Origin of the sequence: Enterobacter dykesii (assembly GCF_008364625.2) — a bacterium.
GTDB classification, from domain to species: domain Bacteria; phylum Pseudomonadota; class Gammaproteobacteria; order Enterobacterales; family Enterobacteriaceae; genus Enterobacter; species Enterobacter dykesii.
The window spans coordinates 1832715-1888841 of sequence record NZ_CP126604.1; the positions used below are offsets into that span (position 1 = coordinate 1832715).

At 56.5% G+C, this 56127-nt stretch carries 55 protein-coding genes, 2 tRNA genes and 1 other RNA gene (2 of these 58 running past the window's edge); 27 read left to right on the forward strand and 31 right to left on the reverse strand.

Annotated elements, in window-relative coordinates; translation table 11 throughout:
• The 4 genes from F0320_RS08765 to ppsR all read right to left on the reverse strand — a co-directional run.
• Positions 1-1351: the 5' portion of a TonB-dependent hemoglobin/transferrin/lactoferrin family receptor gene (locus F0320_RS08765; RefSeq protein WP_126328325.1), read on the reverse strand. The gene continues 632 nt to the left of window position 1, outside the view; 1351 of the gene's 1983 nt are visible here — the first part of the coding sequence; it begins with the start codon at positions 1349-1351; its stop codon lies off the left edge, out of view.
• A 76-nt stretch (positions 1352-1427) separates the two neighbouring features.
• Complete coding sequence (gene hemP / locus F0320_RS08770; protein WP_047651981.1) at positions 1428-1610, reverse strand: hemin uptake protein HemP; 183 nt, start codon at positions 1608-1610, stop codon at positions 1428-1430.
• A 171-nt stretch (positions 1611-1781) separates the two neighbouring features.
• The gene (gene aroH, locus F0320_RS08775) at positions 1782-2828 is read right to left on the reverse strand and encodes a 3-deoxy-7-phosphoheptulonate synthase AroH (protein WP_023311314.1); all 1047 of its coding nucleotides are present in this window, start codon (positions 2826-2828) and stop codon (positions 1782-1784) included.
• 152 nt (positions 2829-2980) lie between these two features.
• Entirely contained in the window at positions 2981-3814 is an 834-nt protein-coding gene (gene ppsR / locus F0320_RS08780; RefSeq protein WP_023311315.1) for a posphoenolpyruvate synthetase regulatory kinase/phosphorylase PpsR, read from the reverse strand.
• 335 nt (positions 3815-4149) lie between these two features.
• Between ppsR and ppsA the strand changes: the two genes are divergently transcribed.
• From ppsA to F0320_RS08795, 3 genes are all read left to right on the forward strand, one after another.
• Positions 4150-6528 carry a phosphoenolpyruvate synthase gene (gene ppsA, locus F0320_RS08785; RefSeq protein ID WP_149323857.1) on the forward strand — a complete coding sequence of 793 codons (2379 nt, stop codon included), beginning with the start codon at positions 4150-4152 and terminating at the stop codon, positions 6526-6528.
• A 233-nt stretch (positions 6529-6761) separates the two neighbouring features.
• Positions 6762-8162 (forward strand): MFS transporter, encoded by a 1401-nt coding sequence (locus tag F0320_RS08790; protein WP_126328327.1) that lies wholly within the window; start codon positions 6762-6764, stop codon positions 8160-8162.
• A 3-nt stretch (positions 8163-8165) separates the two neighbouring features.
• Positions 8166-10541: a glycoside hydrolase family 3 N-terminal domain-containing protein gene (locus F0320_RS08795; RefSeq protein ID WP_126328328.1), complete on the forward strand. Its 2376-nt coding sequence runs from the start codon at positions 8166-8168 to the stop codon at positions 10539-10541.
• Between the two features lie 5 nt (positions 10542-10546).
• On the opposite strand, the gene rprA is transcribed toward F0320_RS08795, so the two are convergent.
• Together rprA and ydiK are read right to left on the reverse strand one after the other, a co-directional pair.
• An RNA gene (rprA, locus tag F0320_RS08800) (antisense sRNA RprA) lies at positions 10547-10654 on the reverse strand.
• A gap of 209 nt (positions 10655-10863) precedes the next feature.
• The gene (gene ydiK / locus F0320_RS08805; protein ID WP_033145295.1) at positions 10864-11979 is read right to left on the reverse strand and encodes an AI-2E family transporter YdiK; all 1116 of its coding nucleotides are present in this window, start codon (positions 11977-11979) and stop codon (positions 10864-10866) included.
• Positions 11980-12177: 198 nt separating this feature from the next.
• On the opposite strand from ydiK, the gene ydiJ reads away from it, so the two are divergent.
• The 3 genes from ydiJ to F0320_RS08820 all read left to right on the forward strand — a co-directional run bounded on the left by ydiJ (position 12178) and on the right by F0320_RS08820 (position 15921).
• On the forward strand, positions 12178-15234 hold the full coding sequence (ydiJ, locus tag F0320_RS08810) for a D-2-hydroxyglutarate dehydrogenase YdiJ (RefSeq protein ID WP_149323856.1): 3057 nt from the start codon (positions 12178-12180) through the stop codon (positions 15232-15234).
• Positions 15231-15641, forward strand: coding sequence for a 1,4-dihydroxy-2-naphthoyl-CoA hydrolase (gene menI, locus F0320_RS08815; protein ID WP_126328330.1), 411 nt, complete (start codon positions 15231-15233; stop codon positions 15639-15641). The genes ydiJ and menI overlap by 4 nt, the downstream gene beginning before the upstream one ends.
• An 85-nt stretch (positions 15642-15726) precedes the next feature.
• Positions 15727-15921 carry a YdiH family protein gene (locus tag F0320_RS08820; RefSeq protein ID WP_003857766.1) on the forward strand — a complete coding sequence of 65 codons (195 nt, stop codon included), beginning with the start codon at positions 15727-15729 and terminating at the stop codon, positions 15919-15921.
• Positions 15922-16009: 88 nt separating this feature from the next.
• Here F0320_RS08820 and fdhF read toward each other — a convergent pair whose 3' ends face one another.
• From fdhF to ycgZ, 4 genes are all read right to left on the reverse strand, one after another.
• On the reverse strand, positions 16010-18160 hold the full coding sequence (fdhF, locus tag F0320_RS08825; RefSeq protein WP_149323855.1) for a formate dehydrogenase subunit alpha: 2151 nt from the start codon (positions 18158-18160) through the stop codon (positions 16010-16012).
• Between the two features lie 191 nt (positions 18161-18351).
• On the reverse strand, positions 18352-18630 hold the full coding sequence (locus F0320_RS08830) for a biofilm development regulator YmgB/AriR family protein (protein ID WP_023617825.1): 279 nt from the start codon (positions 18628-18630) through the stop codon (positions 18352-18354).
• 29 nt (positions 18631-18659) lie between these two features.
• Positions 18660-18980, reverse strand: coding sequence for a hypothetical protein (locus F0320_RS08835; RefSeq protein ID WP_047651394.1), 321 nt, complete (start codon positions 18978-18980; stop codon positions 18660-18662).
• A 4-nt stretch (positions 18981-18984) separates the two neighbouring features.
• The gene (gene ycgZ / locus F0320_RS08840; protein WP_023311324.1) at positions 18985-19224 is read right to left on the reverse strand and encodes a regulatory protein YcgZ; all 240 of its coding nucleotides are present in this window, start codon (positions 19222-19224) and stop codon (positions 18985-18987) included.
• Positions 19225-19562: 338 nt separating this feature from the next.
• Here ycgZ and F0320_RS08845 point away from each other — a divergent pair, with 338 nt between their 5' ends.
• From F0320_RS08845 to ldtE, 9 genes are all read left to right on the forward strand, one after another.
• A complete protein-coding gene (locus F0320_RS08845; protein ID WP_126328332.1) occupies positions 19563-20783 on the forward strand; it encodes a diguanylate phosphodiesterase in 1221 nt (406 codons plus the stop codon).
• A 188-nt stretch (positions 20784-20971) separates the two neighbouring features.
• On the forward strand, positions 20972-21700 hold the full coding sequence (locus F0320_RS08850; RefSeq protein ID WP_047651396.1) for a MerR family transcriptional regulator: 729 nt from the start codon (positions 20972-20974) through the stop codon (positions 21698-21700).
• 312 nt (positions 21701-22012) lie between these two features.
• Positions 22013-22381 (forward strand): Fe-S cluster assembly scaffold SufA, encoded by a 369-nt coding sequence (gene sufA / locus F0320_RS08855; RefSeq protein ID WP_008500631.1) that lies wholly within the window; start codon positions 22013-22015, stop codon positions 22379-22381.
• Positions 22382-22389: 8 nt separating this feature from the next.
• On the forward strand, positions 22390-23880 hold the full coding sequence (gene sufB, locus F0320_RS08860; RefSeq protein WP_047651397.1) for a Fe-S cluster assembly protein SufB: 1491 nt from the start codon (positions 22390-22392) through the stop codon (positions 23878-23880).
• A 9-nt stretch (positions 23881-23889) separates the two neighbouring features.
• Positions 23890-24636, forward strand: coding sequence for a Fe-S cluster assembly ATPase SufC (gene sufC / locus F0320_RS08865; protein WP_126328334.1), 747 nt, complete (start codon positions 23890-23892; stop codon positions 24634-24636).
• Positions 24611-25882, forward strand: a complete 1272-nt coding sequence (gene sufD, locus F0320_RS08870; RefSeq protein WP_126328335.1) for a Fe-S cluster assembly protein SufD — start codon at positions 24611-24613, stop codon at positions 25880-25882. The genes sufC and sufD overlap by 26 nt, the downstream gene beginning before the upstream one ends.
• The gene (gene sufS, locus F0320_RS08875) at positions 25879-27099 is read left to right on the forward strand and encodes a cysteine desulfurase SufS (RefSeq protein WP_047651400.1); all 1221 of its coding nucleotides are present in this window, start codon (positions 25879-25881) and stop codon (positions 27097-27099) included. Before sufD ends, sufS begins: the two co-directional genes overlap by 4 nt.
• 14 nt (positions 27100-27113) lie before the next feature.
• Positions 27114-27530, forward strand: coding sequence for a cysteine desulfuration protein SufE (gene sufE, locus F0320_RS08880; RefSeq protein ID WP_023311331.1), 417 nt, complete (start codon positions 27114-27116; stop codon positions 27528-27530).
• Positions 27531-27627: 97 nt separating this feature from the next.
• Positions 27628-28641 (forward strand): L,D-transpeptidase LdtE, encoded by a 1014-nt coding sequence (gene ldtE / locus F0320_RS08885; RefSeq protein WP_126328336.1) that lies wholly within the window; start codon positions 27628-27630, stop codon positions 28639-28641.
• 60 nt (positions 28642-28701) lie between these two features.
• Here ldtE and lpp read toward each other — a convergent pair whose 3' ends face one another.
• From lpp to F0320_RS08905, 5 genes are all read right to left on the reverse strand, one after another.
• On the reverse strand, positions 28702-28938 hold the full coding sequence (gene lpp, locus F0320_RS08890; RefSeq protein WP_001082307.1) for a murein lipoprotein Lpp: 237 nt from the start codon (positions 28936-28938) through the stop codon (positions 28702-28704).
• 309 nt (positions 28939-29247) lie between these two features.
• On the reverse strand, positions 29248-30669 hold the full coding sequence (gene pykF, locus F0320_RS08895) for a pyruvate kinase PykF (RefSeq protein WP_029739779.1): 1422 nt from the start codon (positions 30667-30669) through the stop codon (positions 29248-29250).
• A 7-nt stretch (positions 30670-30676) separates the two neighbouring features.
• On the reverse strand, positions 30677-30871 hold the full coding sequence (locus tag F0320_RS21785) for a hypothetical protein (RefSeq protein ID WP_418721936.1): 195 nt from the start codon (positions 30869-30871) through the stop codon (positions 30677-30679).
• Positions 30872-31046: 175 nt separating this feature from the next.
• Positions 31047-32192, reverse strand: a complete 1146-nt coding sequence (locus tag F0320_RS08900) for a trans-sulfuration enzyme family protein (protein WP_126328790.1) — start codon at positions 32190-32192, stop codon at positions 31047-31049.
• A gap of 11 nt (positions 32193-32203) precedes the next feature.
• A complete protein-coding gene (locus F0320_RS08905; protein ID WP_126328337.1) occupies positions 32204-33574 on the reverse strand; it encodes a pyridoxal-phosphate dependent enzyme in 1371 nt (456 codons plus the stop codon).
• 400 nt (positions 33575-33974) lie between these two features.
• Here F0320_RS08905 and F0320_RS08910 point away from each other — a divergent pair, with 400 nt between their 5' ends.
• The 4 genes from F0320_RS08910 to fumD all read left to right on the forward strand — a co-directional run bounded on the left by F0320_RS08910 (position 33975) and on the right by fumD (position 36939).
• A complete protein-coding gene (locus F0320_RS08910; RefSeq protein ID WP_126328338.1) occupies positions 33975-34997 on the forward strand; it encodes a methionine ABC transporter ATP-binding protein in 1023 nt (340 codons plus the stop codon).
• Positions 34990-35658, forward strand: a complete 669-nt coding sequence (locus F0320_RS08915; RefSeq protein WP_008500617.1) for a methionine ABC transporter permease — start codon at positions 34990-34992, stop codon at positions 35656-35658. Before F0320_RS08910 ends, F0320_RS08915 begins: the two co-directional genes overlap by 8 nt.
• 148 nt (positions 35659-35806) lie before the next feature.
• On the forward strand, positions 35807-36619 hold the full coding sequence (locus F0320_RS08920; protein ID WP_047651405.1) for a MetQ/NlpA family ABC transporter substrate-binding protein: 813 nt from the start codon (positions 35807-35809) through the stop codon (positions 36617-36619).
• A gap of 110 nt (positions 36620-36729) precedes the next feature.
• Complete coding sequence (gene fumD / locus F0320_RS08925; protein WP_008500615.1) at positions 36730-36939, forward strand: fumarate hydratase FumD; 210 nt, start codon at positions 36730-36732, stop codon at positions 36937-36939.
• Here fumD and F0320_RS08930 read toward each other — a convergent pair.
• The 4 genes from F0320_RS08930 to F0320_RS08945 are packed head-to-tail and all read right to left on the reverse strand — an operon-like array spanning position 36920 to position 40014.
• On the reverse strand, positions 36920-37606 hold the full coding sequence (locus tag F0320_RS08930) for an amino acid ABC transporter permease (RefSeq protein WP_126328339.1): 687 nt from the start codon (positions 37604-37606) through the stop codon (positions 36920-36922). The genes fumD and F0320_RS08930 overlap by 20 nt on opposite strands.
• Entirely contained in the window at positions 37590-38366 is a 777-nt protein-coding gene (locus tag F0320_RS08935) for an amino acid ABC transporter permease (RefSeq protein WP_126328340.1), read from the reverse strand. The genes F0320_RS08930 and F0320_RS08935 overlap by 17 nt, the downstream gene beginning before the upstream one ends.
• The gene (locus tag F0320_RS08940) at positions 38366-39181 is read right to left on the reverse strand and encodes an amino acid ABC transporter ATP-binding protein (protein ID WP_126328341.1); all 816 of its coding nucleotides are present in this window, start codon (positions 39179-39181) and stop codon (positions 38366-38368) included. Before F0320_RS08940 ends, F0320_RS08935 begins: the two co-directional genes overlap by 1 nt.
• A 2-nt stretch (positions 39182-39183) precedes the next feature.
• Complete coding sequence (locus F0320_RS08945) at positions 39184-40014, reverse strand: ABC transporter substrate-binding protein (protein ID WP_188032845.1); 831 nt, start codon at positions 40012-40014, stop codon at positions 39184-39186.
• Between the two features lie 245 nt (positions 40015-40259).
• Here F0320_RS08945 and F0320_RS08950 point away from each other — a divergent pair, with 245 nt between their 5' ends.
• On the forward strand, positions 40260-40427 hold the full coding sequence (locus F0320_RS08950; protein ID WP_185807230.1) for a hypothetical protein: 168 nt from the start codon (positions 40260-40262) through the stop codon (positions 40425-40427).
• Between the two features lie 92 nt (positions 40428-40519).
• On the opposite strand, the gene F0320_RS08955 is transcribed toward F0320_RS08950, so the two are convergent.
• The gene (locus F0320_RS08955) at positions 40520-40660 is read right to left on the reverse strand and encodes a hypothetical protein (RefSeq protein WP_003857665.1); all 141 of its coding nucleotides are present in this window, start codon (positions 40658-40660) and stop codon (positions 40520-40522) included.
• Positions 40661-40785: 125 nt separating this feature from the next.
• Here F0320_RS08955 and F0320_RS08960 point away from each other — a divergent pair, with 125 nt between their 5' ends.
• Positions 40786-41568, forward strand: a complete 783-nt coding sequence (locus F0320_RS08960) for an MBL fold metallo-hydrolase (protein WP_126328342.1) — start codon at positions 40786-40788, stop codon at positions 41566-41568.
• A 72-nt stretch (positions 41569-41640) separates the two neighbouring features.
• On the forward strand, positions 41641-42276 hold the full coding sequence (locus F0320_RS08965; RefSeq protein ID WP_023311344.1) for a carbonic anhydrase: 636 nt from the start codon (positions 41641-41643) through the stop codon (positions 42274-42276).
• A 28-nt stretch (positions 42277-42304) separates the two neighbouring features.
• On the opposite strand, the gene F0320_RS08970 is transcribed toward F0320_RS08965, so the two are convergent.
• From F0320_RS08970 to mdtK, 4 genes are all read right to left on the reverse strand, one after another.
• Complete coding sequence (locus F0320_RS08970) at positions 42305-43900, reverse strand: FAD-NAD(P)-binding protein (protein WP_126328343.1); 1596 nt, start codon at positions 43898-43900, stop codon at positions 42305-42307.
• A gap of 118 nt (positions 43901-44018) precedes the next feature.
• Positions 44019-44095 (reverse strand) — tRNA-Val (locus tag F0320_RS08975).
• Between the two features lie 4 nt (positions 44096-44099).
• Positions 44100-44176, reverse strand: a tRNA-Val gene (locus tag F0320_RS08980).
• A gap of 153 nt (positions 44177-44329) precedes the next feature.
• Positions 44330-45703, reverse strand: coding sequence for an MdtK family multidrug efflux MATE transporter (gene mdtK / locus F0320_RS08985; RefSeq protein WP_126328344.1), 1374 nt, complete (start codon positions 45701-45703; stop codon positions 44330-44332).
• Between the two features lie 225 nt (positions 45704-45928).
• Between mdtK and F0320_RS08990 the strand changes: the two genes are divergently transcribed.
• Entirely contained in the window at positions 45929-46573 is a 645-nt protein-coding gene (locus F0320_RS08990) for a riboflavin synthase (RefSeq protein ID WP_023311347.1), read from the forward strand.
• A gap of 31 nt (positions 46574-46604) precedes the next feature.
• Here the strand turns inward: F0320_RS08990 and cfa are convergent, their stop codons facing one another.
• Positions 46605-47753, reverse strand: coding sequence for a cyclopropane fatty acyl phospholipid synthase (gene cfa / locus F0320_RS08995; RefSeq protein WP_047651412.1), 1149 nt, complete (start codon positions 47751-47753; stop codon positions 46605-46607).
• A 298-nt stretch (positions 47754-48051) separates the two neighbouring features.
• Positions 48052-49251 carry a purine nucleoside transporter PunC gene (gene punC, locus F0320_RS09000; protein WP_126328345.1) on the reverse strand — a complete coding sequence of 400 codons (1200 nt, stop codon included), beginning with the start codon at positions 49249-49251 and terminating at the stop codon, positions 48052-48054.
• Positions 49252-49365: 114 nt separating this feature from the next.
• Between punC and punR the strand changes: the two genes are divergently transcribed.
• Entirely contained in the window at positions 49366-50277 is a 912-nt protein-coding gene (punR, locus tag F0320_RS09005) for a DNA-binding transcriptional activator PunR (RefSeq protein ID WP_048222755.1), read from the forward strand.
• 17 nt (positions 50278-50294) lie between these two features.
• Here the strand turns inward: punR and purR are convergent, their stop codons facing one another.
• Positions 50295-51320: an HTH-type transcriptional repressor PurR gene (gene purR, locus F0320_RS09010; RefSeq protein WP_023335431.1), complete on the reverse strand. Its 1026-nt coding sequence runs from the start codon at positions 51318-51320 to the stop codon at positions 50295-50297.
• Positions 51321-51617: 297 nt separating this feature from the next.
• Here purR and F0320_RS09015 point away from each other — a divergent pair, with 297 nt between their 5' ends.
• Positions 51618-51707: a YnhF family membrane protein gene (locus F0320_RS09015; protein WP_008500596.1), complete on the forward strand. Its 90-nt coding sequence runs from the start codon at positions 51618-51620 to the stop codon at positions 51705-51707.
• Positions 51708-51870: 163 nt separating this feature from the next.
• A complete protein-coding gene (locus F0320_RS09020; protein WP_126328346.1) occupies positions 51871-53037 on the forward strand; it encodes an MFS transporter in 1167 nt (388 codons plus the stop codon).
• Positions 53038-53075: 38 nt separating this feature from the next.
• On the opposite strand, the gene sodB is transcribed toward F0320_RS09020, so the two are convergent.
• Positions 53076-53657 (reverse strand): superoxide dismutase [Fe], encoded by a 582-nt coding sequence (sodB, locus tag F0320_RS09025; RefSeq protein ID WP_029739795.1) that lies wholly within the window; start codon positions 53655-53657, stop codon positions 53076-53078.
• Positions 53658-53779: 122 nt separating this feature from the next.
• Positions 53780-54553 carry a C40 family peptidase gene (locus tag F0320_RS09030; protein ID WP_126328347.1) on the reverse strand — a complete coding sequence of 258 codons (774 nt, stop codon included), beginning with the start codon at positions 54551-54553 and terminating at the stop codon, positions 53780-53782.
• 338 nt (positions 54554-54891) lie between these two features.
• On the opposite strand from F0320_RS09030, the gene grxD reads away from it, so the two are divergent.
• Positions 54892-55239: a monothiol glutaredoxin 4 gene (gene grxD, locus F0320_RS09035; protein ID WP_003832760.1), complete on the forward strand. Its 348-nt coding sequence runs from the start codon at positions 54892-54894 to the stop codon at positions 55237-55239.
• Between the two features lie 44 nt (positions 55240-55283).
• On the opposite strand, the gene rnt is transcribed toward grxD, so the two are convergent.
• On the reverse strand, positions 55284-55934 hold the full coding sequence (gene rnt / locus F0320_RS09040; protein WP_023311355.1) for a ribonuclease T: 651 nt from the start codon (positions 55932-55934) through the stop codon (positions 55284-55286).
• 95 nt (positions 55935-56029) lie between these two features.
• Positions 56030-56127, reverse strand: partial view of a lactoylglutathione lyase gene (gene gloA / locus F0320_RS09045; RefSeq protein WP_013096923.1) — the 3' end only. Its footprint extends 310 nt past the window's final position; only the last 98 of its 408 coding nucleotides appear in the window; its start codon lies beyond the right edge, outside the window; its stop codon occupies positions 56030-56032.

Genomic DNA, 56127 nt, shown 5'->3' on the forward strand with positions numbered 1-56127 from the left:
TGGAGAAGTGTTTGGCGTCGTTATACATCTCGCCCATAGTCGGCGCGCGGAACGCCTGCGCGTACGAGCCAAACAGCATCAGCCAGTCGGTTGGGCTGACGGTCAATCCGGCGCGGGAGGACCATTTATCGGCATCGACATCGTCGTAGCCATTGCTGCTGCCGCGGTAGTTGTCATAGCGGGTACCGCCAAGAAGAGTGACGGGGAGGTCGCGCAGGGTAATTTCGTCCTGCAGCCAGCCAGAGCTGAAATCAATTTTCGCCTCCGGGAACCCGGTGGTGGCCCCGCCCGGATGCTGCTCCTGACGGTAGTATTCTCCGCCGTAGGTCAGAAGGTGTGCTGCAAAGGTGTCGCTGAACAGACGGGTGCGGTTTTCCACCTTGCCGCCTTTGGTGGTTTGCTTGCGAAACTCGCCGCTGCCGTCGATGTTCTGGGCATTGATGCGCGCTTCGGACCAGTAAACCTTCGCATCGGCATTCAGCCAGTCGTTATCTTCCGGGGCGATGCTGTAGCCCAGCTGCGCGTCGCGCTGAATGGTGGAGCGATCGGTCATCGGGTTACTGCTGTCCGCCCCGATGGTTTGCGGATTTTTTGGCTCCTGGGCATCGTTGTTGTAGTAGCGCAGCGAGCCGCTCAGGGTCTGGGCCGGGTCGATTTTCCAGCTGCCTTTCGCCAGCATGTTATTGATGGACTCGTCATTAGGCGCGCTTGCGCCGTCGCTCTGGCGGATGTCACCGCGATCCCGGCTGGACCATGAGACCAGACCGTCCAGCGTATCGGTGCGGCCATAGGCGCTGGCGCCCATCCCGAGGCTACGATCGCCCGTCGCGCCAGTACCAAACACGCGGTAACCACTGTTTTTACCCGGCTCCAGCAGATCTTTTGCATCAACGGTGTCATACGAAATCACGCCGCCCAGCGCGCCGCTGCCGTACAGCAGGGCCGACGGGCCGCGGACCACTTCGATACGTTTGATGAGCGCGGGATCGAGGAAGGTGCTGTTCAGGTGGCCGGTATCGGTGCCCTGGCGCACGCCGTCAACCAGCACCAGCACGCCGCGACGGTCATATCCGCGCAGGTTCACGTCCTGCCCGTTGGTGCGCCCGGTGCCGTCCAGCGTCAGGCCGGGGACGTTACGCAGCAGGTCGGCAGCAGAGCTGGCGGTTTGCTTCTCCGGCGCGCTGGCGTCAATCACGTTCACCATCATGGGGGCTTCAAAGGCGCTGCGGGCGTTGCCCGTGGCGGTGACGGTAATGTCATCTGTGGCGGCAAACGCGACTCCCGGCAGGGCGCTGACAATCGCCAGCGCCAGAAGTGACGGGCGTAAAGATGCGGAAGGCAGGTGTGGCATAGCAACTCTCCATAAGAAGTGAAAAGCGCTGGCTGCCTGGGTGTCACCTGGGTGGCTGGCGTATTGTTTGTGTTGTTTATTTTGTGAGGATCAGTTTTCCGGCATGGGTCTGGCGCAGCAGATAGCGCTGGCCGTCATGCTCGATAATGACCCGGCCCTCATCGCCGAGGAGGGTTTTGCTGTCAATCCGACGCTCGGAAAGGGCTGGTGCTGTGTCTGTTTTTGCTGGCGTTGCCGCGCTGTTATCCGTACGTGACATAATGTTTATAAATAACAATCAATGTAACAATGATAATCATTATCAATAAACTGCAAATTCACGGCAAGCGTTTTTATGAAAAAAGGGTGAGAGGATCAAATTTGGGGTGAGGTGCGGTCTGATGCCCTCACCCCGACCCTCTCCCACAGGGAGAGGGAGAAGGGTGGGATTTCAGAAGCGCGTATCTACCGCCGACGCCAGCTTCTCCAGCAGCAGTTCGCTGTCTTCCCAGCTCAGGCACGGGTCGGTGATCGACTGACCGTAAACCATCTGCTGCCCGGCAACGATTTTCTGCGTGCCTTCTTTGATAAAGCTCTCAGCCATAATCCCTGCAACGGCGGTCGAGCCGCTGCGGATCTGCTGGCATATCTCATCGCAGACGTCCAGCTGGCGACGATGCTGCTTCTGGCAGTTGCCGTGGCTGAAGTCCACCACCAAGTGTTCCGGCAGGTCGAACTCGGCCAGCGTTTCGCAGGCTGCTGCGATATCTTGCGCATGATAGTTCGGTTTTTTGCCGCCACGCATAATGATATGCCCGTACGGGTTACCGCTGGTCTGGTAGATGGTCATGTGACCGCTCTTGTCCGGCGACAGGAACATGTGGCTGGCACGGGCAGCGCGGATGGCATCAACCGCGATACGGGTGTTGCCATCGGTCCCGTTTTTAAAGCCGACCGGACAGGAGAGGGCGGAGGCCATCTCGCGGTGGATCTGGCTTTCGGTGGTGCGCGCGCCAATCGCGCCCCAGCTGATCAGATCGGCGATAAACTGCCCGGTCACCATATCGAGAAACTCGGTCGCCGTCGGCACGCCCAGCTCGTTGACCTGTAAAAGCAGCTTCCGCGCCAGCTCGATACCGTGGTTAACGCGATAGCTGCCGTTGAGGTCAGGATCGGAAATCAGGCCTTTCCAGCCCACCACGGTGCGCGGTTTTTCAAAGTAGGTGCGCATCACGATCTCAAGGCGATGCTGGTACTTATCCCGCAGTCCCTGGAGTCGTTTTGCATAATCCATCGCGGCATCCAGATCGTGGATGGAGCAAGGCCCAATCACCACCAGAAGACGTTTGTCTTCACCGTTAAGGATTTTTTCAATGCGGCGGCGGGAGGCCGTCACATGTTCCGCGACGGCGGCGGAAACGGGATGCCGCTGGGCCAGTTCAGCCGGCGTGACCAGGCTGTCAATGCGCGCAGTGCGGAGTTCATCGGTTTTATTCATGGAATGTCTCAGAAAATTTTTGCTTCATCGGCAGACTACCGGGAAGTGATGGGCATCACCTTAAACCAATCCCTGCTGATTTCAAGTTCGGGGCGACATCGCCCCGTGGTTGCAGATGATGATACCTGAATCTGAGTTAATGTACTAGCGTATTAGTACATGCGGCGATTAAGCCCCATGATGTCGAGAATTTTGGTGGCAATTTCTTCAACCGAATAGTTGGTGCTGTTCAGCCAAGGGATCTGGTTTTTGCGGTACAGGGCCTCCACTTCTGAGACCTCCATTCGGCACTGGCGCATGGAGGCGTAGCGGCTGTTCTCGCGGCGCTCTTCGCGGATGGCGGCAAGGCGTTCCGGATTAATGGTCAGGCCGAACAGCTTGTGCTGCAGCGGCTTAAGGGCGGCGGGCAGCACCAGGTTATCCATGTCGTCGGCGATAAACGGGTAGTTTGCGGCGCGAATACCGAACTGCATCGCCAGGTAGAGGCTGGTCGGCGTTTTGCCGCAGCGCGACACGCCGAGCAGGATCACCTGCGCCTGGTCGAGATTTCGCAGCGAGATACCGTCGTCGTGGGCAAGGGTGTAGTCGATAGCGGCGATACGCGCGTCGTACTTGGTCAGGTTGCCGGGGTTTAGCCCGTGGGTACGGTGGGCAATCGGGGTCGGGTCGAGCTTAAGCTCGCTCTGCAGCGGCGCCACCAGCGCCTGCACGATATCCTGGCAGAAGCCTTCACTTTGCAGAATGATGGAGCGAATCTCCGGGATCACGATGGAGTAGAACACCAGCGGGCGGACGCCGGTCTGCTGGTAGATGGCGTCGATCTGGTCCTTCACCGCTTTGGCGCGGCTCTCGTTTTCGACAAACGGCAGCGTGATGCTGTTAATCGAGACGGGAAACTGCGACATCACCGCGTGCCCCAGCACCTCGGCGGTGATCGCCGTACCATCAGAAATATAAAAAACATGGCGATCGACAGCACTATCCATTTTACTCACCCTGAATATCAGACCTAATTGTCTGAAAGCATAAATTAAAAAAGTAATTTACACAGCAAAGAACTTATCCTAATTATGAATGAAACGCTGTTTTTGATTTTCCTGAAAAGTGGATTTCATTTTTCAAATAGCGACTTTATTTTTGGGGTTTCTGGCTGAATATAGAGGAATCATCGGGTTAATCGTTGATGGGAAAGTATCCGAAAAGTTGAATTTTTAAATTGCTTACACGATTCACCGTTTTTTTAGCCGAAATAAATATGCCAGTATAAATACGTAGTCAGGTGTTACTTACTCCGATCAAATATCACAAAAGGATTGTTTCGATGTCCAACAATGGCTCGTCACCGCTGGTGCTTTGGTATAACCAACTCGGCATGAATGATGTAGACAGAGTTGGGGGCAAAAATGCCTCCCTGGGTGAAATGATTACAAATCTGTCGGGTATGGGTGTCTCCGTACCGAACGGGTTTGCCACCACCGCCGATGCCTTTAACCTGTTTTTAGACCAGAGCGGTGTAAACCAGCGCATTTACGACCTGCTGGATAAAACGGATATTGATGACGTCACCGAGCTTGCCAAAGCCGGGGCGCAGATCCGCCAGTGGATCATCGACACACCTTTCCAGCCGGAACTGGAAAAAGCCATTCACGACGCGTACAACCAGCTCTCAGCTGACGATGCGCAGGCCTCCTTTGCCGTACGTTCCTCTGCGACCGCAGAAGATATGCCGGACGCCTCGTTTGCCGGGCAGCAGGAAACCTTCCTGAACGTCCAGGGTTACGATGCGGTGCTGGTGGCGGTGAAGCACGTGTTTGCTTCCCTGTTCAACGACCGTGCGATCTCCTATCGCGTGCACCAGGGCTACGACCATCGCGGCGTGGCGCTCTCCGCTGGCGTGCAGCGCATGGTGCGCTCGGACGTGGGCTCATCCGGCGTGATGTTCTCCATTGATACCGAATCCGGCTTCGACCAGGTGGTGTTTATCACCTCCGCGTGGGGTCTGGGTGAGATGGTCGTGCAGGGCGCGGTTAACCCCGACGAATTCTACGTCCACAAGCCTACGCTGGCCGCTGGCCGTCCGGCGGTGGTGCGCCGCACCATGGGCTCGAAAAAAATCCGCATGATCTATGCCCCGACCCAGGAGCATGGCAAGCAGGTTAAAATTGAAGATGTACCGCAGGAGCAGCGCGACCGCTTCTCCCTGACCGACGCCGAAGTGCAGGAGCTGGCGAAGCAGGCGGTGCAGATCGAAAAACACTACGGCCGTCCGATGGACATCGAATGGGCAAAAGACGGTAACACCGGCAAGCTGTTTATCGTGCAGGCGCGTCCGGAAACCGTCCGCTCGCGCGGTCAGGTGATGGAACGTTATACGCTGAACGCGCAGGGTAAAATCGTGGCGGAAGGCCGCGCCATCGGTCACCGCATCGGTGCCGGTCCGGTTAAAGTGATCCACGACATCAGCGAGATGAACCGTATTGAGCCAGGCGACGTGCTGGTAACCGACATGACCGACCCGGACTGGGAACCGATCATGAAGAAAGCGGCGGCTATCGTCACCAACCGCGGCGGTCGTACCTGTCACGCGGCGATCATCGCCCGCGAGCTGGGTATTCCTGCGGTTGTCGGCTGCGGCGACGCCACCGAGCGCATGAAGGACGGGCAGAACGTGACCGTCTCCTGTGCCGAAGGCGATACCGGCTACGTCTACGCCGATATCCTCGACTTCAGCGTGAAGAGCTCAAGCGTGGATACCATGCCGGACCTGCCGCTGAAGATCATGATGAACGTCGGCAACCCGGACCGCGCGTTTGACTTCGCCTGCCTGCCGAACGAAGGCGTTGGCCTGGCACGTCTGGAATTTATCATCAACCGTATGATTGGCGTTCACCCGCGCGCGCTGCTGGAGTTTGACGACCAGGATCCGAAGCTGCAGAACGAAATCCGCGAGATGATGAAAGGCTACGACTCACCAAGAGAGTTCTACGTCGGCCGTCTGACCGAAGGGATCGCGACGCTGGGCGCTGCCTTCTATCCGAAACGCGTGATCGTGCGTCTGTCTGACTTTAAGTCTAACGAGTACGCCAACCTGGTCGGCGGCGAGCGCTACGAGCCGGAAGAAGAGAACCCGATGCTGGGCTTCCGCGGGGCCGGACGCTACGTGTCCGACAGCTTCCGCGACTGCTTCGCGCTGGAGTGTGAGGCGGTGAAACGCGTGCGCAACGACATGGGGCTGACCAACGTCGAAATCATGATCCCGTTCGTGCGTACCGTGGATCAGGCGAAAGCGGTGGTGGACGAGCTGGCGCGTCAGGGTCTGAAGCGCGGCGAGAACGGGCTGAAGATCATCATGATGTGCGAAATCCCGTCCAACGCCCTGCTGGCCGAGCAGTTCCTTGAGCACTTCGACGGCTTCTCTATCGGCTCGAACGACATGACGCAGCTGACGCTGGGTCTGGACCGCGACTCCGGCGTGGTCTCCGAACTGTTCGACGAGCGCAACGAGGCGGTGAAAGCGCTGCTCTCTATGTCCATCCGCGCGGCGAAGAAGCAGGGTAAATACGTTGGGATCTGCGGTCAGGGTCCATCCGACCATGAAGACTTTGCCGCATGGCTGATGGATGAGGGGATCGATAGCCTGTCCCTGAACCCGGACACCGTGGTGCAAACCTGGCTGAGCCTGGCGGAACTGAACAAGTAAAGCCACGCTGACCCGAAAAGGCGAGGATATTATTCCTCGCCTTTTTTATTTCATTTCTTATTTGCTCCCCATCACAAATAAAGTAAAAAACCAAATATCATAATTTGTCTGTCAATTTAGACAATTGTTAGCGCGCAAAGCGTTGCTAATACTTGAGCCTTACTGCGCATTTCCCTACCGATGATGCGCAACTGGTTGAAATACGTTTTAACCTGATAAAAAGGCAAATAACAATGACACTCTCCTCTGTATTGCGTACCAAAGATAAAATAGGTTATGGCTTAGGCGATATGGCCAGCGCGCTGGTCTGGCAAACGGCAACGTTATTTCTCGCTTATTTCTATACCGACGTTTTTGGATTGCCCGCCGCGATTATGGGCACCATGTTTTTAGTGGTGCGCGTGGTCGATGCGTTTGTCGATCCGTGCATTGGCGCACTGGTTGACCGCACCCGGACGCGCCACGGTCGTTTCCGTCCCTGGCTGCTGTGGTTTGCCATTCCGTTCGGGGTGAGCTGCCTGATTACCTTCTATGTTCCGGACGTTGGGCCGACGGGAAAAATCGTTTATGCCTGCGTGACCTACGCGATTTTAAGCCTGATTTACTCCGCGATTAACGTGCCTTACTGCGCCATGCCCGGTGCGCTGACGCTGGATCCGCGCGAGCGTCATTCTCTGCAGTCGTGGCGCTTTGGCCTGTCGTTTATCGGCGGGCTGATCGTGACGGTTATTGCCCTGCCGCTGGTCTCACTGTTAGGCCAGGGCAACGTGCAGAAAGGCTATTTCTATGCCATGAGCCTGATGGGGCTGCTGGGCATTGTGCTGTTCTTCTGCTGTTTCCTGATGACCCGCGAGCGTTATTCTCCGCGCAATGATACCTCCGGCTCCATGCTCACCGATTTAAAACTGCTGGCCGGCAACAGCCAGTGGCGTATTGTGTTCCTGTTTAATATTTTGCTGTTAACGGCGGTGGTGACGCGCGGTTCCGCCACCATGTATTACGTGAACTATGTGCTGCTGCGTCCGGATCTGGTTTTTGCCTTTATTGTTTCCGGCATGGTGGCCTCCTTAAGCGGCGCATTATTATCTGAACGGCTGCTGGGGAAATTTGACCGCGTGCGCGCCTACCAGTGGACCATTATCTCCTTCGTTATCTTCGGCGCGCTGATTTTCTTCCTGCCGCCTTCACAGGTGTGGCTAATCTTTGGCCTTAACATCGTCTTTAGCTTTATTCAAAACCTCACCACGCCGCTGCAGTGGACCATGTTCTCGGATGTGGTCGACTACGAAGAGCACCGCAGCGGCCGTCGTCTGGACGGGCTGGTTTTCTCCACCGCGCTGTTTGCCATCAAGTTTGGCCTGGCGCTGGGCGGGGCGGTCGTCGGCTGGGTGCTTGGCATGGTGGATTACGCCCCCGGCCAGGCAACCCAGGCGCCAGGCGTTCTCTCGACCATCAACGCGCTGTTCACCCTTATCCCGTGCGCGCTGTTCCTCTGCATGGTCGCGCTGCTTGCCATCTACAAGCTCAACAGCCGGCTGGTGGATTCTATCGCCCGGGAGCTGGCCAGCAAGCGTGAAGTCAGACCCGAGGCGGGGCAGCTCAGCCCGGCAACCCCTTCCGCACTACAGGAGTAAAACATGACAGCTATCTATAAGGACGCGGGACGTCCCGTGCACGAGCGCGTCGCCGATTTACTGGCGCGCATGACCCCGGAAGAGAAGTTCGCCCAGATGCACGCGTACTGGCTGATCCTCGATGAAAACGGTAACCACCGCGAGCGCAGCGACCTGAGTGACGAATTCGCCGGCGTGAGCGAGCAGGCTGCGCTCAGCGAACGGCTCAAGCTGGGCGTCGGACAGATCACCCGTCCGCTGGGCACCCACATCGTTGATGCGAAAACCGGCGTGCGCGCGGCGAATCGCCTGCAGCGCATGATGATGGAAGAGACGCGCCTCGGCATTCCGGCATTGTTCCATGAAGAGTGCCTGGTGGGGCTGCTGTGCAAAGACGCCACCCTGTTCCCGTCGTCATTGAACTACGGTTCGACCTGGGATCCGGAGCTGGTGCTGCGTGCGGCAGAGCAGATTGGCAAAGAGGCGCGCTCCGTCGGGTGCCAGCAGGGGCTGGCACCCGTGCTGGACGTGTCCCGAGACGTGCGCTGGGGGCGAACCGAAGAGACCTTCGGGGAAGATCCCTGGCTGGTGGGCGTGATGGCGACCGCCTACGTGAAGGGTTTACAGGGCGATAAGCGCGACCTGCTGGCAACCCTGAAACATTACGTGGGTCATTCGTTCAGCGAGGGGGCGCGCAACCATGCGCCGGTGCACCTCGGGTTCAGCGAGCTTAACGACACCTTCCTGCTGCCGTTCGAAATGGCGGTCAAGCTGGCAAACGCCGGTTCGGTTATGCCCGCATACCACGATATTGATAACCAGCCGGGGCACAGCGACAGCTTCCTGCTGACCACCGTCCTGCGCGAGCAGTGGGGGTTCGACGGGATTATTGTCGCGGACTACGGCGGCGTCAGCCTGCTGCACCAGCACCACGGGATTTCCCACGACGCGGCCGAATCTGCCTCGCTGGCGTTCAACGCCGGGCTGGACGTTGAGCTGCCGAAAGACGACTGCGCGCGGCATCTGGCGGAAGCGGTAGAGCGCGGGCTGATCTCTATGGCGAAGGTCGATGAGATCGTGGCGCGTACGCTGACGGAAAAATTCCGCCTTGGCCTGTTTGAAAAGCCGTACGCGGATGAAAACGGTATCGATCTGCAAAATGAGATCACCCGGCAGGCCGCGCGGGAGGTGGCGACAAAATCGATCACGCTGCTGGAAAACAACGGGATTTTACCGCTCGGCGGCAAACCCCGTGTGGCGGTAGTGGGGCCGACGGCAGACGATCCGCTGGCGTTACTGAGCGGCTACAGCTTCCCGGTGCATTTGATCATCAGCGATATGGTGGAAGAAACTTCGCAGGTCACGACCCCGCGCGCGGCGCTGGAGCAGTATCTCGGTGCCTCGAACGTGCGCTATGCCAAAGGGTGCCACATCATCGAAAAACGGATGGCGGGCGCGCCGGTCTTCCCGGGCGACAGCGGCGGCAAACCGATGCAGCAGTCGCCCGTATCGCAAAGTACCGCCCCGATCCCCGAGGCCGTGAACGCCGCGCAGGAGAGTGACGTGGTGGTGGCCTGCGTGGGCGATCTCGCCGGGCTGTTCCAGAGCGGTACCGTGGGGGAAGGTTCCGATACCGACTCCCTGAACCTGCCGGGCGTACAGCAACAGCTGCTGGAAGCGCTGGTCGCCACCGGCAAACCGGTGATTGTCGTGATGACCGGGGGGCGTCCATACAACCTACAGGGGCTGGAGGATAAGGTCGCGGCGCTGATGATGGCGTGGGCACCGGGGCAGGAAGGGGGCTGGGCGATTGCGGACGTGTTAACCGGGCGTGCGGAGCCGCAGGGCCGTCTGGTGGTGAGCGTGCCGAAAAGCGCCGGTGCGATGCCGTATTACTACAATCACAAGCTCAAAAGCGGCGGCACGCCGTTTGCCTTCCATTTCGGTTCGCGTTACCCGTTTGGCTTCGGCCTCGGCTGGACGACGTTTCGCTGGGGCTCAGCCCGCGTCGCCGAAAGCAGCGTGCCGGTCGACGGCGAGGTGGTACTCAGTGTGGATATCACCAATACCGGAGAGCGCAGCGGCAGCGAGGTGGTGCAGGTTTACGTCAGGGATAAGGTCGCCACGCAGGTGCGGCCGCTTCAGGAGCTGAAGGCCTTCCAGCGCGTCACGCTCTCGCCGGGAGAAACCGCCACGCTCACCTTTACGCTGCCGGTTGAGATGTTCAACTTCACCCGTCGCGACGGAAAACGCATCGTTGAGCCGGGCGAGTTTGAGCTGCAGGTTGGCGCATCGTCGGCGGATATCCGCGAGGCGGTGACGGTCAATGCGACAGGGGAAACGCGGGTGCTGTCTGCTGAATGGCGGATGCTCAGTACCTGTGAGGTTCAAGGCGCGTAGTCAGGATAAAAAAAAGCCCATCGTGGGAGATGGGCAAAGACTACACACAGCAATTCGTTGTTTCACTCAGGGGATTTCCATGCTTATAAATCAAGGTGTTGATTTATAACCGTGTGATAATAGTAGGCATGTCCGCTTTTAGCGTCGATCGGATTCGTCTCAATAGTTAAAGAGAGGTAAAGAATTCTTGAGGTTATGAGCAGACTTACTGCTGAAAAGGCGGGTCTGACCAGTGGGCAATGAATAAATACTTTAGCAGTGTTTAAGTATCATGCGAGAGAGTGTAGGCCGGGTGAGCGTTAACGCCACCCGGCAGCAAACCTTAATGCGTGTTCTTCTCTTCCAGCTCTTCCAGTTCGCTCAAAATCACGTCCGGGTCAGTTCCCGGCGGCGGAATTTCATGCACCCAGGCAGAGAACAGACGCCAGGTGACGGCGAGCAGCACCGGGCCAATAAACAGGCCAATCATGCCAAAGGCAATCAATCCGCCAATGACCCCGGAAAGGATCAGGATCAGCGGCAGGTCCGCACCCATGCGGATGAGGATCGGACGAATGACGTTATCCATAGTGCCGACCACGCAGCTCCAGACCAGCAGCACCGTTCCCCACGTGGTATCCCCCGTCCAGTAGAGCCAGATAATGCTGGGAACCAGCACCAGCAGCGGTCCCAGTTGCGCAAGACAGGTCATCAGCATGACAACGGTGAACACGGTAGCGTACGGTACGCCGGAAATCGCCAGACCAATCCCCCCGAGCACCGCCTGCACCAGCGCGGTGACCACCACGCCCAGCGCAACCGCGCGCACGGCCTGTGCGGCCAGCAGTACCGCCGCGTCACCGCGTTTGCCCGCCAGGCGGGTGGCAAAGTGACGAACGCCTAAAGCCACCTGTTCACCGCGCCAGTAGAGCAGGGCGCTGAAGAGCAGCATCAGGGTACAGTGCATCATAAAGCGGCCGATATGCGCCGCCTGACCGACAAACCAGGTTGTGGTGGTGCCAATGTACGGGCGGACTTTTGCCATCAGCGCGCTGCCGCCCATCTCCAGCAGGCTATGCCAGCCGCTGTAGAGCTTGGCGCCCACCAGCGGAATGCTGTTCAGCCAGGCGAGATCCGGCAGCGTCAGGTCGCCGCTGCTAATGGCGCGAATAACCGGGCCACTGGAATCCACCAGGCTATTCACCAGCAGGGCAATCGGAATAATAAACAGCAGGAACAGCAGGAGCGTCATGACCAGCACGGCGAGCCCGCGACGGCCGAACAGCAGCTTCTGCAGGCGCAGCAGCAAAGGCCACGTGGCAACGACAACGGTCGCAGCCCACGCAAAGCCGAGAATAAAGGGCTGAACAATCCACAGACACGCAATAATCATGAGGGCCAGGAACAGCACCGACAGCAAAATTTGCGCAACATCCCTGGGCTGGCGAAGATTGACCATAAATGAAACTTTCCTTAAAAGAACGCCAGTACGACTGGCGGGAACGGAAAACCGCGTCTCTTTAATCATTAATGATCTCAGCGGTTTTTAACAGGCGAATTCTGCCTGTAATTCAGCAGAGATTATAAGAAAAAAATGTGATAAAACTTTTAAGATACACGCAAACGATTCCCACAACTCTAATTAGGGTCGACAGTAATGATCCCACAGATTTCTCAGGCACCTGGCGTCGTTCAGCTGGTGCTTAATTTTTTGCAGGCACTGGAGCAACAGGGTTTTACAGGTGATACCGCCACGAACTATGCCGACAGGCTGACGATGGCGACCGATAACAGTATCTACCAGCTTCTTCCCGATGCCGTGGTTTTCCCCCGTTCAACGGCCGACGTCGCGCTTATCGCCCGGCTGGCCACGCAGGAGCGGTTTGCCTCGCTGGTCTTTACGTCGCGCGGCGGCGGCACCGGGACCAACGGTCAGGCGCTGAACCAGGGCATCATTGTTGATATGTCGCGCTATATGAACCGCATCATTGAGATCAACCCGGAAGAGGGGTGGGTGCGGGTCGAAGCGGGCGTCATCAAGGATCAGCTTAATCAGTATCTCAAGCCGTACGGCTACTTTTTTGCCCCTGAGCTTTCCACCAGCAACCGCGCGACCCTTGGCGGGATGATTAACACGGATGCCTCCGGGCAGGGCTCGCTGGTCTACGGTAAAACCTCCGATCACGTGCTGGGCGTGCGTGCCGTTCTGCTGGGCGGCGATATCCTCGATACCCAGCCGATGCCGGTTGAACTGGCGGAAACGCTGGGCAAAGACAACACCGCCAGCGGGCGTATCTATCGCACCGTGCTGGAACGCTGCCGCGACAACCGCCAGCTTATTCTCGATAAATTCCCCAAACTGAACCGCTTCCTGACCGGGTACGACCTGCGACACGTCTTTAACGACGACCTGACCCAGTTTGATTTAACCCGCGTGCTCACCGGCTCCGAAGGGACGCTGGCGTTTATTACCGAAGCGCGGCTGGATATCACCCGCTTGCCGAAAGTGCGCCGTCTGGTGAACGTCAAATATGACTCCTTCGACTCCGCGCTGCGCAATGCGCCGTTTATGGTGCAAGCGCAGGCGCTGTCGGTGGAGACCGTCGACTCTAAGGTGCTCAATCTTGCCCGGGAAGATATTGTCTGGCACTCCGTAAGCGACCTCATTACCGACGTGCCGGATAAAGAGATGCTCGGTCTCAATATCGTGGAATTTGCCGGCGACGATGCGGAGCTGATAGAACGGCAAGTCACCACGCTCTGCCAGCGTCTGGATGAGCTGATTGCGCAGGGTGAAGGCGGCGTCATCGGCTGGCAGCTCTGTAACGATCTGGCCGGGATCGAGCGTATCTATGCGATGCGTAAAAAGGCCGTGGGCCTGCTCGGCAATGCGAAAGGGGCGGCGAAGCCCATTCCCTTTGCCGAAGATACCTGCGTGCCGCCCGAGCACCTGGCGGATTATATCGTTGAGTTTCGCGCCCTGCTGGACGGCCACGGCCTGAGCTATGGCATGTTCGGCCACGTCGACGCCGGGGTACTGCACGTGCGTCCGGCTCTGGACATGTGCGACCCGCAGCAGGAGATCCTGATGAAGCAGATCTCCGACGACGTGGTGGCCTTAACCGCCAAATACGGCGGCCTGCTGTGGGGGGAGCACGGGAAAGGGTTCCGCGCGGAATACAGCCCGGCATTCTTCGGCGAACAGCTCTACGCGGAGCTGCGCAAGGTGAAGGCGGCGTTTGACCCGCATAACCGCCTTAACCCGGGTAAAATCTGTCCGCCGGAAGGCGTCGATGCCCCGATGCTGCAGGTGGACGCCGTCAAGCGCGGCACGTACGACAGGCAGATCCCGATTGCGGTGCGATCCTCATGGCGCGGCGCGATGGAGTGCAACGGCAACGGCCTGTGCTTTAACTTTGACGTGAAAAGCCCGATGTGCCCGTCGATGAAAATCACCAGCAACCGCATCCACTCTCCGAAAGGGCGGGCGACGCTGGTGCGCGAATGGCTGCGTCTGCTGGCCGACCGCGGGGTTGATCCGCTCAAGCTGGAGCAGGAGCTGCCGGAAAAACGGGCCAGCCTGCGCTCGCTGATTGAGCGCACCCGCAACAGCTGGCATGCCAACAAGGGCGAGTATGATTTTTCCCATGAGGTGAAAGAGGCGATGTCCGGCTGTCTGGCCTGCAAAGCCTGCTCCACCCAGTGCCCGATTAAAATCGACGTGCCGGAATTCCGCTCGCGTTTCCTGCAGCTTTACCACACCCGATACCTCCGCCCGGTGCGCGACCATCTGGTCGCGACGGTGGAAAGCTACGCGCCGCTGATGGCGCGGGCGCCAAAGACCTTCAACTTCTTTATCAACCAACCGCTGGTGCGCAAGCTCTCCGAAAAACACATCGGCATGGTCGATCTCCCGCTGCTGTCGGTCCCGTCTCTGCAGCGCCAGCTTGTCGGCCACCGTTCGGCAAACATGACCCTCGAACAGCTGGAGGCGCTCGCTCCGGAGCAAAAAGCCAGTGTGGTGCTGGTGGTGCAGGATCCGTTCACCAGCTACTACGATGCGCAGGTCGTGGCCGATTTCGTCCGTCTGGCGGAGAAAGTGGGTTACCAGCCGGTTGTGCTGCCGTTCTCTCCCAACGGCAAGGCGCAGCACATTAAAGGTTTCCTGAAGCGATTTGCGAAGACCGCGCAGAAAACGTCTGACTTCTTAAACCGCGTGGCGCAACTCGGGATACCGATGGTCGGCGTCGATCCGGCGCTTGTGCTTTGCTATCGCGATGAATATAAGCAGACGCTGGGCGATAAGCGCGGCGATTTTAACGTCATGCTGGTGCACGAGTGGCTTCCGGTGGCGCTGGCAGATAAGGCCGTTCAGGACGTCAGCGGTGAACCGTGGTATCTGTTCGGCCACTGCACGGAAGTGACCGCGCTGCCGGGTGCCCCCGCGCAGTGGGCGTCCGTTTTTGCCCGCTTCGGTGCGAAGCTGGAGAGCGTCAACGTAGGCTGCTGCGGGATGGCCGGAACCTACGGACACGAAGTGAAAAACCACGCCAGCTCGCTCGGCATCTATGAGCTGTCCTGGCATCAGGCGATGCAGCGTTTGCCGCGAAACCGCTGTCTGGCGACGGGCTACTCCTGCCGCAGCCAGGTAAAACGGGTAGAAGGTAACGGTGTGCGTCACCCATTGCAGGCTTTACTGGAGATAATTGGATGATCTGGAAACGTGCCGTGACGCTGCAGGCGCTGAACGCCATGGGCGAGGGGAATATGGTGGGGCTGCTGGATATCCAGTTCATCCGCATTGGCGACGATGAAATTGAGGCCACCATGCCCGTCGATAGTCGCACTCACCAGCCGTTTGGTTTATTGCACGGCGGGGCCTCCGTCGTGCTGGCCGAAACGCTGGGCTCGGTGGCGGGGTATCTCTGTACCGAAGGGGAGCAGAAGGTTGTCGGATTAGAGGTGAATGCTAACCACATTCGCTCGGTGCGCAGCGGGCGCGTGCGCGGCGTATGCCGCGCGCTGCACGCCGGAAGCCGCCATCAGGTGTGGCAGATAGAGATTCTCGATGAGCAGGATCGCCTGTGCTGCTCGTCGCGGCTGACCACGGCGGTTGTGTAAAGTTTTCAGATGTTTTGCCTTTGGTCAAAAACTAGCCAGTCCGTTGTGATATACTGGTCAGGTTTTGTACATAAGCGAGGACATCATGGATACTGAAATAACCCCAACACAGCTGGCAATTGAATATTTACGTCGCGATAAGAGCAACCTGTCTCCGGCGCAGTACCTGAAAAAGCTGAAACAGCTTGAGCTGGAATTTACAGATTTGCTGGCGCTCTCTTCGAATGAACTGAAAGAAGAGATCTACTTTGCCTGGCGGTTGGGCGTTCACGTCCATTGAGTACATGAGAATAAAAGGGCCGCGACTGCGGCCTTTTTTGTGTCTGAAATTCAGTATCGGACGGCGGTGACGCCACCCGATATTTTCCTCAGACATTCACCGCGCTAATCAGCCGCGACTTCATGGACTGATATGCAGACGCCGCAAAATCCTCCGCCCAGCGCTGGTCCTCAATCGCCTCCAGCTGAACCGCGCAGTATTTCGTTTCCGGCGTTTTGGAGATGGGATCGAGATTATCCTGGGTCAGCTCGTTGCAGGCGCCAATCCACCATTGATAGGTCATATAGACTGCCCCGGTGTTGATACGCTCGCTAATGCTGGCACGGGTAATCACTTTGCCGCGACGCGAACGCACCCAGACCAGTTGGCCGTCGGTAATGCCCAGTTTGTCCGCATCGGCAGGGTTCAATTGCACCCGGCCCGGCTCATCGGCCAGGCTTTGCAGCGCGGCGCAGTTCCCGGTCATCGAGCGGCAGGAGTAGTGTCCCACTTCACGCACCGTGCACAGCACCAGCGGGAAATCCGCGTCCGGCGTTTCCGCCGGCGCGCGCCACGGTGCGGCAAAGAGCTGCCCTTTACCGGTTGGGGTGTCGAACTGATTGTCTTTGTACAGGTACGGCGTTCCCGGATGATCCAGCGTCGGACACGGCCACTGCACGTGGCCCATCTCGCCCATTTTTTCATACGTCATGCCGTAGAAGAGAGGGCACAGCTCGCGCATCTCATCCCAGATCTGCTTGTTGGAGTCATAGTGCATCGGGTAGCCCATCTCGGTGGCGAGCAGGCTGATGATCGCCCAGTCGCGCTTCACGTTGCCGCTGGCCTCAATGGCTTTACCAAAACGCTGGAACCCGCGATCGGCACAGGTAAAGACGCCGCCGTGTTCACCCCAGGAGGTGGCCGGGAGAAGTACGTCCGCCACTTCTGCCGTTTTGGTCATAAAGATGTCCTGAACCACCACAAAATCGAGCGCCTCAAAACCGCTGCGAACGAGACCGAGATCGGCTTCGGTCTGAAGCGGATCTTCCCCCATGATGTAGTAGGTCTTGACCTTGCCTTCCAGCGCCAGATGGGGCACCTCGGTAATGCGCGTTCCGACCCGATCGTCCATTTTATTGACGTCAATTCCCCAGGCGTCGGCAAACTTCTGCCTGACCGCCGGATCGGTCACATCCTGATAGCCGGGGAACATATTCGGCAGAACGCCCATATCGCAGGCGCCCTGAACGTTGTTTTGTCCGCGCACCGGCCCGACGCCGACGGCAGGGCGACCGAGGTTGCCGGTCAGCAGCGCCAGGCTGGAAAGCCCTTTGACCACATCCACGGCCTGACCAAACTGGGTTACGCCCATCCCCCACATCACGGTGGCGGAAGGGGCCGCCGCGAAGGTGCGCATCGCCTGGCGAACGTCGCGGGCGGGAATGCCGGTAAGATGCTCAACCTTCTCCGGCGCATAGTCTTTCACCGTCTGGCGATAGGCCTCAAGCCCCTCGGTAAAGCGCGCCACGTAGCTTTTGTCGTAGAGCTCCTCTTCCAGCAGCACGTAGCCAAAGGCGTTTACCAGCGCCATGTTGCTGCCGTTTTTCAGCTGCAGATGCTGGTCGGCGATGCGCGCCGTTTCAATGCGCCGCGGATCGCAGACGATGATTTTTGCGCCGTTTTCCCGCGCTTTCAGCACGCGTCGGGCGACGATAGGGTGGGAGTCCGCGCAGTTATAGCCAAACACCAGCAGGCATTTTGAGTTTTCGATATCGTTGATTGAGTTGCTCATCGCGCCGTTGCCGAGCGTTTCCTGTAAACCAGCCACGGAAGGGCCGTGACAGACTCGCGCGCAGCAGTCCACGTTGTTGGTGTTCAGCACCGCGCGGGCAAATTTTTGCATCACATAGTTTGTTTCATTCCCGGTTCCGCGAGAGGATCCGGTGGTCATGATTGACCGCGGCCCGTGCTGCGCTTTAATGCTGCTGAGCTTATGCGCGGTGTAGCGGATAGCCTCTTCCCAGGTAACGGGAGTGAATGCCTCGCCTTTGTGGTAGCGGATCATCGGCTGGGTCAGGCGCGGGGTGAGCAGACGGGTATCGTTGAGGAAGTCCCAGCCGTAAAAGCCTTTCAGACACAGGGTGCCCTGGTTTGTGACGCCCTCTGCCGCTTCGGCACGGATGATACGGTTATTTTCTACGACAAGGTTTAATTTACAGCCTGCACCGCAGTACGGGCAGACGCTGGCGATCTTTTTCATCAATAACAGACCTGTTAAGAAATGAAGCAAAGTTGACTGGAAAACCCAGTCCCGTAAAGGGAGGTAAGCAGGAACCGTGCCAGATTGGCTTTGCTGGTTTTACAGGGTGTTAAGCGGGGAGGGCGCGTGTCATCGTCAGAACATTCGTCAGTTTTGACGATGACACGAGAGCTGGATGAGGGGCCGTGAAATTACAGGTCGTCCATGGTGTAGCCCACGACAATTTCCAGCGTCTTGCGAATCACGTCCGCCTGGACAACGTCGTTAGTCGCTTCCAGCGTCTGAATGAGCCAGAGGATGATCGCTTTGTTGGACAGATGGCCTTCAGAGGCCAGAACACAGCGTACTGCAGTTGAAAAAACAGCGGACTCTTCAGCAAAACGATCGCCTGCATGACGGAAATATTCCGACAGCGCACTGTCTAAAAAAGCAGAGTGGTACTCGGGTTGAAGCTGAATATTTTGTCTCATTTGTTCTCACCGTAGCTGTTAAATTGCAGTCAATGTATTTTTTTGGGGTCGGACGGTTTTCCACTTCCAAATAACGGCACTACATTGTCTTTCTTATCGTTGAGAGGTCCCTCTCTTTTCGTTCGTCCTTGCGCGGTTCTGCGACGTGTAAAGGCGGTGCTGTTTGAGCCGATCTCAGCAATCACCACCGCAAGTGTCTCCCGCCGCCGGGGATCCTTTTCATGTTCTTCCATGACCCGCAGACGCTGCAGCAATCCTTCGGTTGTCACTGGCCCCCGCTCTTTCAAAAGAGAGAGAACGGCTTCACCGATAAGCGTGTCGATCAGTTTGTCTGCGTTACTGCTCTTCATATCCTTACCGTTCGAAGAGCAGACCAAGCAGCTTATGGTAATGCTCTTCCTCTTCCGGGCCATCGGCCTTTTCGAGGCGGCTGAGCAGTTTGGTACAGAGCGATTTGCGATTCAGATTTCGCCCGTCGCTGAGAATTTCAACAACGACCTGGCCCAGCGTCTCCTGCTGGGTAGGAAGCACGGCTTTTTCGAAGTACTGTGCGATTGCTGCTGCGGAATCTGCGACGTAACCTTTCTGCTGCATGTTTCGCTCCTGTAAAATTTTGTAATCACTAACGTTACAATTAAGGTATACATAATTTCTAAATCTGTACACTCAAAATGTACAGATTTTTAATATTTTTATGATATTTTTTATAAAGTGCTTTATTTTCATTTGGTTATTAGGTTGTTGTGGACCGGTAATGTTACAGGATATATTGTACAAAAAGCTCGGGCGCTGATAAGTTGTACAGCCTGGAAAAAAGCATCATCAAATGCCGTAAATGGTTGAGATGTAAATTATTTGTCAGGCAATTAATGTGCTATAAATGATCCTTATCCACCTTTTTTGTGGCCAAAACCCTAACCCCCAGGAATAGCATGCTCACAACCATCATTTACCGCAGTCATATCTGCGAGGACGTTCCAGTGAAAGCGCTGGAAGCAATGGTCGCTGCTGCAAATAGTAAAAACCGGCAATCCAATATCACGGGGATCCTGCTGTTTAACGGCACACATTTTTTTCAGCTGCTTGAAGGGCCAGTGGAAGATGTTTCTGCCATCTATGAGCAGATCTGCAACGACCCGCGCCACCATAATGTGGTAGAGCTGATGCGCGATCACGGACCTGTCCGGCGTTTTGGCAACGCGGGCATGGAGCTTTTTGATTTGCGCCACTTCGACAGGGACGAAGTGCTGCAGCAGGTGCTCAACAGGGGGACGACACGCTATCAGCTGACGTATAACGATCGCCCGCTGCAGTTCTTCCGCACCTTTGTCGAGGCTACGGAAAAAGCGAACTATTTTGAACTGCCCCCTGCGGATTCTTGGGAATTCGTGCGCGAAGAGACGCGTCTGTCCGCGCAGCCCGAGGTGGTTGCGAAAGGGGCGGATTGCAGCTTCGCGTTCCAGCCGATAGTCGATCCGTTTATGCAGCAGGTCGTCTCCTGGGAGGCGCTTCTCCGCACGCCTGACGGCGGCGCACCGGGAGATTACTTTGCCAATCTGCCGCGTGACGAGGTGTATGCCTCTGATTTACGCAGCAAGCAGGTGGCGCTCTCAATGGCCAGCGCGCTGGGGCTACAGGAGCAGACGTTATCCCTTAACCTGCTGCCCATGACGCTGGTTAACATCCCCAACGCCGTGGATTTCCTGCTCACCGCGATTGAAGCCAATGGGTTTGTCCCCGAGCAAATTGTGGTGGAGTTCACCGAAAGCGAAGCCATTTCCCGCTTTGATGACTTTACGGACTCGGTCAGGCAGTTAAAAAGCGCGGGTATCAGCGTGACGATCGATCACTTTGGCGCCGGTTTTGCCGGGCTGCAGCTGTTGGCGCAGTTCCAGCCGGACAGAATTAAGATTAATCGCGATCTGGTCGCGAACGTGCACAAAAGTGGCCCCCGACAGGCCATTATTCAGGCAATCATCAAATGCTGTGCCTCGCTTGAGATCCAGTTCTGCGCGGTAGGAGTAGAGAAGGCTGAAGAGTGGATGTGGCTGGAATCCGCCGGGATTTCCCAGTTCCAGGGACATCTTTTTGCCAGCCCGCGACACGGCGGTATTCCCCCGATTGCGTGGCCGGAGAAAAAGTTCGACTTTTGATAAAGCTGTACACAATCCGGCAGAGTTAACTGTACGAACGGCAAATTTTATACAACAATGTATTTACAGGTGGATGGGAAAGAACCCCGTTCACCCGTTCAAAATGCGGTCTTAGTTATACAAATGGTGTGTACAATCTGATAAGGTTGGTGCAGTTAGGTATGGAAGTTCTGAGCGTGAGGGAGTTAATGGCCTATTACAGTATCGGCGAAGTGGCCGAACGATGCGGTATCAACCCCGTTACGCTGCGTGCCTGGCAGCGCCGTTATGGATTGTTGAAGCCGCAGCGCAGCGAAGGGGGTCATCGTCAGTTTGACGATGAAGATATCCTGCGTATCGAAGAGATCAAGCGCCTGATGAAAAGCGGCGTTTCGGTCGGAAAAGTCAAAGCCTTGCTGGAAAACAAAGAAGTATTGACGCAGGGCAACTGGGTCTCGTTCCAGGAAGAGATGATGACCGTTCTGCGTTACGCCAGCCCGGCAAAGCTGCGCGCCAAAATGGGCGAATTCCGCCGCGATCACGCGATAGATGCGCTGATTGACAATATTATTTCTCCCGTCCGTCAGCGCATGAATCAGGATCAAAACACCGTGCGTCACATGGCGAGCCTGTTTGACGGCGTTCTGATTGAATTTGCGATTGCAAGCCTGGCGGAGTCCCGCAAAAAAACCGGTAAAGACGCGCTGCTGATTGGCTGGGAATGTGATGACCGCACCCACCTGTGGCTGGAGGCTGCGCGCCTGGCGCAGAAGGGCTGGCACATTGACGTCCTGGCGGAACCCATCGATTCGCCGCGTCCTGAACTGTTTCCCGGGCAAAAAATCTTCGTCTGGACGGGGAAATCACCAACGCCTCGCCAGCAGGAACAGCTCGACCACTGGCGTGAACAGGGATTTGCTGTCTCATTTCATCACTGATCGTAAGAGGCCTTGAGGGCCTTTTTTGTTTTTGTCATTTTCTGAAGAAAATCTATCTCAAAAATAGGCATTTCCGATGCATATTTTACTTTTCTCCTCTTCGTTATGAATGCCGCCACAAAATGCATTATTAATCAATGCATTGAACAAATACATCCATCCTGACTGCATCCTCTCACAGGGTCTATGCTTAATAAAACCAGGCAAAAAGGGCGCTTTAGCCGAATGCCCCTGCTGACAGAGGGTTGAAGTGATAATCGTTATCACTAACATGGTGTTATGCCCTGATGGCTTATCAGATGAGGTGGACCTATGGAACTGCATTCAGAAACCTTTAATCCTGCCGATTTCGCCTGGCGCGGCTTGACGCTCACGCCTGCGGCGGCGGCACATATTCACGAGCTGGTGGCGAAAAAGCCCGAGATCCTCGGCGTGCGCCTGGGTGTCAAACAGACCGGTTGCGCGGGCTTCGGCTACGTGCTCGACACCGTCACCGAACCCGAGAAAGATGACCTGGTGTTCGAGACTGACGGCGCGAAGCTGTACGTTGCGCTGCAGGCTATGCCCTTTATCGACGGCACCGAAGTGGACTACGTCCGCGAAGGCTTAAACCAGTTATTCAAATTTCATAACCCGAAAGCCCAGAACGAATGCGGCTGTGGCGAAAGCTTTGGGGTATAGGCGGTGCTATGTCTCGTAATACTGAAGCAACGAGTGAAGTAAATACCTGGGGCGGTGGACACCTCAACTATAAAGAGGGGTTCTTCACCCAGCTGCAGACCGATGAGCTGGCGAAAGGCATTAACGAAGATGTCGTGCGGGCGATCTCGGCCAAACGTAACGAGCCCGAGTGGATGCTGGAGTTTCGCCTGAGCGCCTTCCGCGCCTGGCTGGAGATGGAAGAGCCGCACTGGCTGAAAGCGCATTATGACAAGCTGAACTATCAGGATTACAGCTACTACTCTGCGCCTTCCTGCGGCAGCTGTGACGACACCTGCGCCTCGCAGCCCGGCGCGGTGCAGCAAACTGGCGCTGAAAACAGCTTCCTCAGCAAAGAGGTGGAAGAAGCCTTTAACCAGCTTGGCGTGCCCGTTCGCGAAGGGAAAGAGGTGGCGGTAGACGCCATTTTCGACTCCGTCTCGGTGGCGACCACCTACCGCGAGAAGCTGGCGGAGCAGGGGATCATTTTCTGCTCCTTCGGTGAAGCGATTCACGATCATCCGGAACTGGTCAAAAAGTACATTGGGACCGTGGTGCCCTCTAACGACAACTTCTTTGCGGCGCTCAACGCGGCGGTAGCCTCTGACGGCACCTTTATCTATGTGCCGAAAGGCGTGCGCTGTCCGATGGAGCTGTCGACGTATTTCCGTATCAACGCCGAAAAAACCGGCCAGTTCGAACGCACGATTCTGGTCGCGGATGAAGGCAGCTACGTCAGCTACATCGAAGGGTGCTCCGCCCCTGTTCGCGACAGCTACCAGCTGCACGCGGCGGTGGTGGAGGTCATCATCCATAAAGACGCCGAGGTGAAATACTCCACGGTGCAAAACTGGTTCCCCGGCGACGGCAATACCGGCGGTATCCTGAACTTCGTCACCAAGCGCGCGCTGTGCGAAGGTGAAAACAGCAAGATGTCGTGGACCCAGTCTGAAACCGGCTCTGCCATCACCTGGAAATACCCGAGCTGCATCCTGCGCGGGGATAACTCCATCGGCGAGTTTTACTCGGTGGCGCTGACCAGCGGCCATCAGCAGGCCGATACCGGCACCAAGATGATCCACATTGGTAAAAACACCAGGTCGACCATCATCTCGAAAGGGATCTCCGCCGGGCACAGCCAGAACAGCTATCGCGGGCTGGTGAAAATCATGCCGACGGCCACCAATGCGCGAAACTTTACCCAGTGTGACTCGATGCTGATTGGCGCAGACTGCGGGGCGCATACCTTCCCGTACGTCGAGTGCCGTAATAATACGGCCCAGCTTGAGCACGAGGCGACGACGTCGCGGATTGGGGAAGATCAGCTCTTCTACTGCCTGCAGCGCGGGATCAGCGAAGAAGACGCCATCTCAATGATCGTCAACGGCTTCTGTAAGGACGTGTTCTCTGAACTGCCGCTGGAATTTGCCGTTGAAGCCCAGAAACTCCTCGCCATTAGTCTTGAACACAGCGTCGGTTAAGGAAAGCACATGTTAAGCATTAAAGATTTACAGGTCAGCGTAGAAGACAAAGCCATCCTGCGTGGCCTCAATTTTGACGTCAGGCCGGGCGAAGTTCACGCCATCATGGGGCCGAACGGCTCCGGGAAAAGTACGCTTTCTGCGACGCTGGCAGGGCGCGAAGATTATGAGGTAACCCACGGCTCGGTGGAGTTCAACGGCAAAGATCTGCTGGAGATGTCGCCGGAAGACCGTGCGGGCGAGGGCATCTTCATGGCCTTCCAGTACCCGGTCGAAATTCCTGGCGTCAGCAATCAGTTCTTCCTGCAGACGGCGCTGAATGCGGTGCGCAAGTATCGCGGCCTGGAGGCGCTGGACCGCTTTGACTTCCAGGATTTAATGGAAGAGAAAATCAAGCTGCTGAAAATGCCGGAAGATTTGCTCACCCGCTCGGTGAACGTCGGTTTTTCCGGCGGCGAGAAAAAGCGTAACGACATTCTGCAGATGGCGGTGCTGGAGCCCGAGCTGTGCATTCTGGATGAGACCGACTCCGGTCTGGATATCGACGCCCTGAAGATTGTCGCTGACGGGGTGAACGCCCTGCGCGACGGCAAGCGTTCGTTCATTATCGTCACCCACTACCAGCGCATTCTGGACTACATCAAGCCGGATTACGTCCACGTGCTTTACCAGGGGCGTATTGTGAAATCCGGAGATTTCACGCTGGTTAAACAACTGGAGGAGCAGGGCTATGGCTGGCTTACCGAACAGCAGTAATGCGCTCCAGCAGTGGCACCGGCTGTTTGAAGCCCAGGGCGGCACGCGCTCGGAGCAGGCGCAGCAGCATCTGCAGCAGATGCTGCGTCTCGGCCTGCCGACGCGTAAGCATGAGAACTGGAAATACACTCCGCTTGATGGCCTGCTGAACGCCGAGTTTGTGACCCGTCTGGCAGATCTCACCCCGGCGCAGCGTGACGCGCTGGCCGTAAACGTGGATGCCGCGCGCCTGGTGTTTGTCGACGGTGAGTTCCGTCCGGAGCTGAGCGACGCCCTTCAGGGGAGCGGATTTGAGATTGAGATAAACGACGATCGCCAGCCCCTGAGCGCCCCGGTTCAGCCTGAGGTTTTCCTCCACCTGACCGAGAGCCTGACCCGCAGCGTGACGCACATCCGCGTGAAGCGTAACCAGCGTCCGGCAAAACCGCTGCTGCTGATGCACATCACCCAGGGTCTGGACGGCGACGAAATCAACACCGCGCACTATCGCCACCATCTTGAGCTGGCGGAGGGAGCGGAGGCCACGGTAATCGAACATTACGTCAGCCTTAATGAAACGCGTCACTTTACCGGTTCGCGTCTGACGATGAACGTTGCTGCCAATGCCCAGCTTCACCACGTCAAGCTGGCATTTGAGAATGCGCAGAGCCACCACTTTGCCCATAACGACATTGTGCTGGGTCAGGATGCCGCGGCGTACAGCCATAGCTTCCTGCTCGGCGGGTCGGTGCTGCGCCACAACACCAGCACGCAGCTTAACGGTGAAAACAGCACGCTGCGCATCAACAGCCTGGCGATGCCGGTTAAATCTGAAGTGTGCGACACGCGCACCTGGCTTGAGCACAACAACGGCTACTGCAACAGCCGCCAGCTGCACAAAACCATCGTCAGTGATAAAGGGCGTGCGGTGTTTAACGGACTGATTAACGTGGCGCAGCACGCCATTAAAACCGACGGGCAGATGACCAACAACAATCTGCTGTTAGGTCGCCTGGCGGAAGTGGACACCAAACCGCAGCTGGAGATCTACGCCGACGACGTGAAGTGCAGCCACGGTGCGACGGTTGGGCGCATCGACGATGAGCAGATGTTCTACCTGCGTTCCCGCGGTATCGACCAGCAGGCGGCGCAGAAAATGATTATCTATGCGTTTGCCGCCGAACTGACGGAAGCGCTGAACGATGGTCAGTTGAAACAGCAGGTGCTGGCGCGTATCGGTCAGCGTCTGCCTGGAGGCGAAGCATGAGTTTTCCCGTCGAGAAAGTACGGGCAGATTTTCCGGTTCTGACCCGTGAAGTGAATGGTCTTCCGCTGGCCTATCTGGACAGCGCGGCGAGCGCGCAGAAGCCGAACCAAGTAGTGGATGCGGAAGCCGAGTTTTATCGCCACGGCTACGCCGCCGTGCATCGCGGTATCCATACCCTGAGCGCCGAGGCGACCCAGCGTATGGAAAACGTGCGCACGCAGATTGCCGCCTTCCTCAATGCGAAATCGCCTGAAGAGCTGGTCTTCGTGCGCGGAACCACCGAAGGGATCAACCTTGTCGCTAACAGCTGGGGCAACGCGCAGGTCCACGCGGGGGATAACATCATCATCACCCAGATGGAGCACCACGCCAATATCGTGCCGTGGCAGATGCTCTGCGAGCGCGTTGGCGCGCAATTGCGGGTCATTCCGCTCAACGTTGACGGGACGCTGCAGCTCGAGCAGCTCGACGCACTGCTGGATGACCGCACGCGGCTGGTGGCGGTCACCCAGGTCTCTAACGTGCTCGGGACTGAAAACCCGGTGGCAGAGATTATCGAAAAAGCCCACCAGGCCGGCGCGAAGGTGCTGATTGACGGTGCCCAGGCGGTGATGCACCACGCGGTTGACGTTCAGGCGCTGGACTGTGATTTCTACGTCTTTTCCGGCCACAAGCTCTACGGGCCGACCGGGATTGGCGTGCTGTACGTGAAAGAAGACATCCTGCAGGCGATGCCGCCGTGGGAAGGGGGCGGGTCGATGATCGCCACCGTCAGCCTGACGAAAGGCACCACCTACGCGCGCGCACCGTGGCGTTTTGAGGCGGGTACGCCCAACACCGGCGGGATTATCGGGCTGGGGGCGGCGGTTTCCTACGTCTCCGCGATCGGCCTTGATAGCATTCAGGAGTACGAACAGCTGCTGATGCACTATGCGCTTGCCGAGCTTGCCAGCGTGCCGGATCTGACCCTTTACGGGCCTGCCGACCGGCAAGGAGTGATCGCGTTTAATCTCGGGAAACATCACGCCTATGACGTGGGCAGTTTCCTCGATAACTACGGCGTGGCGGTGCGTACCGGGCACCACTGCGCCATGCCGCTGATGGCGTTTTACCAGGTGCCGGCAATGTGCCGCGCGTCGCTGGTGATGTACAACACAACGGAAGAAGTCGACAGGCTGGTGGCGGGGCTTAAGCGCATTCACCAGCTGCTGGGCTAACGGAGAGGCAAAAGATGGCAGAGCTGCCGGACAGAGACAAATTGCTGCGCAACTTTGGGCGTTGCGCAAACTGGGAAGAGAAGTACCTTTATATCATCGAGCTGGGACAGCGCTTGCCGCCGCTCGGTGAAGAGGCGCATAACCCGGAAAACAGTATTCAGGGCTGTCAGAGCCAGGTGTGGATTGTGATGGAACAGTCTGACGACGGCACGATAGCACTGCACGGCGACAGCGATGCGGCCATTGTAAAAGGGCTTATTGCGGTCGTCTTTATTCTTTACCACCGGATGTCGGCGCAGGATATTGTCGCGTTTGACGTCCGCCCGTGGTTTGAAAAAATGGCCCTGACCCAACACCTCACCCCGTCACGCTCCCAGGGACTGGAAGCGATGATTCGCGCGATTCGCGCCAAAGCTGCAATCCTTAGCTAGACTTACAGAACAGCATTCATTCTGTTTCGCGAGGTGGTTCCCGCCTCGCTGGTTTTTCAGCTTTCTGGCGTCCTGCCAGTGAATAAGGAATCTCAGCATGAAGCGCGCGTCTCTCATAACTCTATTACTCCTCAGTTCGCTCGGCGCACTTAATTCGGCCCGCGCGATGGACTATCCGTTGCCGCCCGCAGGCAGCCGCCTGATTGGGCAAAATCAAACCTACACGATACAGGAAGGGGATAATAAGCTGCAGACCATCGCCCGCCGGTTTAATACCGCGGCGCAGGTGATCCTGGAAACGAACAATACCATTGCGCCGGTCAACCCTGCGCCGGGAACCGTCATTACCATCCCGTCGCAGATGCTGCTGCCGGACACGCCTCGCGAGGGGATTGTGGTGAACCTCGCTGAGCTGCGGCTCTACTACTTCCCGCCTGGAGAAAATATCGTTCAGGTCTTCCCGCTCGGCATCGGACAGCTGGGGCTGGAAACACCGGTCACGACCACGCGCGTAAGTCAGAAAATCCCGAATCCCACCTGGACACCCACGCCGGGCATCAGAGCACGCTCTCTGGAACAGGGAATTAAATTACCTCCGGTGGTGCCTGCCGGGCCAAATAACCCGCTGGGACGCTTCGCACTGCGTCTGGGCGTGGGCAATGGGGAATATCTTATCCACGGTACCAGCGCGCCGGACAGCGTTGGCCTGCGGGTCAGCTCCGGCTGTATGCGGATGAACGCCCCGGACATTAAGGCCCTGTTCGAACAGGTGCGGGTTGGCACGCGGGTACAGATTATCAATGAACCCGTGAAGTTCTCCGTGGAGCCGGATGGTAAACGCTATATTGAAGTCCATCGCCCGCTGGCCCAGGTTGAGGGAGAAAATCCGCAGGTCTCGCCTATTGCCCATTCCGCAGACTTTGCGACCTTTGTTTCTCAGGCGGGAAGCGATAAGGCGCTAATTGAGAAAGCCCTGTCACGTCGCGCCGGGATCCCGGTTATCGTGTCGTCAGGCAGCGGCCCGTCGGCCAGCAATAACGTGCTGTCCGTGCAGAACAGTCGGGTGTCCACTGCGGTAGCGGAAGATGAAGGGGAGAAGGTGACGCAGTAGCCGTTTGACGCAGGCAAAAAAAATGGCGCACAATGTGCGCCATTTTATTAACAGGTACTATTACTTACGGTATTTAGTAGCCTGGTTGTCCAGACGCTGGTTAGCGCGAGCTGCGTCGTCTTTAGCAGCCTGAACGTCGGAACGCATTGCGTTCACGTCGTTGCTCAGCTGGTCAACTTTAGCGTTCAGAGTCTGAACGTCAGAAGACAGCTGATCGATTTTAGCGTTGCTGGAGCAACCAGCCAGCAGAGTAGAACCCAGGATTACCGCGCCCAGTACCAGTTTAGTACGATTCATTATTAATACCCTCTAGATTGAGTTAATCTCCATGTAGCGTTACAAGTATTACACAAAGTTTTTTGGGTTGAGAATATTTTTTTGATGGGAATACACCTATTTTTGATCGTTCGCTCAAAGAAGCATCGAATCGGCCCTGTTCGGGCAAAAATCTAAGGAAAAAAAGGCATTTATCATCGGATTCATCTTAGATAATTGGCAATTAAATAGAGAAACCCGATTTGCAATTTGAATGACTTTGGCTAATGCCAGGAATAAAAAAAGCGCCCTGAGGGCGCTTTTTATCAAAATTAATTCGTTCGGGAATTATTACAGCACGTGAACAGAGGCGGTATTGGTGGTTCCGCTTGGTACCAGCGCGCCAGAAACCATGACCACAACGTCACCTTTCTGCGCCAGACCACGATCAACCAGCTCCAGAGCCACTTCTTTACCCAGACGGTAGAAATCATCCGTAGACGCGATCTCTTTCACCAGGTGAGGGATCACGCCTTTGCTCAGCACCAGCTGACGAGCCGTGGTTTCGTTGGTGGTCAGCGCCAGGATAGTTGCATCCGGGAAGTATTTACGCACCGCGCGAGCTGATTTACCGCCCTGGGTGGCAACCACGATCAGTGGTGCTTCCAGTTTCTCAGCCGTTTCTACTGCACCGCGGCAAACCGCTTCGGTGATGCGCAGCTTGCGGCTGTCGTTGTTGTAGTCCAGACGGCTTTTCATTACGCGGTCGGTACGTTCGCAGATGGTGGCCATGATGGACACCGCTTCCAGCGGATATTTACCTTTCGCGGATTCGCCGGACAGCATAACGGCATCAGTACCGTCGAGGATGGCGTTAGCCACGTCGCCTGCTTCTGCGCGGGTTGGGCGTGGGTTTTTGATCATAGAGTCCAGCATCTGCGTTGCGGTGATAACCACTTTACGCGCGCGAACACATTTCTCGATCATCATCTTCTGCGCGAAGATCACTTCTTCAACCGGGATTTCTACGCCCAGGTCGCCACGCGCAACCATGATGCCGTCAGACGCTTCGAGGATTTCGTCGAAGTTGTTCAGGCCTTCCTGGTTTTCAATTTTGGAGATGATCTGGATCTTCTCGCCGCCGTGGGCTTTCAGGTGCTCACGAATTTCAACCACGTCTGAGCGCTTACGGATGAAGGATGCCGCCACAAAGTCAACGCCTTGTTCGCAACCGAAGATCAGGTCCTGTTTGTCTTTTTCAGCCAGTGCTGGCAGTGCGATAGAGACGCCCGGCAGGTTAACGCCTTTGTTTTCGCCCAGGTCGCCGTTGTTCAGCACTTTACAGATAACCTTGTTACCTTCGATCGCGGTGACTTCCATACCGATCAGACCATCGTCTACCAGCACGGTGTTACCGACGGACAGGTCGTTGGTGAAGCCTTCATAGGTCACTGCAACGATTTCGCTGTTGCCGACAACGGATTTGTCGGTAGTGAAGGTGAAGGTCTGGCCCGCTTTCAGAGAGACGTCGTTACCGCCTTCCAGTTTGATGGTACGGATTTCTGGACCTTTGGTATCCAGCAGGATCGCAGCTTTTTTACCGGTCTTGCTCATCACGTTGCGCAAGTTCTGGATACGCTGGCCGTGTTCTGCGTAGTCACCGTGGGAGAAGTTCAGACGCATCACGTTCATGCCGGCGTCCAGCATTTTGGTCAGCATCTCTTCAGATTCGGTTTTCGGGCCGATAGTACAAACAATTTTCGTCTTTTTCATGACAGTCTTAGTCTTTAAGTTGGGAAGGATATGGAAATCTCGCTCCGGGGGCGCACCGCCGCGGAGTCAAACCTGTGTTGCAAAAGAGTATATGACACGCACTAAGGATAGGAGACATCAAATGAGCGTGCAGAAGAAAGTGTGCCTGAGTGACAGCCCAACGAAGGAGAGGAGAAGTTGTACGTTGTTTTTTGTATTCCAAGCGCTGAAACCATTCACCAGGGATTTGGCGCGCATTATACGCTGATTTTAAGATAAAAGGAAAATGGAAACGGTGTTTCAGAAATAATCTGTGCTGTTTCTCATAATATTGTTATCAAGGCGTTAAGCCATGATGACAACTTGTGGCGGCAGGTGATGGACCTGCCGCCATTTGCTTATTTCTGCAGCGCCTGGCTGAGGTCGGCAATCAGGTCTTTCGGATCTTCAATCCCGACTGACAGGCGGATCAGCTGCGGCACAATGCCGTTTGCCAGGCGTTGCTCCAGCGGAATGGAGGCGTGCGTCATGCTGTAAGGCTGGCTCACCAGACTTTCCACGCCGCCCAGGCTTTCTGCGAGGGTGAACAGCTTCAGGTTGCGAATCACCTCGGTGGCGCGTTGCGCATCGCCTTTTACCACGATGGAAATCATCCCGCCGGGCAGGGCCATCTGCGTGCGGGCAAGCTGATATTGTGGATGCGATTCCAGGCCGGGATAGAACACTTTTTCGACCAGAGGATGCTGATCCAGCCATTGCGCAATCGCCAGCGCGTTGGTGCTGTGCTTTTCTACCCTCAAAGCGAGCGTGCGAATACCGCGCAGCGTCAGGAAGCTGCTGAACGGATCCAGAACGCCGCCCACCGCGTTTTGCAAATAGCCCAGCCTATCCGCCAGTTCCCTGTTGTCCCCGACAATCGCCAGCCCGGCCACCACGTCAGAGTGGCCGTTCAGGTATTTGGTGGCGGAGTGCACCACGATATCGAAACCCGAGTCCAGCGGACGGTGGATCACCGGCGACGCGAAGGTGTTATCCGCCACGCTGATGACGTTATGACGGCGGGCGATCGCCGCAATGGCCGCCAGATCCGCCAGCTTCAGCAGCGGGTTGGTTGGCGTTTCGACCCAGACCATGCGGGTATCCGGGCGAATGGCGGCCTCCAGCCCGGCTAGGTCGTCCGGTTTAACCCAGCTCACCTGCAGACCGGTGCTGCGCTTGCGCACGTTTTCAATCAGGCGGTACGTCCCCCCGTAAACGTCATCAATGGCGACAATATGGCTGTCTTTATCCAGCAGTTCGAGCACCGTGGAGATGGCCGCCAGACCGGAGGCAAACGCGTAGCCGCGCGTGCCGCCTTCCAGTTTGGCGATGGCGGTTTCCAGCGCGTGGCGGGTGGGGTTGCCGCTGCGCGAATACTCATAGCCGGTATGCTCGCCGGGTGACGGTTGCGCAAACGTAGAGGTGGCGTAAATCGGCGGCATGACGGCGCCGTGCTGGTCGTTGAACTCGCCGCTGTGGACGCTCAGGGTAGCCAGGTTTTTCATCATCGATTCCTTTATTGCTGAAGACGGTTGCGCCAGGCGGTCAGAACGTCGCTGCGCGTAATCAGACCGAGAAAACGGTCGTTGTCATTAATCACGGCCACCAGACCGCGGTCGAAGATGGCGTTCAGTGCGCTTTCCGGGGCGTGTTTATCCAGAAACTCCACCTGGCGCGTCATGGCTGCCGTCACCGGAAGCGCGAAGCGATCGCCATCGCCGCCGATATGCCGCAGGAGATCCCACTCGTCGATAATGCCCACCACCTTGCCGTTCTCCAGCACCGGCAGCTGGGAGATGTCATACAGACGCATGCGTGCCAGGACGGTGGAAAGCGTGTCGTCCGGGGCTGCGGTGACGGTGGCGCCTTCATCGTGACGCAGGGCGATGTAGTCGGAGAGGTCGCCGGCCTGAGGACGCGTGATGAGCCCCTGCTGTCGCATCCAGTCGTCGTTGAACATCTTCGAGAGATACTTATTGCCGCTGTCGCAGGCGAAGGTCACCACGCGTTTCGGCGCGGTCTGCGCCTGGCAATACTTCAGCGCGGCCGCCAGCAGCGTGCCGCTGGAGGAGCCCGCCAGAATGCCTTCCGTTTTCAGCAGGTCGCGCGCGGTGGTGAAGGCCTCTCGGTCGGTGATGCGCCAGGCGCGATTCACCCCTTCGATGTGGGCCAGCGGCGGAATAAAGTCTTCGCCAATACCTTCAACCAGCCAGGAGCCCGCGTCGTGATAGCGTCCGGTTTCCACCTGGTCGGCCAGCACCGATCCGGCCGGGTCGGCCAGGACAAACTCCGTGTGCGGAGAATGCTCGGCGAACCACGCCTGCAGGCCGCCCAGCGTACCGCCCGAGCCGACGCCCACCACGATGGCGTCGATCCGCGCGTCAAGCTGCTCGTACAGTTCCGGTGCCGTGGTGGTGCGGTGCGCCAGCGGGTTGGCTTCGTTATTGAACTGGTCGATGTAAAACGCGCCGGGCAGCTCGTTGGCCAGGCGTTGGGCGTAATCCTGGTAATAGGCGGGGTGGCCCTTGTTGACGTCGGAGCGGGTCAGCACCACCTGGGCACCCAGCGCGCGCAGGTGGAAAATCTTCTCGCGGCTCATTTTGTCCGGCACCACCAGGATCAGCGAGTAGCCTTTCTGGGCAGCGATCAGGGCCAGGCCGAGACCGGTATTGCCCGCCGTGGCCTCAATTATCGTGCCGCCCGGCTGCAGCTGGCCGGTACGCTCCGCTTCGTTAATCATCGACAGCGCAACGCGATCTTTAATAGAGCCGCCCGGATTCTGGTTTTCCAGCTTCAGGAACAGCGAGCAGGGGCCGGTATCAAGCTTGTGCAGCTGGATAAGCGGGGTGCGGCCAATCAGTTCGGTGACGGAGTGGTAAATCGTCATGATGTTTTCCTTTCTGGATGTCATGACGGGATGATAGAGCGGCGAAATTTTCGCAATAAAGAACCATTCACTGCCGTTTAGAACTGAAAAGAATATAAATGCGGTTTTCGGATGTCAGGACAGCAAGACGTAAAGTTGTCTGGATGTGGGGATGGCTATATCGTGATAAAATGCTGCAAAAATGACCATTTTTCGCGGACATCACCCAGCAGATATGCATCCGGCAGATAATCATTGCTGAAATTGGTCTAAATGCTTCCCACCCGGTAAATCCGCTGGTTATTTCCGAAAGTTATAACACATTCTTTTTTGTTCATTTGAAAGCTGATAACGCCTGTTTACTATCGTTTGGACATCCATACTGCTAAACAGCCATGCGCGAAACGGATAATGAATAAGAATGATCGTACTCAGGAATATTTCGAAGGTTTTTGACAACGGAAAGGTCGCGCTGACTGCCGTTGATAACGTCAATTTGACGATAGCACAGGGACAGATATACGGAATTATTGGCTACAGCGGGGCCGGGAAAAGCACGCTGATTCGCCTGCTGAACGGTCTGGAAAAACCCAGCGCCGGAAGCGTCACCATTAACGGGCAGGATATCTCTGCGGCAAAGGGTGAAGCGCTGCGCCAGGCGCGCCTGAAAATCAGCATGGTGTTCCAGCACTTCAACCTGCTGTGGTCGCGCACGGTGAGCGAGAATATCGCTTTCTCAATGCAAATCGCCGGGGTGCCAAAAGCCAGCATCAAGGCGCGCGTCGCCGAGCTGGTGGAGCTGGTCGGCCTGAAGGGGCGCGAGAATGCGTACCCGTCCCAGCTGAGCGGCGGGCAAAAGCAGCGCGTGGGCATTGCACGTGCTTTGGCTAACAACCCTGACGTGCTGCTCTGCGATGAAGCCACCTCCGCGCTCGATCCGCAGACCACCGATCAGATCCTCGATCTGCTGCTGGACATTAACCGTCGGTTCAAACTGACCATCGTGCTGATCACCCACGAGATGCACGTGGTGCGCAAAATCTGCGACCGCGTGGCGGTGATGGAGAACGGTAAAGTGGTGGAAGAGGGCGACGTGCTGAGCGTCTTTACTCATCCGCAGCAGCCGATTACGCAGCAGTTTGTCCGTCAGGTGAGCCAGTATGCCGAGGAGGAAAACTTCAACACCGAACTGGCAAACGATCTGGAAGGCACGGTCATCAGGCTGACCTTTACCGGGCACAGCACCCATAAGCCGATCGTGGGTGAATTGACCCTACGCTACGGCCTGCCGTTTAACATCCTGCACGGGAAAATGACGCAAACCGCCCACGGCGTGTTTGGTCAGCTCTGGGTCCATGTCGTGGCATCCGATGAACAACTGAACAATATCCTCGCCGACCTGCAGCACAGCGATATTGAAGGCGAGGTAATTAAACATGGCTGAGAATCTCTTTCCGCATCTCAAGTGGGATCAGCTCTGGGCGGCGACGCTGGAGACGCTGTACATGACCGCGCTGTCCGGCGTGGCGACGTTTGTGCTGGGCATCGTGCTGGGGCTGGCGCTGTTTTTAACCGCGCGCGGCGGGCTGTTCCACAACCGCACGGTTTACAGCGTGATTTCGATTGTCGTGAACGTGTTCCGCTCGATTCCGTTCATCATTCTGATTGTCCTGCTGATCCCGTTCACCAAGACCGTCGTTGGCACCATTCTTGGTGCCAACGCGGCGCTGCCGGCGCTGATTGTGGGCGCGGCACCGTTCTACGCACGCCTGGTGGAAATCGCCCTGCGTGAAGTGGATAAAGGCGTCATCGAAGCAACGCGCTCGATGGGCGCACGACTGAGCACGCTCGTGTTTCGGGTTTTACTGCCGGAATCATCACCCGCACTGGTATCGGGTATTACGGTGACGCTCATTGCGCTGGTGAGCTACAGCGCAATGGCGGGGGTGATTGGCGCCGGTGGTTTGGGAAATCTGGCTTATCTGGAAGGATTCCAGCGCAACCATGGTGACGTCACGCTGGTGGCAACGGTGACCATTCTGATCATCGTTTTCATTATCCAGTTCTGCGGCGATGTCATTACTTCACTGTTAGATAAACGCTAATACCCGTCATATTTCGAGCCTCAGGCGCGTTGGCTGCATTCGTTCACCCCAGTCACTTACTGTATGTAAGCTCCTGGGGATTCGCTCACTTGCCGCCTTCCTGTGACTCGAACTATTTAGGGTAACAACAACACACAGGAACCACATCATGAAAAAAACACTGACACTGATCGCCGCCGCAACCCTGAGCGCCCTGAGCTTCGCCTCCTGGGCCGATACCCTGACCGTGGGCGCATCCAATACGCCGCACGCCGAAATTCTGGAGCAGGCTAAGCCGATTCTGGCGAAGCAGGGTATCGACCTGGAGATTAAGCCGTTCCAGGACTACATTCTGCCGAACACCGCGCTGGCGGGTCATGACATCGACGCGAACTATTTCCAGCACATTCCTTACCTGAACAGCGTGCTGAAGGATCATGCGGGCGATAAAGACTACGATTTCGTCAGTGCGGGCGCGATCCACATTGAGCCAATCGGCATCTACTCCAAAAAATACAAGTCGCTGAAAGACCTGCCGGAAGGTGGCACGATCATCATGCGTGACGCGGTTTCTGAAGAGGGGCGTATTCTCTCCATCTTCGAGAAAGAGGGCGTGATCAAGCTGAAGCCGGGCATCGACAAAGTGACCGCGCGCATCAGCGACATCGTTGAGAACCCGAAAAAGCTGAAGTTCACGCCGAACGTGGAAGCCTCTCTGCTGCCGCAGATGTACAACAACGACGAAGGCGCTGCGGTGGTGATCAACGCCAACTACGCGATTGATGCAGGTCTGGACCCGGTTCACGACCCGATTGCGGTAGAGAGCGGTGAAAACAACCCGTACGCCAACATCATTACCGTGCATCGCGGTGACGAGAAGAAGAAAGATATCGTAGCGCTGGTGAACGTCCTGCACTCGAAAGAGATTCAGGACTGGATCCGCACCAAGTACAAAGGCGCGGTCATCCCAGTAAACAACTAATGTACTGATTTTACAGATGAAGCCCGGCGAGTCTCTCGCCGGGCTTCTTTTTTGTATCCGGCAGGAGAATCATTTAAGCTCAACGTTTAAAAGGCAATGGAGTGATGACGATGGGTAACGTGACCAAAGATGAAGCGCTGTACCAGGAGATGTGCCGGGTGGTCGGGAAGGTGGTGCTTGAGATGCGTGATTTAGGGCAGGAGCCAAAGCATATTGTCATTGCCGGAGTCCTGCGTACCGCGCTGGCGAACCAGCGCGTTAAACGCAGTGAACTGACAACCGAAGCGATGGAAACGGTGGTTAAAGCGCTGGCCGGGTAATGCGCCAGCGTTTCGCAAGCTGCTCGAGCGAGCAGCAGAGCAGGTAGTAGACCACGCCCGTAAAGATAAAAATGGCCGCCGGGTAGATTTGCACCCGGTTATTGACCTGTCCCGCCACCGTGGTCAGCTCCGGTACGTTCACGATAAACGCCAGCGACGTATCCTTCAGCAGGCTGATAAAAATCCCCACCAGCGACGGCAGAATATTCCTCAGCGCCTGCGGCAGCAGCACGCGCCACAGGGTTTGCCGCGTGCTGAATCCCTGTGACAGTGCGGCCTCATATTGTCCGGACGGTAGCGCGCTCAGCCCGGCCAGGACCGAGTGCATCACGGCGGCCGCGGTAAACCAGGCCAGCGCCAGCGTGACGGTCAGCGCTCCCGGCAGATCGCCTCCGGTGATAAGCGGCAGGAGATACCACATCCAGAAAATCACGAAGATGAGCGGGATACCGCGAATCAGCTCTGCCCATAAAAACAGGGCCTTTCGCACGAGCCCGGTAAAGCGCCAGGCCAGACACGCGAGCACTATCCCACCGGGCAGAGCGATGACGGCGGCCCCGGCAGCCATCATTAACGACAGCAGTACGCCCCCCGGTTCACCCGTTGCCGCGCGTCCCCACAGCAGATAGTCGAGGTTATCGGTGATGACGTTAAGTCCGGCAATCATGTTTTTCACTCCCTGCGATGACGACGTTCGGGCGTTTACGTTTCGCCTGCGGCCCAAGGCGTACCAGCACCATCCCCATTACCAGGCCGGTCAGCAGATAGAGCGCGGTTCCGAGGGTAAATGCCTCCAGCGCGTGCGCGTTATAGCTCTCGATCTGCCTGACCTGATAGGTCAGCTCGGCAAAGCCAATCCCGCTCGCGAGCGAGGAGAGCTTCATCAGATTGAGAAACTGACCTACAACCGGCTGCCAGGCGTTGGCCAGGCCCTGCGGCAGAAGGATGTAACGAAACAGACGCCACGCGGAGAATCCCTGCGCGAGCGCCGCCTCCCGCTGTCCGGCAGGCACGGAACGTAAGCCCGACTCCACCTCTTCGATTAGAAACGCCGAGGTAAAGACGCCCAACCCCCAGGCAGTACATAAAAATTCGGGCGTAAACCACCAGACGTCGCCGGGCAGAATTGACCAGCTGTGATCCGCGTTCACCGTGTCGCGAAACGCCTGCGGTAATCCGTTCCAGGCGGCAAAATACCAGAACAGCAGCTGCACCAGCAGCGGCGTATTGCGAAACAGCGACACCCAGCTGCTGACGACCGCATTCCCGGGGCGGCCGCCGGAAAGGCGCAGGAGCATAAAGAGCAATGCGAGCAGGCTGGCCAGCAGCATCCCGGCAAGCGTTACCCACAGGGTGGTGAGAAATCCGGAGAATATCCACTGCAGAGGCTGTCCGGTCAGTACCCCCTGCCAGTCGAGCGCGGGCATTACAGATGCTCCTGATGCAGCGGGTTGAGCACCTTTTGCAGGAAACGCTGCGCGCGCGGATGCGACGGCTGGCTGAAAAACTGTGCCGGCGGCGCGGTTTCCAGAATTTGCCCGCCGTCGATAAAGACAATCCGGTCGGCGATTTCTCGCGCAAACTGCATCTCGTGGGTCACCACGATCATCGTGATCCCGCTGTGGGCGAGGGCTTTCATCACAAACAGCACTTCACCAATCATCTCCGGATCCAGCGCGGAGGTGGGTTCATCGAACAGAATGATTTGCGGTGAAGAGGCCAGGGCGCGGGCAATCGCCACGCGCTGCTGCTGTCCACCGGAAAGCTCTGCCGGGAAATGGTGGGCTTTTTCCAGCATCCCGACCTTCTCCAGCAGGGCCAGCGCGCGCTCCCGGGCAGGCTGCGGCTTCCAGCCGTGAACGTGCTCCAGCGCCAGGGTGATGTTCTGGCTGGCGGTGAGGTGGGCGTAAAGATTGAACTGCTGGAACACAAACCCCACGCGGCTTCGCAGCTGACGCAGCCCGGTACCGGAGAGCTTTGCGGTAGGCTTGTTGTCGACCAGAATCTCTCCGCCGCTCAGGGTTTCAAGCTGGCTGATGAGACGGATCAGGGTGGATTTACCGGAACCCGACGGGCCGAGGATGGCGACCACTTCACCGGGCGTGATGGTGAGGTTAATGTCGTTTAAAACCTGATGGTCACCGTAGCGTTTGTCCACATGACGAAACTCGACGCTGGCCTGTTCCAGATGTGAAAAATCCGCGGCACCGGCCGCGGAGTGTGAAAATAAACCTGAGAGCATAATTATCTGGCTTCTATTTTAAAGGCGCGAGGCTGTGGGGCTGGGGTGCCTGGACCAAACCAGACGTCGTAGATTTTTGCCGCCTGGCCGTTCTTCTCGAGATTAACCAGCTCGTCGTTAACGGCCTTCAGCAGCGCCTTTTCACCTTTCTTCACCCCAACGCCAATCTCTTCTTTACTGAGCAGATCGGGCAGGATTTTGAAGTTCGCTTTATCCGGCGCCTGCGCCAGCAGACCGGCCAGAATGGTGCTGTCCTGGGTGATGGCCTGCACGTTGCCGTTGCGCAGTGCCGTCAGCGCCAGCGGAATATCGTCATACGAGAGCACGCGGGACTGCGGGAAACGCTGGTGCAGCGCCTGCTCGCCCGTCGTTCCTTTGACCGCGCCAATACGCGCCCGGCTGTAGTCATCAAGCTTGTCCGGTGATTTAGCCGGCACCAGGAACTGCTGGCCGGTGACAAAGTAAGGCGTCGAGAAATCAATCACCTGCGCGCGTTCCGGGGTGATGGTGATATCCGCCACGATAAGGTCGGCTTTGCCGGACTGCAGCAGCGGAATGCGGTTGGCCGGATTGGTGGCAACCAGTTCAAGCTTTACGCCGAGCGATTTTGCCAGCGCTTTGGCGAAGTCCACGTCATAACCCACGATCTCGTGCGTTTTGGCATCAACAGAGCCAAACGGCGGGTTGGCGTCAAACGTGGCCACTTTCACCACCCCTGCGGCCTTAATATCCGCCAGCTGATCCGCCTGTGCCTGCGCTGAAAGCAGGTTCCCCGCCGCCAGTAAGCCCAGAACCAGTGTCCGTTTTGTAAACCCTTTCATGTTTGCTGCCATAGTCATTCGCCATCCCGTTGTTTTTGTTTTACCCCGCTACGCTCCCATAAGCGAAAGCTATCGCCAAATAAGAAATCGTTCTTTGCTATGAGCAAAAAAGCATTAGTGAACAAGGTGTTAATGAAGAGTGAAACGAACGGGATGCTATTTGCAGATCCTGCACATCGACAGTGGATTTTGGTATTTCCCCCGCGCGGCATTTGAGTGCTTAACTGAGATCAGACACGGCGAGAGAGGGTAAGACGATGAAAAAATGGATCAGCACGTTACGGCGGTTTTTTGCGGCCCGACCAGTGAATGCGGAGAACAGCGCGCAACGTGTTCTTGAGTCAATCCTGCCTGTCGCCAGCCTGTATGGCGTAGACGTTGCCAACATTGACCCGGAGTGGTTCCATGATAAAACGTCACGCTGAACTGCGCCGCACGCGCGAAACGTACTGGAACGAAGTGTGCGTGACGTTTAACGAGTGAAATAAAAAAGCACCGGTTTCCCGGTGCTTTTTTATTAGATTTTGCAGGCGTCGCCGCAGTCGTCGTCGGCGACAATCGCCTGCGCTTTTTTGTCTGCATCGTCCAGACGTTCCGCATTACGCTCTTCGGCTTCATCCAGACCGTTAAAGACTAAGTTATCGAGATCAATTTCCATGTGGCACCTGCTCTGTTCAGTTTTTGATACTGGCACAGTATAGGGCAAAAAAAGCCAGCAATGTACCTCGCAGCACATAAGGATAATCCCTGCCATACTCAGTGCTTGATCGCTGAGGAGAGCACATGATTACACTCTGTGAAACCTGTGGAACCGCCTACGATACGCAGCCGGACAGTTGCCCAATTTGCGAGGATGAACGCCAGTACGTGCCCGCCACGGGCCAGGCATGGACCGATTTCGACACCGTCACCGCCACCCATAGCAACAAATGGCAGCTACTGGAGCCGCGGCTGTTTGGGATCAAAACGGTGCCTGCGTTTGCGATCAACCAGCGGGCGCTATTCCTGCAAACGCCTTACGGCAATATCCTCTGGGACTGCATCGCCAACCTCGACCCCGCAACCAAAACGCTCATTACCGCCCTGGGCGGCATCAGCGCAATTGCGATTTCACATCCGCACTATTACACCACGATGCAGGAATGGGCCGCGGCGTTTGATGCGCCGGTGTACCTGCACGCCAGCGACAGAGAGTGGGTCATGCGCGACAGCCCGGCCATTCATTTCTGGGAGGGGGATGCGCTGGAGATTTTCCCGTCAGTCACCCTGCTGCGTCTGGGCGGGCATTTTGCCGGTGGAACGGTGCTGCACTGGCAGGAGGGGGACGGAATATTGCTGGTGGGCGATATTCTGCAGGTCACGCCGGGTAAAGACGCCGTCTCGTTTATGTGGAGCTATCCGAATTATCTTCCGCTGCCGGCCCGCACCGTGGCGTCGGTGGTGAATCATCTCGAAGGCAAAACCTTTGAACGTCTGTACGGCGCGTTCGAAGGGCAGAACATCCAGGCCAGTGCGGACGAGATTGTTCAGCGGTCGGGCCAGAAATATATTGCTTGTCTGAAGTAAACCACGATGGGTAAACTTTACGAGTGTGATCGCGATCATACCTAAACTAAAACAGATAAAAGAGACATTGCTATGCAACATATCATTGAAGGTTTTCTCAGCTTTCAAAAAGAGATTTTCCCGCAACGTAAAGAACTCTTCCGCAGTTTAGCGTCCAGCCAGAATCCCAAAGCGCTGTTCATCTCATGCTCCGACAGCCGTCTGGTCCCGGAACTGGTCACCCAGCAAGAGCCAGGACAACTCTTTGTCATTCGTAATGCTGGCAACATCGTGCCGCCGTTCGGGCCGGAGCCTGGCGGTGTGTCTGCAACCATCGAATACGCCGTGGTGGCGCTGGGCGTCACGGATATCGTGATTTGCGGTCACTCCAACTGTGGCGCGATGAAGGCGATTGCCGATAACGCGAACCTGGAGCCGATGCCTGCTGTGTCACACTGGCTGCGCTATTCCGACGCGGCGAAAGCGGTGGTTGAGAAGAAAACCTGGGATAAGCCGATCGATAAAGTCAATGCGATGGTGCAGGAGAACGTGTTTGCGCAGCTGAGCAACATTAAGACCCACCCGTCCGTGGCGGTGGGCCTGCGTAATAACTCCATCCGACTGCACGGCTGGGTGTACGACATTGAAAGCGGCAAAATCCTTGCGCTGGATAAAGCAACGAAAACCTTCGTTTCGCTGTCTGAAAACCCGGAAGTCTTCTTCGAGTAATCCGCGACAGCAGGGCACGGATGCCCTGTCAGTTTTCAATATACGGTAGTCTGCGCCGCGATCGCGACGCGGTTTTTTCCGCCCCCTTCGCCATTGCTTCCGCAATCTCTGCACACTCTGCCAGCCCCTGAACGAAGGGACGATCGTGCATTAGCCACGGTATCGCACCGAAGGCGATGCGTCCGCGAGCGGCGTCAGGCGCTTTTAAGGTGTAATCCTCACCGAGGTCAGGTATCTCTTCACCCGTGGCTTCCAGCTGTTTGCGCAGCGTCGGGAAGGGTAGATCTTTCGTTTTGAGCGGCTTTTGTCCGCGGGCGTCAATAAACACGTCGAAACGGTAAACGGTCTCTTTTGTGGTGATCACCGTTCGATCGCTGCCAACGTCCAGCGCGTAATCGTCACCGAGCGTCGCCACGCTGATGATGCCGGCTTCGCGAAGCGCGAGCAGCCTGCGGATAGACTGCGGAGGGATGGCCGCATAGTTGTCGATGAATACGCGGGCGAGGCCTTGCTTAAAGCGCTCTCTGTCCCGTTCGTTGAGGTGGGGCACTATCTCCTGAACCACCTCATGCAGCCGAAGCACGGTATAGCGCCAGGCTACGGTGCGCCGCTCGCGTTTGTTCCGCTCAACCTCGATGAGATTCTCTTCCGCCCAGGTAAAGGGGCCGTGCCGTTTACGATCCTCAAACCAGGCCTCACGTATGCTGTCCGCATTCTGCTTATGCAGGGATATTTTCTCACACCACGCCGGGTCAGCGAGCTGAAGCTCTTTCACCATCAGGGTAAAGATGCGATCCAGCATGCCATCCGATCCTTTGGCAATCTCGGTTTCAACCACGAATTCGGTTAGGACCGACAGCGGTTCATAAGGAATAGGGCAGTAAAAATCGGCTTCCGGCAGAATGCCCGTCCTGGACATCAGCGTAATGTTTAACCCTTCACTGCCGCTGTCGAGGATGAATTTACCGTCACGAAACTCGCCGTGCTGCATCACCACCGCCATGGCCGCGTCGAGACCGCTTAACGATGTCCCCATAATACCGACGCGGCAGGGAGGAATACTGGCGTCCATCAGACCGGACCACGGGCTTGGGAAGAACGTTCTCGTAGCTTCATCCTCTTCTGGCCAGACGTGACCGGTGGCGATAACCGCAAGGTCGAATTGATCGGGCAAGACGCTGCCGTTGACGGAAAGCGTAACGCCGGTTGTTGCGGGAATGATGTCTGTGACCTTCGCAGATTCATGGACATCAACGCTGAATCCTAGCCTTTTTGCCTCTTTTACGATGGAAAGAAAGCTGTCGCGGAAATACTCACCCAGCAGAAGCCGGGGCAGAAACTGCCGGTCATGTAAACGGGTTTTATCGACCTTAAAGCGCGCCAGATGGGCGTCACTCTGTTCCTTGAGCCAGTCGAGGTAGGTCATAAAAATGGGCGGGATTTCAATGCTCGCAATGTTCGCCAGCATCAGCCGGGAATTATCGTCGTCGTTATAGGGCATACCCACGCCAGCTTCATCGGCCTGTTCGAAAACGGAAACGGAGAGCGGCGTGCTGTTCTTAAGCAGGTGATAAAAGGTGTAAATCCCTGTGGGGCCGGAGCCGATAATCGCGATTTTCTTCATCGACGGTCTTCCTGTTTTTTTTCCATAAGAAAAGCGTAGCAGGAGAATAATGATGAAAATAAGGGATTAAGAAAATTCAGGATATCAGAAGAGGATTTGCACCATTTCAGGACTGAAATGGTGCGTCCGAGTGGACTCGAACCACCGACCCCCACCATGTCAAGGTGGTGCTCTAACCAACTGAGCTACGGACGCAGAATGGTGCGTTCAATTGGACTCGAACCAACGACCCCCACCATGTCAAGGTGGTGCTCTAACCAACTGAGCTATGAACGCAACGTGTTGTCGGTGACAACGGGGACGAATATTAGCGGCACAGCATCGAGGTGGCAAGAGGGAAAATGCAATTTTCTCTCTGATTTCACGCGATTGCTGTATTACCGCGCAAAGTGAAGAGAAAGTAGCCGCCGGGCGGCGGCTACCGCGTCGTTAACGTGCAGCGCGCTGCAAAATGACCGTTGATGGCTGGCGCTGCAGGAAGCGCATGCGCATCATCATCATAATCGCCGCCGAGGTCAGGCCGATAATAAAGCCCATCCAGAACCCCGCCGGTCCCATGCGGTCCACCACCAGATCGGTAAGTGCCAGGATGTAGCCAGTCGGCAGTCCCAGCACCCAGTAGGCGATGAAGGTGATAAAGAAGATTGAGCGCGTGTCTTTATATCCGCGCAGCACGCCGCTGCCAATCACCTGGATGGAGTCAGAGATCTGGTAAATCGCGGCCAGCAGCATAAGGTGCGATGCCAGCGTGACCACTTCCGGATTGTCGTTATAGAGCAGGGCAATCTGCTCGCGTAATGCAACGGTAAAGAGCGCCGTACATACCGCCATGCAGACACCGACGCCCAGCCCGGTTCGGGCGGCCGTTTGCGCATCGAGCGTTGAGCCCTGGCCCAGGCGGAAGCCCACGCGAATCGTCACCGCCGCCGCCAGCGACATCGGCAGGACGAACATCAGGGAGCTGAAGTTCAGCGCAATCTGGTGCCCGGCCACGTTCACAATGCCCAGAGGGGAGACCAGCAGGGCGACCACGGCAAACAGGGTCACCTCAAAGAACAGCGCGAGGGCGATCGGCAACCCTAGCTGCACCAGACGCGTCATGATGTTCCAGTCCGGCGTGCTAAATCTTTTCTCGTTGCGAATATCGCGCATGGAACGGGCGCGTTTTACAAAGACGATCATCGAGAAGAACATCACCCAGTAAACGGCTGCCGTCGCCACGCCGCAGCCGACGCCGCCGAGCTCCGGCATCCCGAAATGACCGTAAATAAAGATATAGTTCACCGGAATATTGACCAGTAAACCGATAAAGCCCATCACCATCCCGGGCTTGGTTTTCGCCAGGCCTTCACACTGGTTACGCGCCACCTGGAAAAAGAGGTAGCCTGGCGCACCCCAGAGCAGGGCGCGCAGATAGCCCACGGCTTTATCAGCCAGTGCCGGGTCAATGTTATGCATAGCGCGAATGATGTGGCCCGCGTTCCAGAGCACGACCATGATCAGCACGGAGACAAACCCTGCCAGCCAGAAACCCTGACGGACCTGATGGGCAATGCGCTCGCGACGACCCGAGCCATTGAGCTGAGCGATAACCGGCGTGAGCGCGAGCAGCAGACCGTGGCCGAACAGGATGGCCGGAAGCCAGATTGACGTGCCGATAGCCACGGCCGCCATATCGGTGGCGCTGTAGCCACCTGCCATTACCGTATCCACAAATCCCATTGCGGTCTGGGCCACTTGCGCGACGATCACTGGTATAGCCAGTGCCAATAGCTGGCGCGCTTCATTCATGTACTTCTGCACGTGAACACCTTTATTTTGTTGTTATTTGAGAGACTAAAAAAGCCGCCGAAACGGGCAGCAAGAAGAAAATGCAGGGGGGTGCCAGCTATTGTAGCGGGCTTTAGCTATTTATCTAGTGAAAAAATCGCCAGAAAATGCGCCCCGCTGGCAACCTGTTTTTCCAACTGTTATTGTGGTGAGATTAAACGGTGTCACCACCGTCTGGAAAAAACAGGAGTTGTAAGCATGTTTACTGGTATTGTGCAGGGCACCGCCAAAGTGGTGTCCATTGATGAAAAACCTAATTTCCGTACTCATGTTGTTGAGCTTCCGGAATATATGCTTGAGGGCATTGAAACAGGCGCGTCGATTGCTCATAACGGCTGCTGCCTGACCGTTACCGAAATTAACGGCAACCAGATTAGCTTTGATTTAATGAAAGAGACGCTGCGCATCACCAACCTTGGCGAGCTGGCGGTGGGAGATACCGTCAACGTTGAGCGGGCGGCGAAGTTCAGCGATGAGATTGGCGGCCACCTGATGTCCGGGCACATCATGACCACCGCTGAAGTGGCAAAAATCGTGACCTCGGAAAATAACCGTCAGATCTGGTTTAAAATGCAGGATCCTTCATTAATGAAATACATCCTCTATAAAGGATTTATTGGCATTGACGGGATTAGCCTGACGGTGGGTGAAGTAACGCCAACGCGTTTTTGCGTGCATTTAATTCCTGAAACGCTGCAGCGCACCACGCTGGGCGCCAAAAAACTGGGGCATCGCGTGAATATCGAAATCGATCCGCAAACCCAGGCGGTAGTGGATACGGTTGAGCGCGTGCTGGCAGCAAAAGAAGCGGCAATAATAAAGACCGCCGCAGAAGAAGAATAAAAAATAACCCCGGACATCCGGGGTTATTTTTTTAGCGTGCGACACGTAGACCGTGTTCAATCCCGCGGCTGAATACCACCTGCCAGAGCTGAATATCCCGTGCGCGAAACGCCCCCGCGCAGGCATTCAGATAATAGCTAAACATCCGCCTGAATCGTTCAGAATAGTTGTCCGCAATTTCTGGCCAGGTCTCCTGAAAACGCGCATGCCAGGCCATCAACGTGGTGTCGTAATCCGCGCCAAAGTTATGCCAGTCTTCCATCACGAAATGGGGTTCACTGGCGTTGGCAATCTGGCGAACGGACGGTAAACAGCCATTCGGAAAGATGTATTTGTTGATCCACGGGTCGACGTTATTGTCGGTCCGCTTAGAGCCGATGGTGTGCAGCAGGAAGATGCCGTCCGGCTTCAGATTACGATCCACCACCTCAAAATAGGTAGCGTAGTTTTTCGGCCCGACGTGCTCGAACATGCCGACGGAAACGATCCGGTCAAACTGCTCGTTCAGGTCACGGTAGTCCTGCAGCCGGATATCCACATCGAGATCCTGGCAGCGCTCTCGCGCCATTTTTTGCTGTTCCGCTGAGATCGTGACGCCGACGACGCTGACGCCATAGTGTTTCGCCATAAAATACGCCAGCCCGCCCCAGCCGCAGCCGATATCCAGCACGCGCATACCGGGCTGGAGCTGCAGCTTCTCGCTAATCAGACGCAGCTTGGCCTGCTGGGCCTCTTCAAGGGTCGACGCGTCTTTCCAGTAGGCGCAGGAGTATTGCATGAAAGGGTCCAGCATACGGCTGAACAGGTCGTTGCCAAGATCGTAGTGTTCTTTGCCAACGATCCACGCGCGCTTTTTACTTTGCAGATTGAACAGTCGGGCAGAGGCGACGCGCAGGGTGTCTTTCAGATTGCGAGGGAGTTGATTTTCAAGACCGGCACGCAGCACGCTGGCGAAAAAGGTATCCAGACGCTCGCACTCCCACCAGCCGTCCATATAGCTTTCACCCAGGCCTAACGACCCTTCCCGCAACACGCGTTTAAAAAAGTCGGGATGTTTAACCTGAGGATCGGATGGCGATGATCCATTGATAGTGATGCCTGCTCGACCTAACAGTTCACTGACGATCCGGGACCAGTTGTCATCCGGAACGCTGACTTCTTCTATACACGATGAACTCATAGCTTCTCCATCACCCTACTGTGATCAGAACCTTAAAACAGCGTAGACGCTTTTTTTGGTTTGTGAGAAATCTCACGGTAAATACCGCGAGGCTAATATCCGACGTAGAACAGAGGAAGGGAGATAACCCTTGCCGAAATGCCTTCCATGGTAAAACGGGAGCACTCCGGCTCCCGTTAACGCTTAATATTTATCGTATTTAATCGAACCAAATTTAGTATAGGCCTCAAAATTTGGTGATTCAATAGAAAATTGTTAGCAACCTAATCACTGAAAATTAACATGATTTCTGACGCAATCAGGCATGTGACGTTTCAACCTGAGCACTCTTTTCCTGCTCACGCTGCGCGGAGGCCTGCATGCGATAGCCCAATACCGCCAGCGCTACGGTGAACAGCATTACGCTGGTGGTGGTTAACAGCGGCGTCGCAATCAGCGCCGAGACCACCAGGCTTGCCAGGAAGCACAGCCCCAGCTGCAGGGTGTTCTGCAGCGCGGCGGCGCGGCCAGTTGCCTGCGGGAAAGGACGCAGCGCCTGCGCCACAACGATCGGATAAATCGCCCCGTTCGCAATGGCCATCACGCAGAATGGGATCAAAATTTCTGCCAGACCGGCACCCGGAATAAAGCCAACGGCCCAGGTCCCGATAACGCTCAGCGCATACAGCACCAGCAGCCATGGCAGCATCTGCTGACCTTCCCACTTTTGCAGCGCCGCGCGGCAGCCGTAACCGCCTACCAGGAACGCGATGGTCTGCGGAACATAGCTCAGGCCGATGGCTGCCGGGCTGTAGCCCATATCGTGCAGAATGAACGGCGAGCCGGTGAGCCACGCGAAGAAGCTTGCCGAGCAGGCGGCATAGATCAGGACATTCCCGCGATACGCTTTGGTGCTGAGCAGAGACGTGAAGGTAATCGGCTTCGCGTCTGCATGCGCTTCTTTTTTATGCGCGGGCTTGAGGGCGAACGCCGGCAGCATCAGTACCAGGGTAATGGCAAACAGCGTGGCGAAAATGGCCTGCCAGTCGAAATGCGCGAGGATCCAGCTGCCCAGCAGGGGAGCGAGGGCAGGTGAGAGACCCACCAGCGGCATAATGGTAGCGAAAATACGGTTTGTGCGGTTAGCCGGATAGTAGTCGGTGACCAGCGCCTGCCAGGTCACGGCCGCGGCACAGACGCCCACGGCCTGAACAAACCGCAGCACCAGCAGCCAGGCGGCATCGCGTACCCATAGCATCCCCAGGCAGCCCACGGCAAAAATGGCCAGGCCCAGCAACAGTACCGGTTTACGACCAAAGCGATCCGAGAGCGGTCCCCAGAGCAGCTGCGCGAAGGCAAAACCGGCGAGGAACAAACTCAGGCTGGCGCTGATGGCGGCAGCAGGGGTTTGCAAATCTTCCTGCATGGCGGCAAACGCCGGCAGGTACATGTCGGTGGCCAAAAAGCCCAGCACGCTTAAGCCGCCGAGCCAGACTAAAAAACCGTTCCTGGGTTGCATTATTTTATTCTCCTGAGGAGGCAGGTATACATTGGCGCTGAGTGTAGGGAGTGCAAAGCCGCTTGTGAAACGCTAATATTTGGCGGGTGCATTCAAAAATTTTGCAGGCAGAAAATGTGGTCAGATTATTCTCTTGAAGTGGTCGATGCTGTTGCGCGTAACGGCAGCTTTAGCGGTGCGGCGCAGGAGCTGCACCGCGTCCCTTCGGCAATCAGCTACACGGTGCGTCAGCTTGAGGAGTGGCTGGCGGTTCCGCTGTTTGAACGGCGGCATCGTGATGTGGAATTAACGCCCGCAGGCGCGTGGTTTTTGAAGGAAGGGCGTTCTGTTATCAAAAAAATGCAGATCACCCGCGAACAGTGTCAGCAGATCGCTAACGGCTGGCGGGGACATCTTTCCATCGCGGTGGATAACATCGTTAAGCCGGAGCGCACCCGGCAGATGATCGTCGATTTCTATCGTCATTTTTCTGACGTCGAGCTGCGGGTCTCGCAGGAGGTGTTTAACGGCGTCTGGGATGCGCTGGCGGACGGCAGGGCAGAGATGGCGATTGGGGCCACGCAGGCGATCCCGGTCGGGGGACGTTACGCCTTTCGCGATATGGGGATGCTGAGCTGGAAATGCGTGGTGGCAAGCGATCATCCGCTGGCGGCGATGGACGGGCCGCTGAGCGATGACACGCTGCGCAACTGGCCGTCGCTGGTGCTGGAGGATACGTCCCGTTCATTGCCCAAGCGTATCACCTGGCTTCTGGACAACCAGCGGCGGGTGGTGGCTCCGGACTGGGAATCATCGGCGACGTGCCTCAGCGCCGGGCTGTGCGTCGCGATGGTGCCCGTTCATTTTGCGCGTCCGCGCATCGATACCGGAGAGTGGGTTGAGCTGACGCTGGAGAATCCGTTCCCGGATGCGGCCTGCTGCCTCACCTGGCAGCAAAATGATGTCTCGCCTGCGATGGCGTGGCTGCTGGACTATCTGGGAGACAGCGAAACGCTAAACCGGGAATGGTTACGGGAGCCAGCATAGCTGGCCCCGTAAAGCGATTAACGACGGTAGTCGCGGAACGGACCGTCCGCAACGGAACGGCGTTCGATAAGACGCGGGTGAACTTCAATGGACTGCGACTCTTCACGCTTGTTGACGATCCTGTCCATCAGCATGTTGAAAGCCGTTTCGCCCAGCGAGTCTTTTGGCTGGTGAATGGTAGTCAACGCCGGGGTGAAGAAGCGCGCGTTACGCACGTTGTCATAGCCGATCACGGAAATATCCTGCGGTACGCGCAGGCCCAACTCGTCGGCAGCGCAGAGCGCGCCCATGGCCATGATGTCGCCCCCGCAGAACACGGCGGTCGGACGGTGCGGCTGGGAGACGATCTGCTGCATCGCACGGTAGCCCGACTCCGGCTCAAAGTCGCCCTGCACGATCCAGTTTTCCGGCACGTTGATCAGCGCTTCTTCCATCGCTTTCATAAAACCGGCCAGACGGCCCGCGCCGGTGTTGCGCTCCAGCGGACCGGGGATCACGCCAATCTCGCGGTGACCGCGTTCAATCAGATAACGACCGGCCATATAGCCGCCTTCAAAGGCGTTATCGATAACGGAATCGGTGAAGTCCGCGCGCGCTTCGCCCCAGTCCATCACCACCATCGGAATATGGCGATACTCTTCCAGCATCGACAGCACGGATTCCGGATACTCGGAACACATCACCAGCAGGCCATCAACGCGCTTTTGCGCCATCATCGACAGGTAGGCACGCTGTTTTTCAATGCTGTTCCACGCGTTGCCCAGAATCAGGGTATAGCCTTTCTGGAAGCAGTTCTTTTCGACCGCTTCAATGATCTCGGCAAAATAGGCCGCTTCACTGCTGGTCGCCAGCAATCCAATGGACTTGGTGTGATTAACCTTGAGGCTACGCGCAACCGCACTTGGCGAATAGTGCAGCTCTTTGATCGCTGCCCAGACGGCGTTGCGCGTCTCTTCCGCCACAAAGCGGGTTTTGTTAATTACATGTGATACGGTTGTAGTGGAAACGTTTGCGCGTTTTGCTACGTCTTTAATTGTTGCCATTAAATGTCACTCCAGACCATATCCTAAGCTCCTGAAAAACTTGAAGGTAAACGTTTGCCTTCTCTCACCCTTATCACGCAATCTTGAATTGCGGCACGCCGGGAAAACGACACGGGACGTCAGGAGGGGGTCAATGGCCGGTACGCTAATAAATTTAGCGTGGAATTTTGTCCTATCTTGATGAAAAGGGGAAGAGGTAAAGTGGTTATCAGTATAAATCTAGGAAGATTTTTGACGTAATCTGTGCAAAAATGAGCAAGCTCACTTTTCGTGTGGGGATTAAAAGGAGAAAAATTGATGAGTTCCGATCTTAAGTTTTCGCTGTTCACCACCGTTGTTGTGCTGGCTCTGATTGTTGCGGCCGGTCTGACGGCTGCGCTGCACTGATTTACGCGGAGGGAGAGCCTTCTCCCTCCCGACACCCCGGATTGTTACTTCTCTGGCAAAAATCTTTTGCCATTTTGTTAACTTCTCATTTTTTGTGATTGATGTCATGCTTTCCGCTTCTTTGTTCTGTGTCACCACATGACACGGCATCCGGAGTTGACGCATGAAAATCAATTTTCCCCTGCTGGCCCTGGCGATTGGCGCTTTTGGGATTGGCACCACAGAATTCTCCCCGATGGGGTTACTGCCTGTTATTGCCCGGGGCGTAGATGTCTCGATCCCTGCGGCAGGGATGTTAATTAGCGCCTACGCTATCGGCGTGATGGTCGGGGCGCCGCTGATGACGCTTCTTCTTTCGCACCGCGCGCGCCGCAATGCGCTGATTTTCCTGATGGCGATTTTCACCCTCGGCAACGTGCTTTCGGCCATTTCGCCGGACTACACCACATTGATGCTGTCGCGTATTCTGACCAGCCTTAACCACGGCGCGTTCTTTGGGCTGGGGTCGGTCGTGGCTGCCAGCGTGGTGCCTAAACACAAGCAGGCGAGCGCCGTGGCAACCATGTTTATGGGGCTGACGATTGCCAACATCGGCGGGGTGCCTGCGGCAACCTGGCTGGGAGAAGCGATCGGCTGGCGTATGTCCTTCCTGGCGACGGCCGGGCTGGGCGTGGTCGCGATGGTGGCATTGTTCTTCTCCCTGCCGAAAGGCAGCGCCGGTGAACGTCCGGAAGTGCGTAAAGAGCTGTCGGTGCTGATGCGTCCGCAGGTGCTCTCCGCGCTGCTCACCACCGTGCTGGGGGCAGGGGCGATGTTTACCCTCTACACCTATATTTCACCGGTGCTGCACGATATCACCCACGCAACGCCTCTCTTTGTGACCGCGATGCTGGTGCTGATTGGCGTGGGCTTCTCGATCGGCAACTATCTCGGCGGGAAATTTGCCGACCGTTCCGTGAGCGGGACGCTTAAGGGCTTCTTAACCCTGCTGATTGTCATCATGGTTGCCATTCCGTGGCTGGCGCGTAATGAGTTCGGGGCCGCGATCGCGATGGTCGTCTGGGGAGCCGCCACTTTCGCCGTGGTGCCGCCGCTGCAGATGCGCGTGATGCGTGTCGCGCACGAGGCGCCGGGACTTTCATCATCCGTGAATATCGGTGCGTTTAACCTGGGTAATGCCCTGGGCGCCGCGGCCGGTGGGGCCGTGATTTCAGGTGGTCTGGGATACAACTTTGTGCCGGTGATGGGGGCGATTATTGCCGCGCTCGGCCTGCTGCTGGTGATGATGTCGGGACGTAAACAGCCTGAAGCAGCCTGCGCTGCGGAATAAACCAAAAACGCAGAAGGGCGAACCCTTCTGCGTGTCTCTTACGCGGCGAAGTTCTTCGCGACAAAGTCCCAGTTAACCAGTGCCCAGAAGTGCTCCAGGTAGTTCGGACGCGCGTTGCGGTAATCAATGTAGTAAGCGTGTTCCCACACGTCCACGGTCATCAGCGGCTTCGCGCTGGTGGTCAGCGGGGTACCCGCGTTAGAGGTGGACACGATAGCCAGTTTGCCATCCGCCTCTTTAACCAGCCACGTCCAGCCAGAACCGAAGTTCTTGATGGCTGCATCGGTAAACTTCGCTTTGAAATCCGCGAAGCTGCCAAATGCGGCGTTGATAGCGGTAGCCAGTTCACCGACAGGTTCACCGCCGGCATTCGGCGCCAGGCAGTGCCAGTAGAAGGTATGGTTCCACACCTGAGCCGCGTTGTTAAATACGCCACCCTCTGAGCTGCGGACGATCTCTTCCAGCGTTTTGCCTTCAAAATCGGTGCCCTTGATCAGATTGTTCAGGTTGGTGACGTACGTCTGGTGATGCTTGCCGTAATGATATTCCAGGGTTTCCGCAGAAATGTGCGGTGCCAGGGCGTCTTTTGCATACGGTAGTGCAGGTAATTCGAACGACATTGCTTCTCTCCTTATTGTATTTTGCGTTGCCAATAACCACACAGACAACAGGGACAGGATAGCAAATTGAAAGGGTATGCAAAAGAGGAACTTACCCTGCCACGGATGCGGCAGGGCAGGGGTTAGCGGATGGTTTTCGGCGTCATCACGCGACGCGCGCCGACGTAGTGGCGTACCCAGTAGTCTTCACTGAGAGAGGTAATCTGAATATCCTGGCCGCTACGTGGAGACTGGATGAATTTCCCGTTGCCGACATACACGCCGACGTGGTCAGCCGTGCCGCGACCCTGAGTGCGGAAGAACACCAGATCGCCGTTTTCCAGCTCACCGCGGTCAACCGGTGAGGCATCGCGCAGGTGGTACATCTCATTGGCGGTGCGAGGAATGCGGAATTTGACCAGATCTTTATAGGCGTAATAGACGAGGCCGCTGCAGTCAAACCCGGTACGCGGCGAACTGCCACCCCAGTGATAAGGTTTGCCAATCTGCCCCATCAGTTTGTTCATCGCGGTCTTTTGCGCTTTCTGTACACGCACTTTATGCACTTCCGCTATTTTCGTGACCTTCGTGCATTTCGCCTTGTGGCCTTTACGCGTGATGCATTTTTCAGTAACGAGGTTAGCGGCGGTTTGCGAAGCTTTACTTTTAGCGGAGTGGGCAGTGCGGGAAGGTTTTGTTTTCGTTTTGCTGGAAGCGGTCTGTTTCGTCTGAGCCGGTGTTTTTTTCTTGTCGTTCTTAGCGGTGGTTTTTTTCTTACGGTCTGTGGCTTTCACCAGATGGTTTTTTTGTACAGCAGAATGCCGCGCCTGCTGAGAGGCGTTTGCCACTGGCGTGAAAGTGAGTGAAGTAAACAGTAAAGCACAGAGCGTGATCGAGATTTTATTTATCCGCGCCACTGGGCAGTCCCCTGATAAATGCAGGTCATCAATAATACCCGCGTGTGATTTACAAAGCCCGTCGATTCTAATCTATAAAAACCCAGAAAGTTAATAGCATTTTTCAATCTACGATCCTGTTTCGTTAGCAAGTGCAAAAAAATTCATCGTTCTGTCGCACATTTGCCCACTCCCTAAGCAAAACCCTGACTGCCGCAGGGGTAAACACCATTTGCAATGCAACTTTTCGTGACTCGGGGTAGAATGTATAAACGTGACAAAAATGTTATTTTCCGATGCCAGTCTGAACCGCTACAATGTCAGACGAATGCCGTAACAGAAGTTAAAGGAAGCAAGACATGAGCACCACTATTGAAAAAATCCAGCGCCAGATCGCTGAAAACCCGATTCTGCTGTATATGAAAGGTTCTCCGAAGCTGCCAAGCTGCGGCTTCTCCGCGCAAGCGGTTCAGGCGCTGTCAGCCTGTGGTGAGCGTTTTGCTTACGTCGATATCCTGCAGAACCCGGACATCCGCGCTGAGCTACCTAAGTATGCTAACTGGCCGACTTTCCCACAGCTGTGGGTTGACGGTGAACTGGTTGGCGGCTGCGATATCCTGATTGAAATGTATCAGCGCGGCGAACTGCAGCAACTGATCAAAGAGACGGCGGCGAAGTACAAAACCGAAGAGCCGGACGCAGAGTAATTTTCTGCGCAAATAAAAAAGCGACCTGATAAGGTCGCTTTTTTTTATTCTTCGCTGTCGCCCATCGGCAGCGGCCAGCCGCCCAGACGCTTCCAGCGGTTGACGATCTCACAGAACAGCTCTGCGGTGCGCTCCGTGTCATACAGCGCGGAGTGCGCCTGCGTGCCGTCGAACGGAATGCCAGCCGTAATACAGGCTTTTGATAACACCGTTTGTCCCAGAGCCAGGCCGCTCAGCGCGGCGGTGTCGAAGGTCACAAAAGGATGGAAGGGGTTGCGTTTGAGCGCGGCGCGCTCGGCTGCGGCCATGGTAAAGCTGTGATCGAAGGTGGCGTTATGGGCCACCATGATGGCGCGGCTGCAGTTGCTCTCTTTCATGCCTTTACGCACCATTTTAAAAATGGCGTGCAGCGCATCGTATTCACTGACTGCACCACGCAGCGGGTTATGCGGGTCGATACCGTTAAACGCCAGCGCTTCCGGCTGTAAGTTTGCGCCTTCGAAAGGTTCAACGTGGAAATGCAGCGTGGTGTCCGGTGTAAGCCAGCCCTGTTCATCCATCTTCAGCGTGATGGCGGCAATTTCGAGCAGCGCATCGGTTTTAGCGTTAAATCCGGCTGTTTCTACATCAATGACAACGGGATAAAAACCACGAAAACGGTCGCACAGACCGCTAAATTGAGCGTTATCGGACATCAGGGTCTCTTACAAGGGGAAAAAGCAGAGCGCATTATGGCAAATTTTGCGGGGTGATGCAGTAAAACAACGGGCGCATGTTGCGCCCTGAGGGATCAGTTGCCCAGACCGCGACCCGCGTCTTTGGCTTCAATCAGCTCGATTTTGTAACCGTCCGGATCTTCCACGAACGCAATCACGGTGGTGCCGCCTT

Coding starts and splice junctions, on each gene's coding strand:
- aroH (WP_023311314.1), bottom strand. CDS start 2,828: ATGAATAAAACCGATGAACTCCGCACTGCGCGCATTGACAGCCTGGTC.
- F0320_RS08955 (WP_003857665.1), bottom strand. CDS start 40,660: ATGGAAATTGATCTCGATAACTTAGTCTTTAACGGTCTGGATGAAGCC.
- F0320_RS08790 (WP_126328327.1), top strand. CDS start 6,762: ATGACACTCTCCTCTGTATTGCGTACCAAAGATAAAATAGGTTATGGC.
- hemP (WP_047651981.1), bottom strand. CDS start 1,610: ATGTCACGTACGGATAACAGCGCGGCAACGCCAGCAAAAACAGACACA.
- rnt (WP_023311355.1), bottom strand. CDS start 55,934: ATGTCCGATAACGCTCAATTTAGCGGTCTGTGCGACCGTTTTCGTGGT.
- F0320_RS08920 (WP_047651405.1), top strand. CDS start 35,807: ATGAAAAAAACACTGACACTGATCGCCGCCGCAACCCTGAGCGCCCTG.
- ydiJ (WP_149323856.1), top strand. CDS start 12,178: ATGATCCCACAGATTTCTCAGGCACCTGGCGTCGTTCAGCTGGTGCTT.
- F0320_RS08820 (WP_003857766.1), top strand. CDS start 15,727: ATGGATACTGAAATAACCCCAACACAGCTGGCAATTGAATATTTACGT.
- punR (WP_048222755.1), top strand. CDS start 49,366: ATGTGGTCAGATTATTCTCTTGAAGTGGTCGATGCTGTTGCGCGTAAC.
- ycgZ (WP_023311324.1), bottom strand. CDS start 19,224: ATGCAGCAGAAAGGTTACGTCGCAGATTCCGCAGCAGCAATCGCACAG.
- F0320_RS08835 (WP_047651394.1), bottom strand. CDS start 18,980: ATGAAGAGCAGTAACGCAGACAAACTGATCGACACGCTTATCGGTGAA.
- sufD (WP_126328335.1), top strand. CDS start 24,611: ATGGCTGGCTTACCGAACAGCAGTAATGCGCTCCAGCAGTGGCACCGG.
- F0320_RS09015 (WP_008500596.1), top strand. CDS start 51,618: ATGAGTTCCGATCTTAAGTTTTCGCTGTTCACCACCGTTGTTGTGCTG.
- F0320_RS08970 (WP_126328343.1), bottom strand. CDS start 43,900: ATGAAGAAAATCGCGATTATCGGCTCCGGCCCCACAGGGATTTACACC.
- F0320_RS08960 (WP_126328342.1), top strand. CDS start 40,786: ATGATTACACTCTGTGAAACCTGTGGAACCGCCTACGATACGCAGCCG.
- F0320_RS08965 (WP_023311344.1), top strand. CDS start 41,641: ATGCAACATATCATTGAAGGTTTTCTCAGCTTTCAAAAAGAGATTTTC.
- F0320_RS08845 (WP_126328332.1), top strand. CDS start 19,563: ATGCTCACAACCATCATTTACCGCAGTCATATCTGCGAGGACGTTCCA.
- cfa (WP_047651412.1), bottom strand. CDS start 47,753: ATGAGTTCATCGTGTATAGAAGAAGTCAGCGTTCCGGATGACAACTGG.
- F0320_RS08830 (WP_023617825.1), bottom strand. CDS start 18,630: ATGAGACAAAATATTCAGCTTCAACCCGAGTACCACTCTGCTTTTTTA.
- purR (WP_023335431.1), bottom strand. CDS start 51,320: ATGGCAACAATTAAAGACGTAGCAAAACGCGCAAACGTTTCCACTACA.
- F0320_RS08945 (WP_188032845.1), bottom strand. CDS start 40,014: ATGGCAGCAAACATGAAAGGGTTTACAAAACGGACACTGGTTCTGGGC.
- sufA (WP_008500631.1), top strand. CDS start 22,013: ATGGAACTGCATTCAGAAACCTTTAATCCTGCCGATTTCGCCTGGCGC.
- fdhF (WP_149323855.1), bottom strand. CDS start 18,160: ATGAAAAAGATCGCCAGCGTCTGCCCGTACTGCGGTGCAGGCTGTAAA.
- sodB (WP_029739795.1), bottom strand. CDS start 53,657: ATGTCGTTCGAATTACCTGCACTACCGTATGCAAAAGACGCCCTGGCA.
- punC (WP_126328345.1), bottom strand. CDS start 49,251: ATGCAACCCAGGAACGGTTTTTTAGTCTGGCTCGGCGGCTTAAGCGTG.
- grxD (WP_003832760.1), top strand. CDS start 54,892: ATGAGCACCACTATTGAAAAAATCCAGCGCCAGATCGCTGAAAACCCG.
- F0320_RS08935 (WP_126328340.1), bottom strand. CDS start 38,366: ATGCCCGCGCTCGACTGGCAGGGGGTACTGACCGGACAGCCTCTGCAG.
- F0320_RS08850 (WP_047651396.1), top strand. CDS start 20,972: ATGGCCTATTACAGTATCGGCGAAGTGGCCGAACGATGCGGTATCAAC.
- lpp (WP_001082307.1), bottom strand. CDS start 28,938: ATGAATCGTACTAAACTGGTACTGGGCGCGGTAATCCTGGGTTCTACT.
- F0320_RS08795 (WP_126328328.1), top strand. CDS start 8,166: ATGACAGCTATCTATAAGGACGCGGGACGTCCCGTGCACGAGCGCGTC.
- F0320_RS08910 (WP_126328338.1), top strand. CDS start 33,975: ATGATCGTACTCAGGAATATTTCGAAGGTTTTTGACAACGGAAAGGTC.
- sufE (WP_023311331.1), top strand. CDS start 27,114: ATGGCAGAGCTGCCGGACAGAGACAAATTGCTGCGCAACTTTGGGCGT.
- sufC (WP_126328334.1), top strand. CDS start 23,890: ATGTTAAGCATTAAAGATTTACAGGTCAGCGTAGAAGACAAAGCCATC.
- menI (WP_126328330.1), top strand. CDS start 15,231: ATGATCTGGAAACGTGCCGTGACGCTGCAGGCGCTGAACGCCATGGGC.
- F0320_RS08990 (WP_023311347.1), top strand. CDS start 45,929: ATGTTTACTGGTATTGTGCAGGGCACCGCCAAAGTGGTGTCCATTGAT.
- F0320_RS08940 (WP_126328341.1), bottom strand. CDS start 39,181: ATGCTCTCAGGTTTATTTTCACACTCCGCGGCCGGTGCCGCGGATTTT.
- F0320_RS08930 (WP_126328339.1), bottom strand. CDS start 37,606: ATGATTGCCGGACTTAACGTCATCACCGATAACCTCGACTATCTGCTG.
- sufB (WP_047651397.1), top strand. CDS start 22,390: ATGTCTCGTAATACTGAAGCAACGAGTGAAGTAAATACCTGGGGCGGT.
- ldtE (WP_126328336.1), top strand. CDS start 27,628: ATGAAGCGCGCGTCTCTCATAACTCTATTACTCCTCAGTTCGCTCGGC.
- F0320_RS08900 (WP_126328790.1), bottom strand. CDS start 32,192: ATGAAAAACCTGGCTACCCTGAGCGTCCACAGCGGCGAGTTCAACGAC.
- sufS (WP_047651400.1), top strand. CDS start 25,879: ATGAGTTTTCCCGTCGAGAAAGTACGGGCAGATTTTCCGGTTCTGACC.
- F0320_RS08915 (WP_008500617.1), top strand. CDS start 34,990: ATGGCTGAGAATCTCTTTCCGCATCTCAAGTGGGATCAGCTCTGGGCG.
- fumD (WP_008500615.1), top strand. CDS start 36,730: ATGGGTAACGTGACCAAAGATGAAGCGCTGTACCAGGAGATGTGCCGG.
- ppsR (WP_023311315.1), bottom strand. CDS start 3,814: ATGGATAGTGCTGTCGATCGCCATGTTTTTTATATTTCTGATGGTACG.
- ydiK (WP_033145295.1), bottom strand. CDS start 11,979: ATGGTCAATCTTCGCCAGCCCAGGGATGTTGCGCAAATTTTGCTGTCG.
- F0320_RS08950 (WP_185807230.1), top strand. CDS start 40,260: ATGAAAAAATGGATCAGCACGTTACGGCGGTTTTTTGCGGCCCGACCA.
- pykF (WP_029739779.1), bottom strand. CDS start 30,669: ATGAAAAAGACGAAAATTGTTTGTACTATCGGCCCGAAAACCGAATCT.
- F0320_RS08905 (WP_126328337.1), bottom strand. CDS start 33,574: ATGACGATTTACCACTCCGTCACCGAACTGATTGGCCGCACCCCGCTT.
- ppsA (WP_149323857.1), top strand. CDS start 4,150: ATGTCCAACAATGGCTCGTCACCGCTGGTGCTTTGGTATAACCAACTC.
- F0320_RS09020 (WP_126328346.1), top strand. CDS start 51,871: ATGAAAATCAATTTTCCCCTGCTGGCCCTGGCGATTGGCGCTTTTGGG.